General features: G+C 68.3%; 52 protein-coding genes, 1 pseudogene and 1 riboswitch (1 of these 54 cut by a window edge). Of the genes and pseudogenes, 24 read left to right on the top strand and 29 right to left on the bottom strand.

The window, feature by feature from the left end; genetic code table 11:
- The 3 genes in view from QM568_RS08685 to QM568_RS08675 are tightly spaced (at most 39 nt apart) and all read right to left on the bottom strand, a layout consistent with a single transcriptional unit that may run on beyond the window.
- A protein-coding gene (locus tag QM568_RS08685; RefSeq protein ID WP_415137853.1) for a S8/S53 family peptidase crosses the window boundary here: on the bottom strand, window positions 1-239 show its start. It extends 1321 nt beyond the left edge of the window; 239 of the gene's 1560 nt are visible here — the first part of the coding sequence; the start codon lies at window positions 237-239; its stop codon lies beyond the left edge, outside the window.
- A 39-nt stretch (window positions 240-278) separates the two neighbouring features.
- Window positions 279-734 (bottom strand): hypothetical protein, encoded by a 456-nt coding sequence (locus QM568_RS08680; protein WP_415137851.1) that lies wholly within the window; start codon window positions 732-734, stop codon window positions 279-281.
- Complete coding sequence (locus tag QM568_RS08675; protein WP_415137849.1) at window positions 731-1339, bottom strand: RNA polymerase sigma factor; 609 nt, start codon at window positions 1337-1339, stop codon at window positions 731-733. Before QM568_RS08675 ends, QM568_RS08680 begins: the two co-directional genes overlap by 4 nt.
- 109 nt (window positions 1340-1448) lie before the next feature.
- Between QM568_RS08675 and QM568_RS08670 the strand changes: the two genes are divergently transcribed.
- Window positions 1449-1667, top strand: coding sequence for an SCO4848 family membrane protein (locus tag QM568_RS08670; protein ID WP_415137847.1), 219 nt, complete (start codon window positions 1449-1451; stop codon window positions 1665-1667).
- A gap of 32 nt (window positions 1668-1699) precedes the next feature.
- Here QM568_RS08670 and QM568_RS08665 read toward each other — a convergent pair.
- The 5 genes and pseudogenes from QM568_RS08665 to QM568_RS08645 all read right to left on the bottom strand — a co-directional run.
- A pseudogene (locus QM568_RS08665) lies at window positions 1700-1909 on the bottom strand (MerR family transcriptional regulator); the annotation flags it as partial.
- 151 nt (window positions 1910-2060) lie between these two features.
- On the bottom strand, window positions 2061-2744 hold the full coding sequence (locus QM568_RS08660) for a hypothetical protein (protein WP_415137845.1): 684 nt from the start codon (window positions 2742-2744) through the stop codon (window positions 2061-2063).
- Window positions 2744-3640, bottom strand: coding sequence for an ABC transporter ATP-binding protein (locus QM568_RS08655; protein ID WP_415137843.1), 897 nt, complete (start codon window positions 3638-3640; stop codon window positions 2744-2746). Before QM568_RS08655 ends, QM568_RS08660 begins: the two co-directional genes overlap by 1 nt.
- Window positions 3637-4014: a GntR family transcriptional regulator gene (locus QM568_RS08650; RefSeq protein WP_415137841.1), complete on the bottom strand. Its 378-nt coding sequence runs from the start codon at window positions 4012-4014 to the stop codon at window positions 3637-3639. Before QM568_RS08650 ends, QM568_RS08655 begins: the two co-directional genes overlap by 4 nt.
- Window positions 4015-4221: 207 nt before the next feature.
- Window positions 4222-5112 carry a sugar kinase gene (locus QM568_RS08645; RefSeq protein ID WP_415137839.1) on the bottom strand — a complete coding sequence of 297 codons (891 nt, stop codon included), beginning with the start codon at window positions 5110-5112 and terminating at the stop codon, window positions 4222-4224.
- Between the two features lie 120 nt (window positions 5113-5232).
- On the opposite strand from QM568_RS08645, the gene QM568_RS08640 reads away from it, so the two are divergent.
- From QM568_RS08640 to QM568_RS08620, 5 genes are all read left to right on the top strand, one after another.
- Window positions 5233-6519: a hypothetical protein gene (locus tag QM568_RS08640; protein WP_415137837.1), complete on the top strand. Its 1287-nt coding sequence runs from the start codon at window positions 5233-5235 to the stop codon at window positions 6517-6519.
- Window positions 6520-6527: 8 nt separating this feature from the next.
- Window positions 6528-7259 (top strand): IclR family transcriptional regulator, encoded by a 732-nt coding sequence (locus tag QM568_RS08635; RefSeq protein WP_415137835.1) that lies wholly within the window; start codon window positions 6528-6530, stop codon window positions 7257-7259.
- Between the two features lie 24 nt (window positions 7260-7283).
- Entirely contained in the window at window positions 7284-8390 is a 1107-nt protein-coding gene (locus QM568_RS08630; RefSeq protein ID WP_415137833.1) for a class I SAM-dependent methyltransferase, read from the top strand.
- 131 nt (window positions 8391-8521) lie between these two features.
- Window positions 8522-8896, top strand: coding sequence for a hypothetical protein (locus QM568_RS08625; RefSeq protein ID WP_415137831.1), 375 nt, complete (start codon window positions 8522-8524; stop codon window positions 8894-8896).
- 171 nt (window positions 8897-9067) lie between these two features.
- Complete coding sequence (locus QM568_RS08620) at window positions 9068-9544, top strand: adenylyltransferase/cytidyltransferase family protein (RefSeq protein ID WP_415137829.1); 477 nt, start codon at window positions 9068-9070, stop codon at window positions 9542-9544.
- 42 nt (window positions 9545-9586) lie between these two features.
- On the opposite strand, the gene QM568_RS08615 is transcribed toward QM568_RS08620, so the two are convergent.
- Window positions 9587-10357, bottom strand: coding sequence for a hypothetical protein (locus tag QM568_RS08615; protein WP_415137827.1), 771 nt, complete (start codon window positions 10355-10357; stop codon window positions 9587-9589).
- A gap of 163 nt (window positions 10358-10520) precedes the next feature.
- Between QM568_RS08615 and QM568_RS08610 the strand changes: the two genes are divergently transcribed.
- Window positions 10521-11294 (top strand): GntR family transcriptional regulator, encoded by a 774-nt coding sequence (locus tag QM568_RS08610; RefSeq protein ID WP_415137825.1) that lies wholly within the window; start codon window positions 10521-10523, stop codon window positions 11292-11294.
- A 75-nt stretch (window positions 11295-11369) separates the two neighbouring features.
- Here the strand turns inward: QM568_RS08610 and QM568_RS08605 are convergent, their stop codons facing one another.
- Complete coding sequence (locus QM568_RS08605) at window positions 11370-13580, bottom strand: glycoside hydrolase family 3 C-terminal domain-containing protein (protein ID WP_415137823.1); 2211 nt, start codon at window positions 13578-13580, stop codon at window positions 11370-11372.
- 160 nt (window positions 13581-13740) lie between these two features.
- Between QM568_RS08605 and QM568_RS08600 the strand changes: the two genes are divergently transcribed.
- Entirely contained in the window at window positions 13741-15090 is a 1350-nt protein-coding gene (locus tag QM568_RS08600) for an MFS transporter (RefSeq protein ID WP_415137821.1), read from the top strand.
- 123 nt (window positions 15091-15213) lie between these two features.
- Window positions 15214-15810, top strand: a complete 597-nt coding sequence (locus QM568_RS08595; RefSeq protein WP_415137819.1) for a TetR/AcrR family transcriptional regulator — start codon at window positions 15214-15216, stop codon at window positions 15808-15810.
- Window positions 15811-15819: 9 nt separating this feature from the next.
- Here QM568_RS08595 and QM568_RS08590 read toward each other — a convergent pair whose 3' ends face one another.
- On the bottom strand, window positions 15820-18108 hold the full coding sequence (locus QM568_RS08590; protein WP_415137817.1) for a glycoside hydrolase family 3 N-terminal domain-containing protein: 2289 nt from the start codon (window positions 18106-18108) through the stop codon (window positions 15820-15822).
- A 131-nt stretch (window positions 18109-18239) separates the two neighbouring features.
- On the opposite strand from QM568_RS08590, the gene gnd reads away from it, so the two are divergent.
- The 3 genes from gnd to QM568_RS08575 all read left to right on the top strand — a co-directional run bounded on the left by gnd (window position 18240) and on the right by QM568_RS08575 (window position 23631).
- Window positions 18240-19295, top strand: a complete 1056-nt coding sequence (gene gnd / locus QM568_RS08585; protein ID WP_415137815.1) for a phosphogluconate dehydrogenase (NAD(+)-dependent, decarboxylating) — start codon at window positions 18240-18242, stop codon at window positions 19293-19295.
- Window positions 19279-20805 carry a glucose-6-phosphate dehydrogenase gene (gene zwf / locus QM568_RS08580; RefSeq protein WP_415137813.1) on the top strand — a complete coding sequence of 509 codons (1527 nt, stop codon included), beginning with the start codon at window positions 19279-19281 and terminating at the stop codon, window positions 20803-20805. The genes gnd and zwf overlap by 17 nt, the downstream gene beginning before the upstream one ends.
- Window positions 20806-20955: 150 nt before the next feature.
- Complete coding sequence (locus QM568_RS08575; protein WP_415137811.1) at window positions 20956-23631, top strand: glycoside hydrolase family 3 protein; 2676 nt, start codon at window positions 20956-20958, stop codon at window positions 23629-23631.
- A gap of 73 nt (window positions 23632-23704) precedes the next feature.
- Here the strand turns inward: QM568_RS08575 and QM568_RS08570 are convergent, their stop codons facing one another.
- From QM568_RS08570 to QM568_RS08545, 6 genes are all read right to left on the bottom strand, one after another.
- Window positions 23705-25309: an amidohydrolase gene (locus tag QM568_RS08570; RefSeq protein WP_415137809.1), complete on the bottom strand. Its 1605-nt coding sequence runs from the start codon at window positions 25307-25309 to the stop codon at window positions 23705-23707.
- 2 nt (window positions 25310-25311) lie between these two features.
- Window positions 25312-26685: an APC family permease gene (locus QM568_RS08565; RefSeq protein ID WP_415137807.1), complete on the bottom strand. Its 1374-nt coding sequence runs from the start codon at window positions 26683-26685 to the stop codon at window positions 25312-25314.
- Between the two features lie 134 nt (window positions 26686-26819).
- On the bottom strand, window positions 26820-27839 hold the full coding sequence (locus QM568_RS08560; RefSeq protein ID WP_415137805.1) for a LacI family DNA-binding transcriptional regulator: 1020 nt from the start codon (window positions 27837-27839) through the stop codon (window positions 26820-26822).
- Between the two features lie 96 nt (window positions 27840-27935).
- On the bottom strand, window positions 27936-28070 hold the full coding sequence (locus QM568_RS08555) for a hypothetical protein (RefSeq protein ID WP_415137803.1): 135 nt from the start codon (window positions 28068-28070) through the stop codon (window positions 27936-27938).
- A complete protein-coding gene (purL, locus tag QM568_RS08550) occupies window positions 28067-30394 on the bottom strand; it encodes a phosphoribosylformylglycinamidine synthase subunit PurL (protein ID WP_415137801.1) in 2328 nt (775 codons plus the stop codon). Before purL ends, QM568_RS08555 begins: the two co-directional genes overlap by 4 nt.
- A 91-nt stretch (window positions 30395-30485) precedes the next feature.
- Window positions 30486-33629, bottom strand: a complete 3144-nt coding sequence (locus QM568_RS08545) for a DEAD/DEAH box helicase (RefSeq protein ID WP_415137799.1) — start codon at window positions 33627-33629, stop codon at window positions 30486-30488.
- Between the two features lie 315 nt (window positions 33630-33944).
- Between QM568_RS08545 and QM568_RS08540 the strand changes: the two genes are divergently transcribed.
- Window positions 33945-35186 (top strand): ATP-binding protein, encoded by a 1242-nt coding sequence (locus tag QM568_RS08540; RefSeq protein WP_415137797.1) that lies wholly within the window; start codon window positions 33945-33947, stop codon window positions 35184-35186.
- A gap of 220 nt (window positions 35187-35406) precedes the next feature.
- Here the strand turns inward: QM568_RS08540 and QM568_RS08535 are convergent, their stop codons facing one another.
- A complete protein-coding gene (locus QM568_RS08535) occupies window positions 35407-35745 on the bottom strand; it encodes a nucleotide pyrophosphohydrolase (RefSeq protein WP_415137795.1) in 339 nt (112 codons plus the stop codon).
- 152 nt (window positions 35746-35897) lie between these two features.
- Here QM568_RS08535 and QM568_RS08530 point away from each other — a divergent pair, with 152 nt between their 5' ends.
- The gene (locus tag QM568_RS08530; protein ID WP_415137793.1) at window positions 35898-37166 is read left to right on the top strand and encodes a DNA cytosine methyltransferase; all 1269 of its coding nucleotides are present in this window, start codon (window positions 35898-35900) and stop codon (window positions 37164-37166) included.
- 62 nt (window positions 37167-37228) lie between these two features.
- Window positions 37229-38098 (top strand): NgoMIV family type II restriction endonuclease, encoded by an 870-nt coding sequence (locus QM568_RS08525; protein ID WP_415137791.1) that lies wholly within the window; start codon window positions 37229-37231, stop codon window positions 38096-38098.
- Between the two features lie 61 nt (window positions 38099-38159).
- Here the strand turns inward: QM568_RS08525 and QM568_RS08520 are convergent, their stop codons facing one another.
- Entirely contained in the window at window positions 38160-39239 is a 1080-nt protein-coding gene (locus QM568_RS08520; RefSeq protein ID WP_415137789.1) for a restriction endonuclease, read from the bottom strand.
- Window positions 39240-39285: 46 nt separating this feature from the next.
- On the bottom strand, window positions 39286-40536 hold the full coding sequence (locus tag QM568_RS08515) for a hypothetical protein (protein ID WP_415137787.1): 1251 nt from the start codon (window positions 40534-40536) through the stop codon (window positions 39286-39288).
- A gap of 175 nt (window positions 40537-40711) precedes the next feature.
- Here QM568_RS08515 and QM568_RS08510 point away from each other — a divergent pair, with 175 nt between their 5' ends.
- On the top strand, window positions 40712-42553 hold the full coding sequence (locus QM568_RS08510) for an NERD domain-containing protein (RefSeq protein ID WP_415137785.1): 1842 nt from the start codon (window positions 40712-40714) through the stop codon (window positions 42551-42553).
- 379 nt (window positions 42554-42932) lie between these two features.
- On the opposite strand, the gene QM568_RS08505 is transcribed toward QM568_RS08510, so the two are convergent.
- Window positions 42933-43232, bottom strand: coding sequence for an ADP-ribosylglycohydrolase family protein (locus tag QM568_RS08505; RefSeq protein ID WP_415137935.1), 300 nt, complete (start codon window positions 43230-43232; stop codon window positions 42933-42935).
- Window positions 43233-43358: 126 nt separating this feature from the next.
- A riboswitch (SAM riboswitch) is annotated at window positions 43359-43476 on the bottom strand.
- A gap of 57 nt (window positions 43477-43533) precedes the next feature.
- Window positions 43534-44451, bottom strand: coding sequence for a hypothetical protein (locus tag QM568_RS08500; protein ID WP_415137783.1), 918 nt, complete (start codon window positions 44449-44451; stop codon window positions 43534-43536).
- A gap of 517 nt (window positions 44452-44968) precedes the next feature.
- Here QM568_RS08500 and QM568_RS08495 point away from each other — a divergent pair.
- The 4 genes from QM568_RS08495 to panB are packed head-to-tail and all read left to right on the top strand — an operon-like array spanning window position 44969 to window position 47782.
- Window positions 44969-45685, top strand: coding sequence for a DUF2520 domain-containing protein (locus QM568_RS08495; RefSeq protein WP_415137781.1), 717 nt, complete (start codon window positions 44969-44971; stop codon window positions 45683-45685).
- A complete protein-coding gene (gene panC, locus QM568_RS08490; RefSeq protein WP_415137779.1) occupies window positions 45682-46533 on the top strand; it encodes a pantoate--beta-alanine ligase in 852 nt (283 codons plus the stop codon). The genes QM568_RS08495 and panC overlap by 4 nt, the downstream gene beginning before the upstream one ends.
- Window positions 46533-46916, top strand: a complete 384-nt coding sequence (gene panD, locus QM568_RS08485; RefSeq protein WP_415137777.1) for an aspartate 1-decarboxylase — start codon at window positions 46533-46535, stop codon at window positions 46914-46916. Before panC ends, panD begins: the two co-directional genes overlap by 1 nt.
- Complete coding sequence (gene panB / locus QM568_RS08480) at window positions 46913-47782, top strand: 3-methyl-2-oxobutanoate hydroxymethyltransferase (protein WP_415137775.1); 870 nt, start codon at window positions 46913-46915, stop codon at window positions 47780-47782. Before panD ends, panB begins: the two co-directional genes overlap by 4 nt.
- Before the next feature lie 70 nt (window positions 47783-47852).
- On the opposite strand, the gene QM568_RS08475 is transcribed toward panB, so the two are convergent.
- Both QM568_RS08475 and QM568_RS08470 read right to left on the bottom strand, forming a co-directional pair.
- Window positions 47853-48068, bottom strand: coding sequence for a hypothetical protein (locus QM568_RS08475; protein WP_415137773.1), 216 nt, complete (start codon window positions 48066-48068; stop codon window positions 47853-47855).
- Window positions 48069-48389, bottom strand: coding sequence for an ArsR/SmtB family transcription factor (locus QM568_RS08470; protein WP_415137771.1), 321 nt, complete (start codon window positions 48387-48389; stop codon window positions 48069-48071).
- Between the two features lie 268 nt (window positions 48390-48657).
- On the opposite strand from QM568_RS08470, the gene QM568_RS08465 reads away from it, so the two are divergent.
- A complete protein-coding gene (locus tag QM568_RS08465) occupies window positions 48658-48996 on the top strand; it encodes an ArsR/SmtB family transcription factor (protein WP_415137769.1) in 339 nt (112 codons plus the stop codon).
- Between the two features lie 31 nt (window positions 48997-49027).
- A complete protein-coding gene (locus QM568_RS08460; protein ID WP_415137767.1) occupies window positions 49028-50017 on the top strand; it encodes an SRPBCC family protein in 990 nt (329 codons plus the stop codon).
- 57 nt (window positions 50018-50074) lie between these two features.
- On the opposite strand, the gene QM568_RS08455 is transcribed toward QM568_RS08460, so the two are convergent.
- The 5 genes from QM568_RS08455 to QM568_RS08435 form a co-directional block, all read right to left on the bottom strand.
- A complete protein-coding gene (locus tag QM568_RS08455; RefSeq protein ID WP_415137765.1) occupies window positions 50075-50869 on the bottom strand; it encodes a ribonuclease H family protein in 795 nt (264 codons plus the stop codon).
- 420 nt (window positions 50870-51289) lie between these two features.
- On the bottom strand, window positions 51290-51505 hold the full coding sequence (locus QM568_RS08450; RefSeq protein ID WP_415137763.1) for a hypothetical protein: 216 nt from the start codon (window positions 51503-51505) through the stop codon (window positions 51290-51292).
- Between the two features lie 39 nt (window positions 51506-51544).
- A complete protein-coding gene (locus QM568_RS08445) occupies window positions 51545-51868 on the bottom strand; it encodes a protealysin inhibitor emfourin (protein WP_415137761.1) in 324 nt (107 codons plus the stop codon).
- Entirely contained in the window at window positions 51837-52922 is a 1086-nt protein-coding gene (locus QM568_RS08440) for a M4 family metallopeptidase (RefSeq protein ID WP_415137759.1), read from the bottom strand. The genes QM568_RS08445 and QM568_RS08440 overlap by 32 nt, the downstream gene beginning before the upstream one ends.
- Before the next feature lie 556 nt (window positions 52923-53478).
- Window positions 53479-54255 carry a hypothetical protein gene (locus QM568_RS08435; RefSeq protein WP_415137757.1) on the bottom strand — a complete coding sequence of 259 codons (777 nt, stop codon included), beginning with the start codon at window positions 54253-54255 and terminating at the stop codon, window positions 53479-53481.
- A 172-nt stretch (window positions 54256-54427) separates the two neighbouring features.
- Here QM568_RS08435 and QM568_RS08430 point away from each other — a divergent pair, with 172 nt between their 5' ends.
- Entirely contained in the window at window positions 54428-55915 is a 1488-nt protein-coding gene (locus QM568_RS08430; protein ID WP_415137755.1) for an SDR family NAD(P)-dependent oxidoreductase, read from the top strand.
- Between the two features lie 227 nt (window positions 55916-56142).
- Complete coding sequence (locus tag QM568_RS08425; protein ID WP_415137753.1) at window positions 56143-56757, top strand: M15 family metallopeptidase; 615 nt, start codon at window positions 56143-56145, stop codon at window positions 56755-56757.
- The last annotated feature ends 169 nt before the right edge of the window (window positions 56758-56926 follow it).

The raw sequence follows: 56926 nt of genomic DNA, 5'->3' as shown, positions 1-56926 counted from the left end.
TCTGGCGACTCCATCTCCAGAATCCACCCGAAGGCGCCGGCGGCGTCGCGCAGCGCCTGGATCTCGCGATCATTGGCCTCGTGGTCGAGATCCTGCGTGATGAGCAGGTGCTCTGGCAGGTAGGCGGTCGGGTAGGCGCGCACGCCGTCCACCGGCTCGACGCTCGGATCGAGCGCCGTCCCGCGGAGGATCGACCCCTCAGCGCGGTCCTGCCAGCTCCACCCCTTGGGCTGATCCATGTCGTTCCCCTTCCGTGCTCACGACCCGAACTGCTCGGTTCACAACTCGAACTGCGGCGTCACCACGGTGCGCTCGGAATCCGCATCCTGCGCCGTCAGCCGCACTCTGGCGAGACCCTGCGGCACATCGTCGAAGATGAAGCGGCCGGTCTCGCTGGGGACGGTGGAGCGGATGCTGTCGCCCTGCGCGAGCACGATCTCCGTCGTCGCGGTGTCGACCCAGCCGTCGATGCGGCGATTGCCATTCGCGCTCGTCGTGACGTGCAGGAGGATGCTGGTGGTGCCGTCGCTGAACTGCAGCGTGAGGGCATCCGTCTCCGCGCGCACCGCGCCCAGCGGCTGATCGATGAGGGTCAGCAGCGCGTACTCCTCGGAGAGGGAGTCGGTGGCCACGGCGGCGATCATGCGGTCGATGAGGCTGGCCGGCATCGGGTCGACGTCGGTCCACAGCGAGCGCAGCCGCGCGAACAGCTCGGCGTCTTCGTGGTCGGTCATGATTCCCCTCCTGCCGGATCGAGAAGTCCTCTGAGCTTGGCCAGGCACCGCTTGCGGGTCGGGCCGATGCTGCCGACGGGCATGGCGAGGTCGGCGGCGAGCTTCGCGTAGTCGGGGCGGTCGTCGAACGCGACGACGCGGAGCAGGCGCTGGCAGCGCTCGTCGAGCGCCTGCACGGCCAGCCAGAGCCGACGGCTCTCGTCCCCGATGGCCGCGTGCTCCTCGGCGGACCGCTGCTGCGGCAGCAGGCGGTCGAGGCCGTCGGCATCCGTCGTGTCCACCCGGCCATGCGCCTTGCTGGCCCTCCACGCCTCGCGACGCGCGGTGGTGATGAGCCAGGCCGACACGGCCTTCGGATCGCTGATGGAGTCCTGACCGCGCACGAGCGCCAGCCACGCCGACTGGACGACGTCCTCGGCGAGGGTGCGGTCGAGACCGTACGCGCGCACGACATGCCAGAGGACAGGGGTCATCAGCCGCACGAGGTCGTCCATCGCGCGGCTGTCTCCGTCTCGCCAGGCGCGGAAGCTCCGCGCGGCCTGCTGCCACCGCGCGGCACCGTCGTCGGCCTGCTCGAGATCGGCGTCCGGTGCGCCGTCGATCATGAGTTCCATTGTGATCACACCAGCAAGGAGCCGGGCAAGCGATTTCTGATACATGATCGCGGTCGATATATTCACGGCGCAGTGCCGGAACGGGGGCTAGCGTGGAGGGGTGATCGCCCTCGCCGTCGTCCTCTTCCTCAATGCCGCCTTCAACGTGGTGGTGTGGCCCCGCTTCTACACGCGCATCGCCAGCGACCCCCGCGCACGCGACGAGAACGGCCGCGCGACGGCGTTCCTCCGGGTGCACGTCGTGCTCATCGCGATCGCCCTCGTGCTCGCGGTGGTCTCGGTGCTCGTCGGCGTGGCCGCCCTGACCGGCGCGCTCTGAGTCGGCGGTCCCGCGCACGAGCGCACCTCGGCCCGGCGCACCCGCAGCATCGCCGCGAGGCGGTCGGCGTCGACGCCCTGCTCGAGGATCTGCGCGATGTCGTCGAGGCCGAAGCCGAGCTGCCGCAGCGCGACGATCCGGTGCAGCCGTTCCAACTGCGACGGGTCGTACGAGCGGTAGCCGCTGGACTCGTCCACGTGGGCGGGCACGAGCAGGCCCGCGGTGTCCCAATGCCGCAGCATCCGATGGACAACACGCCTCCGTTATCCCGCCTTCCACTCGTGCCCGTCGCCTCCGGAAAACGGAGAGCATCAGCATCCGCCTCGGCGTGTTCCTCCGCGACACGCCGCCCGGCATCCGTCTCGTCCGGGTTTTCCGAGGCGGACGCCGTGCCTACGGCGTCACCCTCCGGAAGGCGAAGAACGACACCAGCATGAGGACAGCGACGACCAGCAGTCCCCAGGCGGCGAGTCCCGCGGCTCCCAGCCCGCCCACGCCCGCCCAGAACGCACCCCACAGCTCGAACCGCGTCGCGAGGAACACGAGCAGGATGAACAACAGGGCGAGGCCGACCCACACGATCGTGAGCACGGTCTGGCCCCAGCTCTTGTAGATGGCAGCCCCCGTGAAGCCCAGTAGGAACAGCAGCAACGAGAGCGTGAAGAAGACGAGGAAGGCGCCGAAGGCCCCCGACTCCCACATCCACGGCAGGTAGAACACGTAGCCGTTCACGCCGTAGCCGCCGGTGGCCAGCTCGATGCCGCCGCCGAGGACGAACAGTCCGCCCATCAGGGCACTCGCGATCACCGCGGTGAGCATGGTGCCGAAGAAGAACTCGCGCCGGGTGATACTCATGGCCTGCGAGAACGGGAAGGTGTAGCTCATCGCACCGATGCCGATCGCGAAGAAGTACCACAGCGGGGCCTGGCCAGCCCCGCCGTACTTGGGGGTGTCGACGGGGATCATCGCGTAGATGAGGATCGACAGCAGGGTGGCGCCGGCGAGGATGATCAGCGGCGTCCAGAGGAACGTCGACCGGTTGATCATCTGCAGGCGGATGACGTTGAGGGTGCGCATCAGCGGACCTCCTCCTTCGCGAGTGCTTCGTTCTTCTGGGTGAGCCGGACGACCAGCTGCTGCAGCGAGACCGGGGCGAGATCCAGACCGGATGCCGCGAGCTCGGCGTGCTCGGCGGGGCTCAGTGCGCTGAGCACGGTGACCGAGGCCACACGGCCGAGCTCCTCGCGGTGCAGCACCTCACGGCCCGCCACCCAGGCGTCGACCTTGGCGGCGTCGCCGATGACCGTCGCGGCGCGATCGCGCACGGCATCCGTGTCCTCGTCGAGGATGATGCGGCCGTTGTCGATGACGATCACCTTCTCGATGAGGTTGGAGACCTCGTCGATGAGGTGGGAGGAGAGGATGACGGTGCGCGGATGCTCGGCGTAGTCCTCGAGCAGGCGGTCGTAGAAGATCTGCCGGGCGACGGCGTCGAGGCCGAGGTACGGCTCGTCGAAGAAGGTGATCTCGGCACGCGAGGCGAGGCCGATGATCACGCCGACCGCCGAGAGCTGGCCGCGCGAGAGCTTCTTGATCCTCTGCTTCATCGGCAGCTGGAACTCGCGGATGAGGTCGTCGGCGAGCGGCTGATTCCAGTTCGGGAAGAACAGCCTGGCCGCCTGGAACGCGTGCCGCGGGGTGGCGTCGTCGGGGTATTTCTGGCTCTCGCGCACGAAGCAGATGCGGCTGAGCACCCTGGCGTTCTCATACGGCGCTTCGCCGAACACCTGCACGGTGCCGGATGTCGCGAAGTTCTGGGCCGTGAGGATCGACATCAGCGTCGTCTTGCCGGCGCCGTTGCGGCCGAGGAGGCCATAGATGTGGCCGGGCTCGAGCGAGAGCGAGACGCCGTCGAGGGCCTTCTTGTCCTTGTAGCGCTTGGTGAGGTTCTGCACCTCGATGACGGCGGTCATGCGGGGTTCCCTTCGGTGCGGGCGGCGCGCTCGGCGAGCAGCGCCGCGAGGTCGGAGGCGCCGAGGCCCAGGGTGCGGGCCTCGGCGAGGAGCGGGTCGATGTAGCGGTCGGCGAAGGCCGCCCGGCGCTCGGTGAGCAGGATGTCCTTGGCGCCGGCGGCGACGAACATGCCGATGCCGCGGCGCTTGTACAGCACGCCTTTGTCGGTGAGCATTGCGACTCCCTTGGCTGCGGTGGCGGGGTTGATCCGGTAGAACGCGGCGAGGGCGTTGGTCGAAGGCGCCTGCGTCTCCTCGGCCAGGGATCCGTCGACGATCGAGTCCTCGATCTGTTCGGCGATCTGGAGGAAGAGGGGCTTGCCTTCTTCGATCACGCGATCCTCCCGGGATTGTTGGTTAGTTACTCAACTAAGTAACCATGCAACCGGGTGCGCTGTCAACCCCCTCTCCGCCGACGCCCCATCTGCGCCGCGACGCCCCACCTGGCGGGCGTCGCGCATGTGGGGCGTCGTGCGCCAGGTGGGGCGTCGGCGGATCGGGAGGGCGGAGAGGGAGAGGGGGAGGGGGAAAGCGGGCGGGGGTCAGTGCGTGACGACGTCGTGCGTCGACTGCAGCACGAGATGGGCGCGCTCGTGCCCCGAGCGCAGGCACGCCTCGGGGTCGTGTCCCGCGAGGACGCCGGCGAGGTAGCCTGCCGCGAAAGCGTCGCCGGCGCCGACCGCCTCGACAACTTCGGTCGGGATTGCAGGCACGAAGACGACGCCGTCGGCCGAGAACTCGGTGGCTCCCACGTCGCCGTCCTTCACGATGAGGCGACCGGGAGCGGAGATGAGAGCGCGCACGGCATCCGCCGATGTCGTCCCCCACAGCGTCTCCGCCTCGTCGAGGCCGACGAAGACGATGTCGGCGCGATTCGCCAGCCCCAGCAGCACGGGCGCGGCCTCGGATGCCGACCACAGCGCCGCCCGGTGGTTGATGTCGAAGCTGAGGAAGGCGTCGGATGCCGCGACCCGCTCGATCACGGAATCGATCAGCGCGGCGCACTCCGCCGACAGCGTGGGGGTGATTCCCGAGACGTGCACGATGCGCGCCTGCTCCAGCGGCACCTCTGCGATGCTCTCTGCGGTCATGCGCGAAGCTGCGGAGCCCGCACGGTAGTAGTGCACCCCGCGACCCGGATCCTTGAAATAGACACCGGTCGGAGCATCCGGATCGAACCGCACCCAGCGGGTGTCGACGCCCAGCCCGGAGAGCGTGCGCTGCACCCGATGGCCGAGCACCTCGTCTCCGAGTGCGCTCACCCAGGCCGCCGACTGGCCGAGTGCGGACACGTGGACGGCGACGTTCGACTCCGCGCCGCCGATGCTCAGGCGCACGTCGTCGGCGTCCGCGAGCGGGGTGGCGTCGTGCGGGGCGATCAGCACCATCGTCTCGCCGATGGCGATCAGGGCGGGGGCGGCGTCAGCAGACATGATTCACATGATGACGAGCGTGCGCAGCATCCGCAACAGGCGTTGCAATATATGCACAGCAGGCATCGGAGGGGTAGGTTCGACCCAGATCGTTCCACCCCGACCGCACGGAGGACGCCCATGGCACAGCGACTGCTGCTCGAAGGCCTCGGCACCCAGCGTCTGACCGCCCGCGACAAAGGGATCCCCGAGCGCGCGATCGGGCTCACGGTCGACGAGTTCCTCGCGACCGAGCCGCGGTTGTCGGAGTTCTGGACGCCGCTGATCGCCCTCGACGACACCGCCATGACGGCGAATCTCGCCCTCATGGCCGAGTGGACGGCCTCTCGCGGCCTCAGCCTCATGCCCCACGGCAAGACGACGATGGCTCCCGCCCTGTGGCAGCGCCAGCTCGACGCCGGATGCCCCGGCATCACCCTCGCGAACCTGGACCAGGTCCGCGTCGCCCGCACCTTCGGCCTCGATGAGATCATGCTCGCGAACGCCGTCGTCGACCCGCGCTCGCTGCGCTGGCTCTCGGCCGAGCTCGCCGATCCGGAGTTCCGGTTCGTCAGTTGGGCCGACTCGGTCGCCACGGTCGAGCGGATGCAGGACCTGCTCCGCGAGATCGGCGTGCCGCGACGCGTCGACGTGTGCGTCGAGCTCGGCGCTCCCGGCGGACGCACCGGCGCCCGCACCCTCGAAGAGGGCATCGAGATCGCGCGGCTGCTCGCGGCATCCGACGTCCTTCGCCTTGCGGGCGTCGCCGGCTACGAGGGCAGCCTCGGTCATGATCGCTCGCCGGCCGCGCTCGACGCGGTCCGCGCGTACCTCGAGAACCAGGTGGCGCTGCACGACGCGATCGCAGACCTCTACGACGACGAGGGCGACGTCTCCGTCACGGCGGGCGGGAGCGCGTACTTCGATCTCGTCGCCGAGGTCTACGCCCCCGCGATCGCCCGTGACGACCGCACCCGCTGGATTCTGCGCTCCGGCGCGTACATCGTGCACGACGACGGCTTCTACCGCGGCATCTCCCCCCTTGACGGCGGACGCAGCGACGAGGGCGTCCTGCGCTCGGCGATGCACGGATACGCGCGGGTCGTCTCGCGCCCAGAGCCCGCGCTGGCCCTCCTCGACGGGGGCAAGCGCGACCTGCCCTTCGACGAGGGACTGCCCGAGCCGCAGGCGCTCGCCGCCGATCTCGGAGAGCCGTGGCAGCCGCTGCCCGGGGCGACGGTGTCGGCGATGAACGACCAGCACTCCTTCCTCCGCGACTTCCTCCGCGACGCCGAGGTGCGCATCGGCGACGTCGTGCGCCTGGGGCTCTCGCACCCCTGCACCGCCTTCGACAAGTGGCACTACCTCCCGGTGACGGTCTCGCTCGACGACGACCGCGTCGTCGAGCTCGTGCGGACGTTCTTCTAGGCCTCGCCATGTCGCAGAGCGTACGAAGGGCCGCGATGATCGTCGACGCGATCGCCGCGCGGCCGCAGACCGTGGCCGAGCTGGCCGTCGAGTTCGGGCTGCATCGCTCGACGATGTTCCGCGAGCTGCAGACCCTCGAGGACGTCGGCTATGTGCGCCGCCGCGCCGACGGCGCCTACGTGCTCGCGTTCCATCTCGTCTCCCTCGCCCAGACGGCGCTGGAGAACCTCGACCTGCGCAAGGCGGCATCCGTCCACCTGCGAGAGCTGCACGAGCACACCGGAAACACCCTGCACGTCGCCGCCCTCGTCGATGACACCATCGTCTACGTCGACAAGGTCGAGGACCAGGGCGGTGTCCGCATGTACTCGCGCATCGGTTCCCGAGTGCTGCCGCACTGCACGGGGGTGGGCAAGGCGATTCTCGCCGACCTCGACGAACACCGCCGGGATGCGGTGCTCATGGGCACGGACTGGACGCCGCACACCCGCCGCACGATCACCTCGCGCGCCGCGCTCGACCGTGAGCTCGACGTGATCTCGGAGCGGGGCTGGGCGGCGGACGACGCCGAGTTCGAGGACTTCGTGAACTGCGTCGCCGTGCCGATCCGCAGTGCCATGGGCGTGATCGGAGCCCTGTCGCTGACCGCTATCCGCATGGTGCAGGACGTGGAGCAGCTTGCCCACCGCATCCCGCTGCTGCAGCGCACGGCCGTTCTGATCGCGCGCGAGGCGGGCTGAGCGGCGCCCGCGTATCGTAGGGAGGTGCCCGACTTTCCCTACGCCCGCCTGCGGCGCTGGCCCGATGTCGAGGCCGAGAACCTGCAGGCGTACGACGCCACAGACATGCTGCTCGTCGAGTGGGCGATCGAGACGGGCCTGCCTGGGGTGGAGATCGCCGTCATCGGCGACGAGTACGGAGCCATCACCCTGGCGTTGACGGATGCCGGGCGCACCGGAGTTCGCGTGCATCAGGACCTCGCCACAGGGCGCTGCGCGCTCGCGCGCAACGCCGAGGAGCTCGGGCTGAGCGGTTTCGCCTCGCACGAGCTGTCGCCCGCGCTGCTCGACGGCGCCCGGCTCGTGCTCCTGCAGCTGCCCAAGTCGCTCGCCGAGCTGGAGGAGATAGCGGATGCCGTGGCGCGCTCGGCCGCGCCCGATGTCGTGCTCGTCGCCGGAGGCCGGGTGAAGCACATGACCCTCGCGCAGAACGAGGTGCTCGGCCGGTTCTTCGGGGCGGTGCAGGCGCAGCGGGCGCAGCGGAAGTCGCGGCTGATCGTGGCGTCCGAGCCGTTGACCGTCGCCGGGCCGCCGCCGTTCCCGGTGTCGGCGCAGCACGACGGACTCACCCTGGTCGCGCACGGCGGCGCCTTCGCCGGGGCGAGGCTCGACATCGGCACGCGGGTGCTCCTCGACGCGCTCGATCGCGTGCCCGCGGCGGCGGACGTCGTCGATCTCGGCTGCGGCACCGGCGCGCTCGCCGTGTCGTATGCCCTCGCCCATCCCTCTTCCCGCGTGATCGCGACCGATCGCTCGGCCGCTGCGGCGGCATCCGCTCTCGCCACCGCCGCGGCGAACGGCGTGGGCGATCGCGTGGTGGTGATGCACGATGACGCGGCGTCGGAGATCGATGATGCGAGTGTCGACGTCGTGCTGCTGAATCCGCCGTTCCACCTCGGCTCCAGCATCCACACGGGAGCCGCGACCCGGCTGTTCGAGGCGGCGGCGCGCATTCTGCGCCCCGGCGGGGTGCTCTGGTGCGTGTACAACTCGTCGCTCGCCTACCGCGGCGAGCTGCGCCGGCTTGTCGGCCCCACCGAGCAGGTCGTGCGCACGCCGAAGTTCACGGTGACGCGCAGCGTCCGCCACTGACTCTCTCTACACATCTCCCTGTGTCGACGACTTATGCACAGATCGCGGGATATGCCGGTCAGCAGGTATTTCCACGCCACAAGACGCTGGCAATCTGGACGCAGCCGTTGGATGATGAAAGGGTGCTTCCCGTGAATGAACCGCAGATCTGGGCTGCGCTGGGCATACTCGCCGCGGCGCTGACCGGCATGATCGCCGTGACCACGCAGCTGATGATGCGCACGATCGCGGCGCAGTTCGGCACGATCACGGCGCAGTTCGGCACCGTTGCGGCGCAGTTCGAGGCGGTCAACACACGACTCGATGTGATGGCCGCGACGTTCGACCAGAAGATCGACGGTCTGCGCACCGAGATGATGGTCCGTTTCGACAACGTCGATCGGCGCTTCGAAGAGGTCGATCGGCGGTTCGAGCAGGTCGACAAGCGCCTCGATCGCGTGGAGCGCCGACTCGACGGTCTCGATGCTGATGTGCAAGCGATCACGAAGCGGATGCTGCCCGACTGAAGCCCGTTCCCTCTGCGGATCCGCCGACGCCCCACCTGACACGCGACGCCCCACCTGGGCGACGTCTGTCAGAGGGGGCGTCGCGGCGCAGGTGGGGCGTCGCGGGGGTTCAGGGGCTGCGGTTGGATAGAGTTCTCAGGACGTCGAAACCGCAGCACAATCGGAAGAGCAATGGCAGACAAGCCGAAGAAGAAGCACCAGGACTACAACCCCGGCCCCCGTGTCGGGATCACCTTCTCCACCTTCGACCTGCTGCATGCGGGGCACATCATGATGCTGGCCGAGGCCAAGCGGCAGTGCGACTACCTCATCTGCGGGCTGCAGATGGATCCGACCCTCGACCGCCCGGAGAAGAACGCTCCGACCCAGACGGTCGTCGAGCGCTACATCCAGCTCCGCGGCTGCGAGTACGTCGACGAGATCGTCCCGTACTCCACCGAGCAGGACCTGGAGGACATCCTCCGCTCGTTCAAGCTCGACGTGCGCATCGTCGGCGACGAGTACGCCGACCGCGACTTCACCGGACGGGCCTACTGCGAGGAGTCCGGCATCGAGCTGTACTTCAACACCCGCGACCACCGCTTCTCGAGCTCGGGTCTTCGCCAGATCGTCGCCGCGAAAGAGGCCGAGCGCACCGCACGCGGCTGACGCGCCGCCCGCACTTCCCGCCGACGCCCCACGTGGCCGACGTCAGGCAGGTGGGGCGTCGGCGTCGCCGTGCAGGTGGGGCGTCGGCGGAGAGACCGGAGCGGATGCCGGGGGAGCGGGGAGTTCGCGGGCGACCTGCTTCTCGAGCACCTCGACCGCCTCGTCCGACAGCAGGACGAGCCCATCGAGCTCCTCGCGCACCCGCTTGTAGGCGACATTGCGCTCGGCCTGCGTGGCCGACTCGTCGACGGCGACCTTGAGCAGTTGCTGCGCACGCTCCAAGCGCTTGCGCTCGGGCTCGGTGAAGGTCGAGTCGCGCAGGCGCCTGGCGTCCTTCTCTGCGACCTCGAAGGCCACCGCGTAGGCGCCGACCGCGTCGAGGTACTCGGAGACCTGGCGCTGCGGCACCGCAGCGTCCGCGGAGGCCGGGCGCAGAGCATCCGCCGTCTTCTTCGCACGCAGGAACGCGGCCACCAGCGGCTGGCGTCCATCGCTCATCGCGGGGAACGCGATGAGCTTGGACACGTCGAGCTCGTAGTCGAGCCAGCGCGCGGTGATCTCGTCATGCTCGGCGAACAGACGGGTCAGCAGCTCGTTCGTCGCGACGGATGCCGCGGGGTCGATGCTCGCGGGATCCTGACGCTGAGGGAGCCCGCGTGCCTCGAGCTGGGCGGCCTGGATCTCGGCTTTCAGGCGCAGGGTCTCCAGCCGGCGCTCGTGACGTCGGCGCGCGGCCCATTCCCACCGCTTCGCGGCCGCGCCCGCGACTCCCATCAACGGGAAGACGAGCCACCAGTAGTTCCACCACTCCATGATGTGCTCAGCCTACTTCTCGGGTGCACGCGCGGAGCCACTTCCTCGGCAGACCCTCGAGTCGAGGGTGAAAGCCGGGGTGAAGTTTCATGGATTTGCGATCCGGCTCCCCGGCGATGTGCTCGACTGAATCACACAGGCCGTCCGATTCGAAGGGAGCGCCGTGGAGAAGACACCGCACCCTGCGGAGCCTCGGGCCGGCGTCGCCTCGTCGCCGTTCGCCGAGGCGGTCCGCACGACGAGCATGCATGTCGTGCGACCAGATGCCGAGCTCCGCAGCGTCGCCGCGCTCCGGTCAGGAGTCGCGCGAGAGGCGAGACGCCTGAGCGACATCGCCTATCGGCGTCTCGCCGAGGCGATCATCAGCGGTGAGTTGCCCGAGGGCGTCGCTCTCGACGTGTCGCGTCTGTGCGCGGTGCTCGACGTATCGCGCACTCCCGTCAGAGAGGCGCTGTTCCGACTGGAGAGACAGGGCATCGTCGAGACCTCGGCCAGCAGGTTCACCCGTGTCGTGCCCTTGTCCGCGGCGCAGATAGACGAGTCGCTGCGGTTGCTACGACATCTCTGCGCGCGTGCTGCAGGCCTCGCCGCGCTCTCGATGGGCGCGCCCGTGACGAAAGGGATCAGTGCGGATCTCGATGCCTGGGAGGAGGCGCTCCTCGGCGGAGACACCCAGAGCGCGCATTCGGGCCTCTTCCGCTGCATCGACACTCTCACCCAGTGCGCCGACGGGTCGGTGTACGGAACCGTCATGTCCGAGATGCGCGTCGTCCTCGAGCGCGATGTGCGCGCGGCGGAGGTGCGGGTGGATTCCCCCGAGAAGGTGGCGATCCTGTTCGATGCCCTCCGCGCGGCCTTCGAGGCCCGTGATGAGGATGCTGCGGCGCGCAGCTTCGAGGAGATCCTCGCCCTCGTCCTGCATCCGTCGCGGCACTGACATCCGCCGACCTGACCGTGCAGACGGCTCTGGAAGTGCCGTGCTCCCGGGCGGCGACGGGCCGATGCGGGGTTCTCAGCCTCGCTGAGCCTTCTCGACGAGGGCGATCGTCTGCTCCCGGGGCAGCGGCATGCCGTCGATGCGGCCGACAGGGAAGTTGCCCATCAGCTCCAGCAGGGCAGGTTCGACGTTGCTCGCATCGAGCGCGGCCCGCACCTCCTCGCCGATCACAGGGTCTGCCAGCAGCTCCTCGAAGGAGGAGTTCATGCTGATCGGCAGGCGCAGCGGGTCGCCCGCCACGGCCACGGTCGTCGAGCTGCGCAGATCGCGGCTGGACGCCCCGACCTCGACGACGTATTCGCCGCCCTCCACGATCCACCCGTCGACCCGGATGTCCCAGTAGGCCAGCTCCGAGCGGCGAAGCGTCACTTCGACATCCACGGTCTCGCCGGCCGCGATCGCCACTGAGGCGAAGCCCTTCAGCTCGCGGGGCGGGCGGTTCACCGAGGAGCCGGGGAGCGAGGTGTACACCTGCACGACTTCACGGCCGTCGACACTTCCGGTGTTCGTGACCGGCACGGTGACCAGGATGTCTCCATCAGAGCCGACCGAGGCGCTGGCCTGGCCGTAGGAGAAGGTGGTGTACGACAGGCCGTGCCCGAACGGGAACTGCACGTCGAGCTTCTTCGCGTCATACCAGCGGTAGCCGACCAGCAGCCCCTCGCCATAGAGCACATGGCCGTGCTCGCCGGGGAAGTTCCCGAACGCCGGGGTGTCCTCGATGCGGAACGGGATGGTCTCGGCGAGGCGCGCGGACGGGTTGACCGCGCCGTACAGCACGTCGGCCGTGCCTGAGCCGCCGGCCTGGCCGAGCAGCGACGCATCCAGGATCGCCGACACGCGGTCGGCGAACGGCAGAGCCACGACGCCGCCGTGCGAGAGCACGACCACCACGTTCGGGTTCGCGCCGATCACCGCGTCCAGCAGGTCGAGCTGGTTCTGCGGCAGGTCGATATGCGTTCGATCGAAGCCCTCGGACTCCTCTGCGGCCGGAACGCCGAGGAAGACGACGACGACCTCTGCTGCGGATGCCGTAGCGGCGGCCTCCGCGCGCAGCGCGGCAGCATCCCCGGAGCCGTCGATCGTGAATCCGGCGGCGAAGGCGACCTCGGTGTCGGCCGCCTCGCGGATCGCGTCGATCGCCTTGTCCAGGCGGGTCGGGTTGATCTGCGATGAGCCGGCGCCCTGATAGCGGGGGGACTCGGCGAAGGCGCCGATCACCGCGACCGAGGTCGAGGCCGCGAGCGGCAGGACGCCGCCGTCGTTCTTCAGCAGGATGATCGACCGCCCTGCCGCCTCGCGGGCCAGCGCGTGGTGCGCTTCGACGTCGAGCGAGCCGGATGCTGCAGGCCGCGCCTGCGACTTGCGCACCAGGTCGATCACACGGTCGGCAACGGCGTTCAGGGCGTCTTCGGCCAGCCGCCCGTCGCGGACGGCGGCGACCAGCTCGGCATCCGTGCGGCCGTTGCTCGATGGCATCTCCAGATCGAGCCCGGCGGCGACGCCGGCGACGCGGTCGTAGACGGCGCCCCAGTCCGAGACCACCAGCCCCTCGAAGCCCCAGTCGTCGCGCAGAACCGAGGTCAGCAGCCAGGGGTCCTCCGAGGTGTACACGCCGTTGAGGCGGTTGTAGGAGCACATCACGGTCCACGGCTGGGTGTCCTTGACGACGCGCTCGAAGCCGCGCAGGTAGATCTCCCGCAGGGTGCGCTGGTCGATGTCGGCAGACACACGAACGCGGTCGGTCTCCTGGTTGTTCGCGGCGAAGTGCTTCAGCGAGGAGCCGACGCCCTGCGATTGGATGCCACGAACGAGCCCTGCACCCATCGCGCCGGAGACGATCGGATCTTCGGACATGTACTCGAAGTTGCGTCCGCACAGCGGGGAGCGCTTGATGTTGATGCCGGGGCCGAGGATGACGGCGACGTCTTCGATGGCGGACTCCACGCCGAGGGCGACACCGACGCGCTCTGCGAGCTCGGGGTCGAAGCTCGCGGCGATACCGACGGCCGGGGGGAAGCAGGTGGCAGGGATGCTGTCGGCAAGACCCAGGTGGTCGGATGCCCCGCCCTGTTTGCGCAGGCCGTGCGGACCGTCGGTGACCATGACCGAGGGGATGCCGACACGGTCGACCGCCTTGGTGGTCCAGAAGTCGGCGCCGCTGGTGAGCGACGCGCGCTCTTCGAGCGTGAGGTCTGCTGCGCGAAGGTTGCTGAGATCGGCCATTGATCGTCCTCGATCCTGAAGCTGGGAAAGTTCTGGAAATGCCTCTTGTGCTGGAAACCTTAGCGGTCTAGGTTTTCATCGACAAGGGGGGGTCACCACACGGCGGCATACGCGTCGTCGCGGGGCCCCGGAAGCGAAACCAGCCAAAGGAGGCAGGTATATGTCGTCAGTCAGCGGATCAGCCGCGGGCACGCCATCAGGGATGACATCGGCGAGTCGCACGATCGGCTCGCACGAGCATCACTGGTTCAAGGAGCCGACCGAGCCGGCGAGCAAGACGTATGTGACGTGGTTGCTGATCGCCCAGCTCATCTTCTTCATCGCCCTGCTCGGGCCCGCCATCGTCGGGATCGGCATGAAGATCAATGCCCTTCAGGACTCCGGAGCGATCGCGGCCGGTGGGCAGTCGTTCATCACGGCATCGGCGATTCTGGGCGGTGTCGGCGCATTCTTCGCCACGGTGGCGAACGTCGTCTTCGGGCGCGTCTCCGACCGCACGACCAGCCGATGGGGACGCCGCCGGATCTGGGTCGTGCTCGGCACGGTCGTGATGACCGTCGGCTTCGTCGTGATGGCTCTGGGCGACAGCCTGGCGCTCGCAACAGTCGGCTGGGCCATCGCGCAGTTGGGCGCCAACATGACGCTCGCACCCTTCATCGCGACCATGGCCGACCAGGTGCCGAAGTTCCAGCGAGGCGGGATCACCGCTGCACTGGGAATCGCCCAGAACATCGGCATCGTCGGCGGCGTGTACGTCGCGAACTGGTTCTCCTTCAGCCTCTTCATCGTCTTCGTGATCCCGTCGATCCTCGCGATCCTGGCGATGGTCGTGTTCGTCATCGTCCTGCCGGACAAGGTCCTGCCGGCGAAGCCGCCGCGTATGACGTTCGGCGAGATCATCGAGACGTTCTGGGTCAGCCCCCTCAAGCACCCCGACTTCGCTCTGGCGTGGTGGTCCCGCTTCCTCATCACGTTCGCGAGCTTCGGGTTCACCGCGTTCCGGTTCGCCTACCTGCAGTTCCACATCGGCGTGCCCGAGGCTGAGGTCACCGCGCTGATCGCCAACACCACGCTCATCTACACCGGTGCGCTGATCATCACCGCCTGGGTCGCAGGCAAGCTCTCCGACAAGATCGGCAAGCGCAAGATCTTCGTGTGGTCGTCCACGGCCCTGTTCGCGGTGGGGACCTTCGCGCTGATCTTCGTCCAGGACGTTTCGGCCTTCTACATCCTCGAGGGGCTCCTGGGGGCGGCATACGGCATCTACGTGGGCGTGGACCTCGCCCTCGTGATCGACGTGCTGCCGAACCCGGACGACTCCGGGAAGGACCTCGGCGTGCTGAACATCGCGAACGCGCTGCCGCAGACCTTCGCGCCGATGATCGGCGGCATCGTGCTGGCCTTCACCGGCGGAGCGAACGGAGACGACTACGCCGTCTGGTTCACCGTCTGCGCCGTCTTGTGCCTGATCGGCGCCCTCGTGATCCTGCCGATCAAGAAGGTCAAGTAACCGGCCGATTCAGGGTGGGGCGGTCGGATGCTCGCAGGAGCGTCCGACCGCCCCATCAGCCATACGGGCGCACGAAGGGGAGCGTTCACATGACCATTCGCTTTAGCTCATAGACTTAAGTCGATGAATCGTCGGGGGCAGTACGCCAAGGGGGCAGCGAAACGGGAGGAGATCCTCGCCGTGGCGCTCGATGTCGTGGCGGAGTTCGGATGCCGCAACGCCTCGAATCGCGAGATCGCTCGTCGTGTCGGGCTCACGCAGCCGGGGCTGATGCACTACTTCGGTTCGCGCGAAGAGCTCTACATGGCGGTGCTGCGCGCGCGGGACGAGCGCGACACCGAGGCGCACTGGGTCGGCAGCCCGAACTTCGAGGGGTTTCTCGAGGTCATGGAGCACAACACCCGGGTACCAGGTCTCGTGCAGCTGTACGTGGAGTTCTCTGCGGAGGCGAGCATCGGCAAGCATCCGGCGCACGAGTACTTCCTCGAGCGCTACGAATGGGTGCGCGAACTGTCGAAGCAGTCGATCGCCGCCGCCCAGGAGAGCGGCGAGTTCGGCCCGAACGTCGATGCCGACCTGGTCGCAGACATCATCATCGCCACTGCAGACGGGCTGCAGCAGCAGTGGCTGCTCGACCGCTCGATCGACATGATCGCGCGGCTCAGGGCGATGTGGGGCGGCATCGCCGCCCTGTCGCACCTCGGCGCTGCCGAGGCCTGATCCTGCGCTTCATCCCTCGACGCGGAACACCGCGCGCTGGAGCCACGGGTCTCTGCTGGAGCGGCCGACGCGCAGCTCGAACTCCCCCGGCTCGACGAGCCGGTCGCCCTCGGCGTCGACGATCGTCAGCCCCGCCACCGGCAGCTCGATGCGCACCCGCACGGACTCTCCTGGCTGCACCGACACCTGACGGTAGGCCTTGAGCTCCTGCTCCGCCCAGCTCACCGAGGTCACCAGGTCGCTGACGTAGACCTGCACGGTTTCGAGGGACGGGCGCTCGCCGACGTTGCGCAGGGTGATCTCCGCCGCGAGCACGCCGTCGGCCGGAACCGCGTCCTCGTCGAGCACGAGGTCCTCGTACTCGATCCACGTGTACGACAGGCCCTCACCGAAGGCCCAGGCCGGTTCCTGCGTGAGATCGGCGTAGCGGTCTCCGTGCTGTCCGCGGATCTGGTTGTAGTAGGTCGGCTGCTGCCCGACGTGGCGGGCGAAGGAGATCGGCAGGCGTCCGGACGGCTCGATCAGGCCGAGCAGCAGCTCCGCGACGGCCCTGCCGCCCTGCATGCCGGGGTTGGCGGCCCAGATCACTGCGTCGGCGTGGCGAGCGGATGCCGGCAGCACCAGCGGCTTCGAGGCGAGCAGCACCACGATCAGCGGTTTTCCGGTGGCGGCGAGCGCGTCCAGCAGTGCGTTCTGTCCGCCGAGCAGTTCCAAGGTCGCGGTCGAGCGGCCCTCGCCCACGAGCTCGATGCGGTCGCCGACGACCGCGACCACGTAGTCCGCGCGCTGCGCGTCGGCGACGGCATCCGCGATCAGCCGCTCGTCGGGGGCGCACGCGCAGGCGATCGGCGGGCGCGGCTGCCCGTCGGCGAACGTCTCGCCGCGGGGGTCCGGTGAGAGGGTGAGGATCTCGGCGCCGGGGGCGTACGTGACGCTCCAGTTCGCCGGAACGTGCGCGCGGATGCCGTCGAGCACGGTCGTGATCATCTCCCGCGGCTGTCCGTCGAGCCAGCCGGCCTGACCGGAGCCGCCCGCCCAGTCGCCGAGTTGCGTCTGCGCGTCATCGGCGAGCGGGCCGATGACGGCGATCCGCCGCGGAGCGGGGTCGCCACCGGTCGATCTGCCATCGGCATCCGCGTCGTAGCCGCCGGCCAGGGGCAGCGCCTGCTCTTCGTTGCGCAGCAGCACGAGCGAGCGCCGGGCGGCTTCGAGGTTGAGGGCCGCGTGCTCCACGGTGCCGACGGCGTCGGCGATGCGTGCCGGGTCGGGGCGCCGGGGGTTCTCGAACAGGCCGAGCTCGAACTTCAGGGTCAGGATGCGGGCGACCGCGACGTCGAGCTCGCTCTCGGAGAGCAGTCCGTCGGCGATCGCCTGCAGCGCGCCGTCGAAGAAGCCGGGCGTCGTCATGACGAGGTCGTTGCCCGCCTTCACGGCGGCGGCCGACGCATGCGCGTAGTCGGGCTGCACGCGCTGCTCCCAAACCATGCGGCCGACGTTGTCCCAATCGGTGATCAGCGTGCCGGTGTAGCCCCATTCGCCTCGGAGCACGTCGCTGAGCAGCCAGTCGTTCACGGTCACGGGGACCCCGTCGATCGACTGGTAGCCGAGCATGAAGGTGCGGCATCCCTCCCTGGCCACGCGTTCGAACGGCGGCAGGAACCAGGAGCGCAGTTTGCGGCGCGAGATGTCGGCCTCAGCGGCATCCCTCCCGCCCTGGGTCTCGGAGTAGCCGGCGAAGTGCTTGGCCGTCGCGAGGATGGCGGTGGTGTCGGCGAGGCCTTCGCCCTGGTAGCCGCGCACCATCGCGCTCGCCAGCTCTCCGATCAGGAACGGGTCCTCGCCGAAGGTCTCGTCGACGCGGCCCCAGCGCAGGTCGCGGGCGATGCACAGCACCGGCGAGAACGTCCAGTGCACGCCGGTCGCCGACACCTCGACCGCGGTCGCCCTGGCGACCCGCTCCAGAAGATCGGGATCCCAGGATGCCGCCATGCCCAACTGGGTCGGGTAGATCGTCGCACCCTCCCAGAACGAGTGGCCGTGGATGCAGTCCTCACCGACGAGCAGCGGGATGCCGAGCCGGGTCTGCGCCGTGAGCTCCTGGGCGCGGACGATGCGCTCGGGGGAGGTGTGCAGGATCGAGCCGACATGGACGTTCAGCACCAGCTCGTCGAGGTCGCCGCGTGCGTCGAGCTGCATCATCTGCCCGATCTTCTCTTCCACGGTCATGCGCGAGACGAGATCGGCGACACGGTCGGAGACCGCCAGCGAGGGGTCCTGGTACGGCATCAGGGCGCTCATGCCGATCATCCTCGCACGTAAACCTTAATCAATACGGGTTTTGAATGCCGAAGGCATTGAGGGATTGCGCAGAGCGTGCCAATATGAGCGCATCCGGCCGCACGGGGCCGTCTGTGGCGTGAGGAGCGAACATGCAGCTGGCGATGGTGGGGCTCGGGCGGATGGGGGCCAATATCGTGCGGCGCCTCATGCGCGCAGGACACGAGTGCGTGGTCTACGACGTGAACGCGTCGGCGGTGGCGACGCTCGTCGCGGAGGGGGCGATCGGGGCCGACAGCTACGCGGACATCGCCGCCAAGCTGACGGCGCCGCGGGTGGTCTGGCTCATGGTGCCCGCCTCCCTCACCGGACAGGTCGTCGATGAGGTGGCGGCGGTGCTCGACGCCGGCGACGTCATCATCGACGGAGGCAACTCGAACTACCGCGACGACGTCCGCCGCGCGGCGGCATTGCGGGAGCGCGGCGTCGAGTTCGTCGACATCGGCACCAGCGGCGGGGTCTTCGGCCTCGAACGCGGCTACTGCCTGATGGTCGGCGGATCGGATGCCGCGGTGACGCGCATCGAGCCGATCCTGCGCACGATCGCCCCCGGCGTCGGCGACGTCGAGCGCACCCCGGGTCGTTCCGGCGACCTCGCCCCGGAGGAGCAGGGCTTCCTGCACTGCGGGCCGTCCGGGGCCGGCCACTTCGTGAAGATGGTGCACAACGGCATCGAGTACGGCATCATGGCCGCGATCGCCGAGGGTCTCAACCTGCTCGAGAACGCCGATGCCGGCATCCGCGAGGCCGAGCACTCCGCCGAGGTCGCGCCGCTGGAGGAGCCGGAGTACTACCAGTTCCCGATCGACACCGCCAAGGTCGCCGAGCTCTGGCGGCGCGGATCGGTCGTGTCGTCGTGGCTGCTCGATCTCACCGCGGCCGCCCTGCACGCGAACCCCCGGCTCGACGGTCTCGCCGGCCGCGTCTCGGACTCCGGGGAGGGGCGCTGGACCGTCAAGGCCGCGGTCGACGTCGGCGTGCCGGTACCGGTGCTCGCGGCATCCCTCTTCGAGCGCTTCGCCTCGCGCGACGAGGATCGCTTCGCGAACCAGGTCCTCTCGGCCATGCGGTTGCAGTTCGGTGGGCACCAGGAACGTCCGGCTGGAGACGTGCTGGAGGCAGGAGGACGCAATGTCGACGCAGGCTGAGCGCAGGGCGCCGAGGAAGCCGGATGCTGCGGCGAAGCCGCAGACCGTCGCCTATCCCGGGGGCAACTCCCACGCGCGCAAGGAGGGGCCTGAGGCCGCGCCGCACGTGATAGTGCTGTTCGGCGCGACCGGAGACCTCGCCAGGCGCAAGCTCCTGTCGGGGATCGGTTTCCTCGCCGTATCGGGGTTCACCGGCGGCATCCGTGTCGTCGGCACCTCGCTGGACGAGCTCGATGACGACGAGTTCCGCACTTTCGCCCGCGAGTCCATCGACGCCGTCGGCGCGCGCAAGCTCACCGACGAGCAGTGGGAGCAGTTCGCGCCGCTGCTGTCGTACGTCCCCACCGGGGCGGGACCCGCAGCGCTGGCCGCCAAGGTCGCAGCGGCCGAGGAGCAGCTGGGCAAGGGCGTGCGGCGGCTGCACTACCTCAGCGTGCCGCCGAGGGCCGCAGGGGCGGTCATCGACACCATCGAGCAGGCGAAGCTGGTGGCGCACTCGCGGGTCATCATGGAGAAGCCCTTCGGCGAGGATCTGGAAACAGCCGTCGCCCTGAACGCCGAGATCCACCGCACCTTCCAGGAGCGACAGATCTTCCGGATCGACCACTTCCTGGGGAAGGAAGCGGCGCAGAACATCCTCGCGTTTCGGTTCGCGAACGGTCTGTTCGAGCCGATCTGGAACCGCAACTTCATCGACCACATCCAGATCGACGTGCCGGAAGCGCTCGGTCTCGATGCCAGGGCGGCGTTCTACGAGCCGACGGGTGCCTACAAGGACATGGTCGTGACGCACCTGCTGCAGGTGCTCGCGTTCGTGGCGATGGAGCCGCCGACGGCGCTCGAGCCGCGGGCGATCTCCGAGGAGAAGAACAAGGTCTTCCGCTCCCTGGAGCCGATCCTGCCGGAGGATGCCGTGCGCGGCCAGTACTCGGGCTACCGCAACGAGCCGGGCGTGAACCCCGACTCCGACACGGAGACGTTCATCGCGCTGCGCGCGCGTATCGACAACTGGCGCTGGGCCGGGGTGCCGTTCTATCTGCGCACCGGCAAGCGCATGGCCGAGGGCATGCGGATCATCTCGATCGCCTTCAAGGAGGCGCCGAAGTCGATGTTCCCGGCGAACTCGGGAATCGGGGCGGCAGGCCCTGATCACCTGACCTTCGACCTGGCGGACGAGTCGAAGGTGTCGCTGTCGTTCTACGGCAAGCGGCCAGGGCCCGGAATGCGGCTGGAGAAGCTGTCGATGCAGTTCTCCACCGAGGGGACGGAGCGCGCCTCCGATGTGCTGGAGGCGTACGAGCGGCTGATCCTCGACGCGATGCGCGGTGACCACACGCTGTTCACGACCGCCGAGGGCATCGAGTCGCTGTGGGAACGCTCGGCCCCGCTGCTGGAGAACCCGCCTGCCGTGAAGATGTACGCTCCTGGCACCTGGGGGCCGAACGCGATCCATCAGCTCATCGCCCCGAACGCCTGGCGGCTGCCCTTCGAGCGCACCTGGAGGCCGTAGCCGCTGCGGCATCCGCCCTGCCGTCACGAGACCGGCGCGTGAGGAACCCCGCCCCGAATCTGAATACTTGACTCGCTACGGGTTTCGCGCGAGACTCTCATCGAAACGGGCCACATCGTCGTGGCGCCGCAGACCCGATGGAGCGTGTGCATGTCTGAGCAGTCCGTGGCGAGCTGGGATTCGGCAGCGACCGAGGAGCGCGTCGAGAGCTACCTCGCCGAGATGACACTGGAGGACAAGGTGGCCTTCGTCACCGGCGACCTCGACTGGAACTACGGGTTCTTCTCCCGTGGCAACGAGCGGCTCGGCCTGCCGAACGTGCAGATGGCCGACGGCCCCGCGGGCGTCCGCATCAACAAGGGCGACGTGCACGAGGGCAAGGCCACGCAGCTTCCCGCCCCCATCGCGCTCGCCGCGACGTGGGACCGGGAGCTCGCCACCGAGTACGGCACGGTCATCGGCGTCGAGTGCCGTGCGACCGACCACAACGTCTCTCTCGGCCCGGCCGTCGACATCGCCCGCGTACCGCTCGGCGGACGTACTTTCGAGTCCTTCGGGGAGGACCCGCTGCTGCAGTCCTGGATCGGGGTCGCGGTGGTGCACGGCATCCAGGCTCAGGGCGTGCAGGCGTGCGCCAAGCACTACGCGATCAACAACCAGGAGGATCACCGCTGGAGCATCGACGCCGTGATCGACGAGCGCACCCTGCGCGAGCTGTATCTGCCGTCGTTCGAGGCTCTGATCCGCGACGGCGAGGTCGCCTCGATGATGGGCTCGTTCAACCGCGTGAACGGCGAGTTCGCGTGCGAGAACCCGACGCTGCTGCGCGACATCCTGCGCGATGACCTCGGCTTCCGCGGCTGGATCATGAGCGATTACGGCGCCAATCACTCCACGGCGCCCGCAGCGAACGCTGGTCTTGACCAGGAGCAGCCCAATGAGGGCTTCTGGGGATCGCAGCTGCTCGCTGCGGTGCAGGCCGGTGAGGTCGCCGAAGCGGTCATCGACGAGAAGGTGCGCAACATCCTTCGGCCGCTGATCGGTCTCGGGCAGTTGGAGAACCCGGTGGGCATCACGGATTTCGACGAGGACGCTCACCACGAGGTCGCGCAGCGCATCGCCGAGAGCAGCATGGTGCTGCTGCGCAATGACGGCCTGTTGCCCCTGGCCGGTGTGCGCACGGTGGCTCTGATCGGCCCGGATGTCGACGCCGTGAGCGCCCAGGGCGGTGGCAGCTCGCAGGTGCGCGGCACCAGGGAGGTTTCGCCGGCAGACGGCCTGCGGCGCGCGCTCGGCGATGACGTCGAGATCACGGTCGTGCACGGCAGCGACCCGGTGACGCCCGGCGCGCTGCTGCCGGGGCCGGACGCCATCGGATCGGGCTTCTTCCGCACCCAGGACGGCGAGGTGGGGCTGCGTGCCGAGTACTGGACGAACACCGACTTCGGGGGCGACCCCTTCCTGGTCCGCACCGAAGGCCAGATCGAGCTCATGCTCGGCTTCCACAACTTCCCCGGCTTCAACGCCGCATCGCAGCGCTTCACGCGGCTGCCCGGCGAGCTCAACGGGCAGATGTCGTTGCGCTACTCCGGCACGTTCACCGTGCCGGTCACGGGCGACTACACGCTCGCCGTGACCTCGCTCGGCACCTACACCTTCACCCTCGACGGTCAGGTGATCGCCCGCACCGGAGCGGATGCCGCCGAGGCGCCGCTCGTGGTGGATCCCGTGGTGGATCCTGTGGTGATCGACCACGCCGGCGGCGAGGCCGCGGACGGCGGCGAGGCCGCGGACTCCGCCCCCGTGGCGGAGACCCCGTACGGCACGGGCGGCGACGGCAGCGACGGGATCCTGTCGGTCGACGAGGTCACGGTGCAGCTGCAGGCGGGGCGCGAGTACCGGTTGCAGCTGGACTATCAGGCGAACGACCCCTCGCAGGGGTTCCAGCTCGGCGCCAAGCTGCGACTCGGGTGGGTGCCGCCGGCCGGGGTGGTCGCGCCGTCGGTCGCGCAGGCGGCCGAGGCCGCCGCAGCATCCGATGTCGCGATCGTGGTCGTGCGCTCCTACGAGGCCGAGGCCGATGACAGGCCTGGTCTCAACCTGCCCGCAGGGCAGGACGACCTGATCCGCGCGGTGATCGCGGCGAACCCGCGCACCGTCGTCGTGCTGATGACGGGCGCGCCGGTCGACGTGACGCGCTGGGGCGGTGAGCCCGCAGCCCTGCTGCAGGCCTGGTTCGCCGGTCAGGCGCAGGGCGATGCGCTGGCCCGCGTGCTCACGGGCGCCGTCGAGCCCGCAGGGCGCCTGCCGCTCACGCTGCCCCTGTCGCTCGACCAGACGCCGGCCGCGCAGGCTCGCACCTACCCTGGTGTCGACGGTCGGGTCTTCTACGACGAGGGCGTCTTCGTCGGCTACCGCGGCTTCGACGCCCACGAGCTGGTCCCCGCGTATCCGTTCGGCCACGGCCTCGGCTACACGAGCTGGGAGTTCGAGGATCTCGTCGTCGAAGGCGGAGAGGGGGCGGATGCCGGCACCGCCGCGGTCACCGTGCGCAACGTCGGCGGACGGGCCGGATCGACCGTCGTGCAGGTGTATGCGGGCGATGTGCAGGCGCCGGTGCCGATGCCGCCGCAGCAGCTCGCCGGATTCGCGAGGGTGCATCTCGAGCCCGGCGCGTCCGAGCGCGTCCGCGTGCCGATCCCGCGGCGCTCGGTCTCGTACTTCGACGTGGACAGCCACGACTGGGTCGCCGCGACCGGCGTGGCGGAGGTGCGCGTCGGCGTCTCGTCGCGCGACATCCGCGCGGTGGGAACGCTCGAACTGTAGCCCCCGGCCGGGCCGGGTTCTCGCCCGGCCCGGCATCCGCTCCGAAGCTGTGCTCTCCCAGTGGCGGCGGGTGTCAGGACGCCGTATGCGTGGGCACTCCGTCGACCAGGGTCAGCAGCACGCGAGCGTGCAGAAGCTCCTCCGGCGTGGACGCGAGCGGATCGCGGTCGACCACGACGAGATCGGCGGGCGCGCCGACGACGAGCGCTCCGCCGTCGGAGCCGACCGACCGGTGCGCGTGGGTGGTGTAGCCCTCGATCGCCTCGGTCGCGGTGAGCTGCTGCTCCGCACCGATGGTGGGCGAATCCGACACGGACACCCGGCGGCGCAGCCGAGCATCCGCCATGATCTCCCACGGGTCGAACGACGCCACCGGCCAGTCTGAGCCGAGCGCCAGCGTCGCCCCGCTGCGCCGAACGTCGGCCGTGCGCCAGGCGTACGCGGCGCGCTGCGGCCCCAGCCGGCGCGACCAGTCGTCGCCGCCGTCGCCGCGGATGTGGTGGGTGCAGTGCGTCGGCTGCATGCTGGCCATGATGCCGCTTCGCCCGATCAGGGCGATCACGTCGTCATCGACCGTCTCGATGTGCTCGATGCGGTGCGGCACGCCTGTGGCGGGCAGGGCGGCGAGGGTCTCGGCGGCGAAGCGGATGCCGCGGTCGCCGATCGCATGCGTGGCCGTGGGCACGCCCGCCTGGTGGAACTGCCTGATGCGCGCGGCGTAGGCCTCGGCGGGCACCCAGGTCGACGACAGCCCCTCTCCTTCGGAGTCAGGGCTCGACAGCCACGCCGTGCCTCCCTCGACGGTGCCGTCGATGAAGAACTTCACGCCTTCGATGCGATAGCGCCGGCCGCCCCGACCCTGCAGCGCGATGAGCTCGGCGACTTCGGCATCCGTCGTCTGCGGGGTGACCCAGGGCGAGATCCGCAGTCGCACCGGAAGGTCCCCGGAGGCCTCGATCGCCGCGAGCAGGTCGAGGGCGTCGTCGTCCTGCAGGTCCATGACGTGCGCTGACGTGATGCCGACGGCCGCCATGTCGCTCAGCAACCGGCTCAGCTGCGCCACGCGATCGTCGAAGCCGTGGGCTGGCAGCGTCTTCTCGACGATCTCCATGGTCGGGAACTCGATCAGATGGCCGGTGAGGTTGCCCTCGGCGTCGCCTGCGGCGCCCGAGCCGTCGGGGTGGGTGATGGGCGCGTCGATGCCGGCGCGGGAGAGAGCGGATGCCGAGGCGATCGCCGAGTGGGCGTCGAACATCTTGATGTAGGCGGGACGGTCGGCGCCCAGCACCTCGTGCAGCACGGCGTTGCCGATCGTCCTGCCCTCGAACGCGGTGGGATCCAGGCCCCAGGCGAGGAACCACTCCTCGCCCTCCTGTTCTGCGCGTCCGCGTTCGATCGCTGCGCGCAGCTCGGCGTAGGTGTGCACGCCGGTGAGGGAGAGACCGCGCACGATTCCCAGGCTGTAGATCGGGTGGCTGTGCGCGTCGACCAAGCCGGGAATGATCGTCGCCTCGTCGTGTGCGATCACCCGGGTCGCGGGGGCGGCGAGAGGGAGCACGTCGCCCCGGGGGCCGATCGCGGTGATCCGCCCGGCGGTGATGGCGACGGCATCCGCTTGGTCCGGTGTCTCGGGAGCGAGCGTCCGCACCCGCCGGCCGACGACGATCGTGTCGACCACGGTCACTCCTTCAGGTCGAGGGTTGGCGTCGGGCGGCTGAAGAGGCGCGTGACGATGAGCAGCAGCACGAATCCGATGGCGAGCCAGGACAGGCCGACGATGAAGGTCATTCCGGACAGGTTCGTCCACAGCCAGATCGTGAGGGCGAAGCCGATGCCGGGGAGCACGAGGTTGTTCACGACACTCCATCCGCTGCGCTCTGCGCGGTCGACGAAGTAGTGCTTGATCGTCGACAGGTTCACGCACGAGAAGGCGATCAGGGCACCGAAGCTGATCATGTTCGACAGCGTCAGCAGGTCGCCGAATAGTGCGTACAGCGAGACGACCGACACGACGAGGATCGGCACGACCGGTGTGCCGAAGCGCTTGTTCAGGTGGCCGAAGATCGCGCGGGGCAGCACGCCGTCGCGGCCCATCGCGAACAGGATGCGCGCCACAGAGGCTTGAGATGTGAGGGCGGACCCGAGGCCGCCGGCGATGAAGCCCGCGATGAACAGCGTCGAGATCCACTGCTGGCCGAAGGAGGCGACGACTTCGAGGCTCGCAGTGTCGGCGGATTCGAAGGCGTTCGACGGGTAGGCGACCTGGGCGAGATAGGTGAGCAGGATGAACACCAGGCCGGCGCTGACGGTGACGATCATGATCGCGAGGGGGACGGTGCGACGGGAGTCTTCGGCCTCTTCGGCCAGTGTGGACACCGAGTCGAACCCGAGGAACGACAGGCACAGGATCGCTGCTCCCTGGAACAGCGGAATGAAGCCGTCGACTGTGCCGTTGCCGGTGAACGGCAGCAGCGGGTCGACGCCCTGCCCGCTGGCGGCACCGATCGACAGCGCGATGAATGCGACGATGAAGATGGTCTGCACCGCGATGATGACGAAGTTCGCGCGGGCGACCGAGACGATGCCGACGATGTTCAGCACGCTGACCAGGGCGATCGCCCCGACGATCCAGATCCACGTGGGGACACCGGGGAACGAGGCACCCATGTACAGCCCGATGATGAGGTAGTTGATCATCGGCAGGAACAGATAGTCGAGCAGCAGCGCCCAACCGGCGAGGAAGCCCAGTGCGCCGCCGAAGGTCTGCTGCGTGTACACGTAGGCGGAGCCGGAGTAGGGATAGGCGATCGACATCCGCGCGTAGGAGCGGGCCGTGAACACCATCGCGACGAGCGTGATGATGTAGGTTGCGGCCACGCGTCCGCCGGTGAGCTGGGTGACGATGCCGTAGGTGGTGAACGCGGTGAGCGGCACCATGTAGACGAGGCCGAACAGCACGAGCGACGGCACGCCGAGCACGCGCTTGAAGCGCCCCTCGGTGACCTGGGCCGTGAGCTCGGTCGGTGGGACCAGGGAATCTTCGGGCTGGGACATGTGCGCTCCTGAGCTATGGGGAGGGGGGTGGCGTCGTCGTCACGGATGCACCGGCTCGGGGTCGGCGTGCTGACAGGGTAGCGATATCGATAAAGCACACGCAAGAGGCAATTGACGCGGAGGCGCCGCAGGGGTCAGCGCGCGCCGAGACTGGAGGCGCGACGCTGCACGGTGACCGGCACGATCTCGATGAGAGGGGCGGCTGCGCCTGCGGCATCCGTGTCCATCACCGCGAGGGCTGCACGAACGCAGCGACGCCCGAACTCGCGCGCGTGCAGGTCGATCGCGGTGATCGACGGCTGCGTGAGCGAGAGCACTTCGGAGTCGACCAGCGCCGCGACCAGCAGGTCGTCGCCGACCCTTCGCCCCAGCTGCTGCGCGCTGGTCACGACGCTGAGCACCGTGCCGTCGGAGACGGCGACGATCGCGTCGGCCGGCTCGTCGCCGTGGTCGGCGACGAGCTCCGACACGGCGGCGTGGATGAGCGCGGGGGGAGCCGGATGCGCGATCTCGGAGATCCGAGGGCGGATGCCGTGCTCGGCGCACCATGACTCGAATGCCGCGCGTACGGTGAACGCCCAGTGGCCGCGGATCTCGGGGAACAGCATCGCCGGCCGGCGGGTACCGCGCTCGAGGAGATGATCCATGAGCTCGCGCACCGCATCCGCGTGTGCGCTGGTGACCGAAGCCCGCGGCTCTGGGAGCCCGGCGGGCACCGGTTCGCCGGTGATGACCGGAAGACGACCGGCGAGCAGGGTGCGCGCGACGGGGTCCTCGGGGTCGGGGTCGAGCAGGATGACGGCGTCGGCCGGAACCTGGTCGGCGGCCTCAGGGCGCTGCGCGGTCGGCAGCATGATGACGGTCATCGACGCCGCGTTCGCCTCCTCGACGATCCCGAAGGTCGCCTCCATGTAGTACGACATCGTGGTGGTGTAGGGCGGCATCCGCAGCGCGAGCATGCCGGTGCGAGAACCCTTGAGGTGCCGGGCGACGGAGTTCGGCCGGTAGCCCAGCTCATCGGCGACCTCGCGCACACGGCGGCGCATCTCGTCGGAGACGCGACCGCGCCCGGTGATCGCGAACGACGCTGTCGAGCGGGACACGCCGAGCCGATCGGCGATGTCCTGCAGTGTCACCGCACGCTCGGGTCGCATGGTTCGAATGTACCCCGCGGTCCGGCGCGCTCGTCGTGCCGGCATCCGCTCCTCAACCCCGCTGCGTGCGACGGGCGGGACTCAGCCGGGCGGGACTCAGCCGAAGAGCAGGGCGAGGACCGTCGCGCCGCCGCCGCCGAGGATGAGGGCGACGATGACGGTCCAGGCGACGATGCGCACGCGGCGGTTGCGGCGGACGTCGAGGTCGCCGTAATCGTCGTCGTCGGTCATGCGCTCGCTGCCTCTGCGACGGTGGGGCCGAAGGCTGCGGGCAGGGTTGCCTGGGAGCGCTCGCGCAGATCGGCGACCGGTACGGTGAAGACGTCTTGCACCTCAAGCTGCGGCTCGCTGTCGGTCACGCCGATGCGCAGCACCGGGTAGCCTCGGCCCTCGCAGAGCCCGCGGAACTTCACGTCGTCCTCGCGCGGAACGGTCACGATCACGCGGCCGGTCGACTCGGAGAACAGAGCGGATGCCGCATCCACACCGTCACGCTCGATGATCTCGTTCAGCCACACGCGGGCGCCGACGCCGAAGCGGGAGACGCCCTCGGCGAGCGCCTGCGCGAGGCCGCCCTCCGAGAGGTCGTGCGCCGAGGAGATCAGCCACTCGTCACGGGCGGCGGACAGCAGCCCGGCGAGACGCTTCTCACCGGCGAGGTCGACCCTCGGCGGCCGGCCGCCGAGGTGCTGGTGCACGACCTCGGCCCAGGCGGATCCGGAGAGCTCGGTGGAGGTGGTGCCGAGGAGGTAGATGTTCTGACCAACGTCCTGCCACCCAGACGGGATGCGCCGGGAGACGTCGTCGATGATGCCGAGCACGCCGACCAGGGGTGTCGGGTGGATCGGCACGTCGCCGGTCTGGTTGTAGAACGAGACGTTGCCGCCGGTGACCGGGGTGCCCAGCTCGAAGCATCCGTCTGCCAGGCCGTCGACCGTCTGGCCGAACTGCCACATGACCTCGGGGTTCTCGGGCGAGCCGAAGTTCAGGCAGTCGGTGATCGCTGTGGGCACGGCGCCGGTGACGGCGACGTTGCGGTAGGCCTCGGCCAGCGCGAGCTGCGCGCCCGCGTACGGGTCGAGCTGGCAGTAACGGCCGTTGGCGTCCGTCGAGATCGCGAAGCCCAGGCCCGACTCCTCGTCGACGCGGATCATGCCGGCGTCGTCGGGGAAGCTGAGGGCGGTGTTGCCGAGTACGTAGTAGTCGTACTGGTTGGTGATCCAGCGTGTGTCGGCGAGGTTCGGGGAGGCGATGAGGCTGAGGAACTGCTCCTTGAGCGCATCGGGGTCGCTCGAGCGGGGGAGGTTCTCCGCGGCATCCGCCTGCAGCGCGTCGATCCACGTCGGGTAGGCGACAGGACGGTCGTAGACCGGGCCGTCGACGGCGACGGTCGACGGGTCGACGTCGACGATGCGCTCGCCCTGCCAGTCGATGACGAGGCGGCCGTCGCCGGTGACCTCGCCGAGGACCGAGGTCTCGACGTCCCACTTGCCGACGACGGCGAGGAACGCGTCGAGCTTCTCGGGCGCGACGATCGCCATCATGCGCTCCTGCGACTCCGACATGAGGATCTCCTCAGCGGTCAGGGTGGGGTCGCGCAGCAGCACGTTGTCGAGCGAGACGTGCATGCCGCTGTTGCCGTTGGCGGCGAGCTCGCTGGTGGCGCAGGAGATGCCGGCGGCGCCGAGGTCCTGGATCGCCTCGACGAGCTCGTCGCGGTAGAGCTCGAGGCAGCACTCGATGAGCACCTTCTCGGCGAAGGGGTCGCCGACCTGCACGGCGGGACGCTTGGTGGGTCCGCCGTCGGCGAAGGTGTCGGAGGCGAGGATGCTGGCGCCGCCGATGCCGTCGCCGCCCGTGCGCGCGCCGAAGAGGACGACCTTGTTGCCGACGCCGGTGGCGTTGGCGAGCTTGAGGTCCTCGTGGCGGAGCACGCCGACCGCGAGCGCGTTGACGAGGGGGTTCGCCTGGTAGACGGCGTCGAACACCGTCTCGCCGCCGATGTTCGGCAGGCCCAGGCAGTTGCCGTAGAAGCTGATGCCGCTGGTCACGCCGTGCACGACGCGGGCGGTGTCGGGGTGGTCGATCGCGCCGAAGCGGAGGGCGTCCATCACGGCCACAGGGCGGGCGCCCATCGAGATGATGTCGCGGACGATGCCGCCGACGCCGGTCGCAGCACCCTGGAACGGCTCGATGAACGAGGGGTGGTTGTGCGACTCGGCCTTGAAGGTGACCGCCCAGCCCTCGCCGACGTCGATGACGCCCGCGTTCTGGCCCATGCCCACCATGAGGCGCTCTTTCATCTCGTCGGAGACCTTCTGGCCGAACCGGCGCAGGTAGTTCTTGGACGACTTGTAGGAGCAGTGCTCCGACCACATCACCGAGTACATCGCCAGCTCGCCCGAGGTGGGGCGTCGGCCGAGGATCTCGCGGATCTTCGCGTACTCGTCGTCCTTGAGGCCGAGGGCCGCGTACGGCTGCTCCTTCTCGGGCGTCGCGATCGCGTTCTCGACGGAGTCGGGGACGTGCGAGGTGGGGGTGTTCGGGGCGGTCACGCGCACTCCAAGATCGGGGCCAGGCGGGGCTGATCCAGTCTACCGGGGGGATGCCGGGGTGCTGGTCCTGGTGTCGGTATCTGCCGGGTGCTTATCCCAGCAGTCCTCGCACGTCTTCGGCAGTGAGGGTGCCCGGTGTGAACTCGCCTTCTCCGTCGAGTACGCGCGCGAAGAGTTCTGCTTTCGATTCGCGCAGCGCGATCACCTTCTGCTCGATGGTGTCTTTCGCCACGAGCCGGTAGACGATCACCGGACGCGTCTGCCCGATACGGTGAGCACGATCGATCGCCTGGGCCTCGACTGCGGGGTTCCACCAGGGGTCGAGCAGCACGACATAGTCGGCTTCGACGAGGTTGAGGCCGACCCCTCCGGCGTGAAGGGAGACGAAAAACACCGGCTCCGTCCCCTCGCGGAACCGCGAGATCACGGCCGGACGATTCGTGGTTTTCCCGTCGAGATACTGCGAGGGGATGCCGGCTGCGCTGATGTGGTCGCGGGCGGCGCCGAGGAACTGGGTGAACTGGCTGAGAACGAGGACCCGGTGGCCCTCTTCCGCGGCCTCGACGATGAGTTCTTCCAGAGCCTCGAGTTTCGCGGATGGGGCTTCGCCCTCATCGACGAGGCTCGGATCGAGGGCGAGCTGGCGCAGTAGCATGAGCGAACGGAAGATTTGGAACCGGTTCGCTTCGACGTCATCGACGAGACCGAGCACCTTCTGTCTCTCGCGCTGGAATCGCACATCGTAGAGGCGGCGATGCTTCGGGTGCAGCTCGATGGAGAGCACCTGCTCTTGCTTGGGCGGCAGCTCTGTGGCGACGAGCTCTTTCGTGCGCCGCAGCAGGAATGGCCGAAGGCGCCTCTGCAAAAGCGCCAGGCGATCCGCGTCTTTCAGTTTCTCGATCGGCTTGCGGTAGAACTCGGTGAACTTCTTCTGGCTGCCCAGCAATCCAGGCGCAGCAAGAGCCGCGAGCGCCCAGAGTTCGCCGAGGTTGTTCTCCAGCGGCGTGCCGGTGATCACCAGACAGAACGGCGCGCCCAGGTCTCGGGCGGCGCGGTAGCCGTGTGAGGCCGCATTCTTGATCCTCTGTGCTTCGTCGAGGATCAGCCCAGACCATTCGAGGGCGCGATACTGTTCGGCTTCGCTGCGGAACAGCGTGTAACTGGTGATGACGACGTGCGCTCCGGCGACAGCATCCGCCAATCGTTCTCCGCGTCGGCTCTCCATCGCGGTGATTATGGCGATCTTCAGCTCGGGTGCGAAGCGTGCGCACTCGCTCGCCCAGTTCGCGACGACGCTGGTGGGGGCGACGACGAGGAAGGGTTTCATGTCGGGGTTCTCGACGCGCGCCGTTTCGAGCATCGCGATGGTCTGCAGGGTCTTGCCCAGCCCCATATCGTCGGCGAGGATGCCGCCGAGCCCGTGTGTGCGTAAGAAATGCAGCCACGAGAAGCCGAGCTGTTGATAGTCGCGCAGGGTCGCTTGCAGCGTCGACGGCGGGTCGACGGGCGAGACGCCTTCGCCGTCGGCGAGGCTCTGCACCGCAAGCCACCACTCGGCTTCGCGTGCGGCGACGACGCCGAGCTCGGCGAGGTCGTTCCACAGGTCGAGCTGGCTGCGGTTCACGCGAATGGAGTCACTCTGGGCGACAGGTCGGTCGCCGAGTGCTCGCGCCTCTTCGATGATCTCGCGCAGCTTCTGGAACTCGGGGCCGTCGAGGGGAAAGTATGTGCCGCTGGGCAGGACGAAGATCGGGTCATCGAGGGAGAGCGCCGTGAACAGGTCGGCGAAGTCGACGGGTTCTTCGTCGACCGTGACGGTGAAGTGCAGGTCGAACCAGTCTCCGGAGTGTCCGAGCTCAGCGCTGACGAGAGCGTTCTCGCGCGCTGCTCGGTACTCGGGCGGCGCTGACTGCTCGATGATCTCGATGTCGTCGAGTTCTCGGATTTTCGGAAGAATCTCGGTCACGAACAGCACGCTCGCGGCAGCGCCGAGGATGCGATCGGCCGGGATGTCGTGTGCCGTCGGCGCATTCGGAAGTTCCGCGAGAAGGGCGTTCACCTCTTCGGTCACTGCGTGCTCGTGCCCAGCATCCGCTATTCCCGATGGGCGTCGCCACTGCCACGACAGGTGCAATTGCGGGTCGGCATAGTGGAGCGTCAAGGTGAGGACATTGCGCGGCGGCTCGGGGAGGTCGTATGAGCCGTCGGGTGAGATGAGGGTCGTGCCCGCTTGGATTCGGGGGAGGAACTCGGCCTCGAAGCTGGCGATGTCGGATGCTGGGATTGTGAGAGCTGCCTCGCGCTGGAGCAGGTGCGAGGTGACGCGATCGATCTCATGACCTACGCGCGCCAGGGATATCAGCTCGCCGGGCGCGCCTGCGTCGATGACTCGCGCTCGTACCGCATGAGGTTCGCCGAGCCAGATCGTCTGGCTGCCGTCGGGAGCAGGTGGGTCGGAGGTGGTGGCAGCCAGACGCAACGAAGAGCCGTGGCGCGCGAGCGTGACCGAGACGTTGATGGGGGTGTCTTCGAAGACGAGCGGATGCTGGTGTTTTCCCGTCGAGACGATCGGAATGCCGCTGTCGCGGATCCGGATCAGCGTGGCCCAGAGATCTTCGCCGGGCAGATTGCCGAGGGGGATCCACTCCGGGTCGTAGTACCAGTGCTCCTGGGTCGACTCCCACAGGCGTTGCAGCCGGTTCACAGCTGATGCTTGCCTCGGGGTTGCCTGGTGAAACGGCGGGTTCCGCCAGGATGTGTTCCCTTTGATCCAGAGGCCGCGGGACCCAAGAATGCCGGGGCGAATGCCGATGTAGCGTGAGCGTGGGGCGCCGTAGGAGTACCGGCTCCGCGTGGGATCGACGAGCGTGATGAACAGGCACGACTCGGGGGCAGGAGTGCTCGTGGGCAGGAGCGGCGCGAGCTCCTTGTGCCAGCTTGGTACGGGTTTCGCGTCTGCGGAGAACGCGAGCAGCACTCCGGCGGCGAGGTGTGCGCATCGACTGGCGCCGCAACTGCACATGATGTCGGTGGTGCCGTCGGCATTGATCGCGAGGTTGACGTCGTGGATCGAACGGTCCGTGAGGACTGTGTAGTTGAACTCGCGCACCCCGGTGTCGGCGAGCTCGGAGAAAAGCTGGACATCACCAGCAGAGATGAGCTTCATGGCAGCGCCGACGGCGGATGCCGGGAACTCACGGTTGGCGAGTTCGAGGGCCTTGTGGCCGAAGTGCATGGCGCTCTCCTGGGTCGGTGCGAATGAGGACTCTATGAGGCTAAGAGACGCCTCCGACATCGCGCCGTGGCCGGGGTGTTGAGGGGCCAGGCCGCGGGGTTCCCGGTTTGTATCCTGCAGGGGTTTGCAGAGAATGCAGTGAGTTTCGGGCGGATTCATCGTGCAGGAGGCCGATTTCACTGCAGGATGCTGGTGGCATGGGGCCCCTCACCGCGCCCTCCGGAGCGGGGTTCTATGCAAACCCACGACTTGAGCATTGCAAAACTACGAGTTGGATGCTGCGAACCTACGAGTTGAGATCTATGATGAGGGATCATGGCCGCGCTGCTTCCCCGTCATTCCGCATCCTTCGCCCAAGAGGCGCTGCGCACCTTTCCTGCCATCGTGATCCAGGGCGCCCGACAGGTCGGCAAGAGTACGTTCGCGGAGCAGATCGTTGCAGCAGGTGCCAGGCTGATAACTCTTGACGATGCCACGACCCGAGCCGTGGCATCGGAATCTCCGGAAGCGCTGATCGAGCAGGCGTCGGATGCGACCCTCGTCATCGATGAGCTGCAGCGGGCGCCTGAACTGCTACTCGCCATCAAAGCATCCATCGATCGCGATCGTCGTCCTGGGCGCTTCGTGCTCACCGGTTCCAGCAATCTTCTGCGGCTGTCGCGGACGCCTGACAGTCTGGCAGGGCGTGCCATCACCGTCGGGCTGCGCGGGTTCAGCCAGGGGGAATGGGCGAGTACTCCCGAAGATTTCGTGGCGAAGCTGGTCGACGGTGTCGATGCGGGACGCGTCGAGAGCGGCGTCGATCGAGCCGGATACATCGAACGCATCGCGCGAGGCGGCTACCCCGAGGCGGGGCGGCTTACAGGACGGATGCGGGCCAGCTGGTTCGACAGTTACGTCGAGCGGCTCCTGGAACGAGACGTCGCCGACATCGCGCCGCGAGTCGACCCGGGGCGCATCGCGGTGGTGCTTCGGCTGCTCGCCGCCAGCCAGGCCGGCGAGCTCGTGAAGGCGCGCGTCGCACGCGATGCTGATGTTCCTGAGACATCGGTGTCGGCGTACATCGATCTGCTGGAGACGATGTACCTCGTCGAGAGGCTGCGGCCGTGGACACCGAACCTCACGAGCCGTGAGGCGGGAAAGCCGAAGATGATCGTGAATGACCCGGGGCTGGCGCTCAGAGTCGGGCGCATCTCGGAGCAGCAGCTCAGCGCACTCGGAAGCCCGCATCTCGGTGCCGCCGTCGAGGGGTTCGTGGTGTCGGAGCTGTTCAAGCAGCGCGGGTGGAGTCGCGAGGAATACGACCTCTTCCACTTCCGCGACCGGACCGGGATCGAAGTTGACATCATCGTGGAGCTTCGCGACGGATCGGTGATCGCCCTTGAAGTGAAGTCGGGCTCGACCCTGAAGCAGGAGCACTTCAGAGGGCTGAAGTTCTTGCGCGACAAGCTGGGCGATCGCTTTCTCGGCGGTTACGTTCTCAACACAGCCTCGACAGGAACGCGCTTCGGCGACCGCCTCGCCGCGTTGCCGATCTCGGCGTTGTGGGAGCTGTGAGGGGGGCTCGGTCACGCAGCGTAGACCGCGCGTGTGCCGATTGCGCCTGGTTGCTCAGCTCAGCAGCATCCGAAGCCAGTCTCGTAGCCCGGGATCGCAGACGTACACGTACGTGCCGCGCCTGCCGCGGGTGAGCAGCACGCCATGACGACGGGTCAGTTGGTGAGGCTCTCGTCGTCGGTGTCGAGAGCGTCGCGGTGGAACGGAAAACGGCGGATGCTCACGGGGCTGCCCGCTTGTTGATCTCGCCCTGGTTCGACTCGATCGGGTAGCGCCGCTCGGTCTTCGCGAGTTTGCGCATCACGATCTCGTCGAGGTCGACCCCCAGCCTGTTCGCGAGGTGGACGCAGTAGGTGACGACGTCGGCGAGCTCGTCTTCGATGTGCTCGCGCTGCTTCGGGCTCTGGCTCCGGTTCTCGCCCCACTGGTAGCACTCGAGGAGTTCGGATGCTTCGATCGCGATGCTCTTGGCGAGGTTCTCCGGCGTGTGGAACTGATCCCAGTCGCGGGCGGCGACGAAGGCACGGAGGGCTTCCTCGGTATCGCGGGAGAGGGGCATGGGAGGGAGAGTACTACGTTGGATTCGCGTGCGGGAGTGTGATGATCCCGATGACGCGGCGGTAGGCATCAGCGTGACCGTCCGTGGCCCGAATTAGCGCCGCGGTGTCGCCGCACCGAGGCTATGTCCCTGGCCCCACGTACGATGAACCCGTGACAGAAATTCGAGCTCAGCGCCTCACGGTCGTCGAAGCGTGCGCCGGCGCGGGGGGCCAGTCGCTTGGCCTTCACAAAGCCGGGTTCGCGCACGCGCTCGCCATCGAGATCGATGACACGGCGGCGGACACGCTCCGTTCAAACTTGGGAATTGACGTCGCCGTCGGCGACGTCGCCAGCGAGGACGTATGGGTCCCGGGCGATTACGAAGGCGTGGACCTCTTCGCCGGGGGCGTACCGTGTCCGCCGTTCTCAGCAGCCGGTAAACAGCTTGGCACATCCGACGAACGTGACCTGTTCGCGTGGGCAATCGAGCAGGTGGCAATCATCCGACCGAAGGCTGTCATGCTCGAGAACGTTCGCGGGTTGTCCGCCCCGCGGTTCGCTGCGTATCGTCAGCGCGTAATCGACAGGCTTGATGCGCTGGGTTACGTCGGCGAGTGGCGGCTGCTACATGCAGCTGATTTCGGCGTGCCCCAGCTTCGGCCGCGCTTTGTCCTCGTCGCGATGCCCGTAGAAGATATGCGTTACTTTCACTGGCCGGAGCCGGGGCAGCGGCCGCGTGTGACTGTCGGTGACGCTCTTTACGACTACATGGCGGCGGATGGCTGGCGATACGCCGATGCATGGCGTGACCTCGCCGACGATATCGGCCCTACACTCGTCGGCGGGAGCAAGAAGCACGGCGGCGCGGACCTCGGTCCGACCCGGGCTAAGGCAGGGTGGGCGCGCTTGAACATCGATGGCCGTGGAATCGCCGACGCCGCCCCGAATCGGAAGTCGGTGTCGTTCCGGACAGCGCCGCCGAGGTTGACGATCGAGATGGCTGCCCGGATCCAGGGATGGGAGCCTGGCGATCGGTACGCATTCTCGGGGAGAAAGACGTCGCAGTATCGGCAGATCGGAAACGCCTTTCCCCCGCCCGTCGCGCAAGCGATCGGCGAGAGTATCCGCAACGCGCTGACGCGCGAGGGAACGCCGCGGTCCGAGGCACCCGGAACCCTGGACGTCCATGATCCGGTTTATCGGGCTCTCGCGCGCACTGACCGGGCGCTGAGTCTTGATGAACTCGTGGAGGCGTTCAACGAAGGAAGCGTCGCTGCGGTTGAACAGCGGCTGGCGGCATTGCAGCGGGATTTTGAACTGCACACCATCGACGTTGACGGGGTCCGGCGATATCTTCTCGGTGAGTTCAAGGGCTTCACCGGGCAAGCGGATCACTGGCGCCATGAGGTTGTCGCGGCTCATCGAAACCGAGTGAGCTAGTTCTCGATGTCGTGAACCTGCTTACGTGGGCCGAGAGGGCTGCACTAAGTATCGGAGGATCAGTGAGTCATCTGGCTCTGTTGTCACAGGCTCGCGCCGAGTTCCATCGCGAGCTCATTGCAGACCGCACGTTGGTTGTCGATGCCAAAGGCATCGCTTCGAACGCTGATTCCGGACAGCGCTTTTCTCGCGAGGCTGCATTGGCCGTGGCGACTGCACTCGGCGCAACCATCGGCGGCGTGAAGTTGGACGGGCAGCGCGCGGGGAGTCAGTTCGAGGGCTCAGTACGGTCATTCGTCGCCCGCACCCTCCCGTTGTTCGACATGCTGCGGCCAGGGCGATGGGTGGTCGAGAACGTGGGCGGCTCGAGACGGGAGTATCACCTTGCGAGGTATGAACCATACCGGCATCTCGATGAACTCGCTCAGATGGTGGACGCGAGCCCGACCCTCGCCGCCGTGCTCGGCAATGCCTACGATGTGTCGCCGGACGTTACCGTCATTCGATTACCGGTTCCGGATGCTGAAATCAACGCCACGAGGCCTCTCGTCGACAAACAGTTTGGAACGCTCGCCCCGATCCGACAGGCGAATCAACCTCATGGAATAGTTCACGCTGTGATTTCCTGCAAGTGGACGCTTCGCTCGGACCGAGCGCAGAATGCTCGTACTGAGGCGCTAGGCGTGCTCCGTAATCGTAAGGGGAGGGCGCCGCACATTGCCGTTGTGACTGGGGAGCCTTCGCCTTCACGAATTGCATCGCTTGCGCTCGGAACCGGTGACGTCGACACGGTCTATCACTTTGCATTACCGGAGTTGGTCAAAGCGACGGCTCAGCTCGACAACGATGAGGCGCAGATGACTCTTGACACTCTGATCAATGGCAAGCGTCTGCGAGACATCGCCGATCTGCCGCTGGACCTCGCAGTGTAGTTGAGCACGCCCGCCGGGAGAGCGGAGTCGGTTCCGAGCGTGCCCAGAATTCGGGCCCCGTCTACTGCTCCACCCCGTCAGAGACCACCAGCACACTCGTCAGTGGAATCTCACTCCGCCACCGTTGCGGAAGCTTGTCGTAGTTCTCCAGCACCATCGTGACGATGTCCTCGCCGGTGAGCAGTCGCAGGCCGGAGCGCTGCCGCTCGATGGCGAGGGCCTCGCGAGTGTATGAACCGAGGGTCACGAAGAGTGAGAGTTCTCCCTGGCCCTGAGTGCCGATGAGCTGTTGAACCTCGGGTGCACCGATCGATCCCGTCTTGTGCTTGCACTGCACTTTGATGAGGGGCGGTTCGACGCCGAGCGCGTCGCGATGTGCGATGACATCCACACCGCCATCTTGTGAGTACTGCGTGACTCGCGCCTGATAGCCGAGTGCCCGCAGCAAGTCGGCGGTGAACTCCTCGAACTCTTCGTGCGCCAGGCGTTTGTGTAGCGCTTCGAGAACGAAGTCTCGCGTGTGCCGTTCGATACGAGACGCCCGGGGTTCGTCATCCGTGTCGTCGTCCTCGAAGAGCGATTCGGACACCTTTTCGACAGCCTCCGAGACCTGCTCAAGGGATCCGCCGCCTTCGAGCGCAGCGAGGAACTCGTCAGGATGATTGCGGATGCCGAAGACTGCCAGCACCGAGCCGATCTCGTAGAGCGCCGACTGTGTGAAGACGGTCCGCGGGAGCCCCACCTGCTTCCACTCCACCCGCCGTCGATGCCGGTGCGTCGGCGCCTCCGCGTCGAAGTAGTAGTCGCTGGTGACGATACCGAGGTTGATCGTCGAGGTCGGCTTGAACGGCGCAACGATCACATCACCCACTCGGATCTCGTCTCGGAACCGCGCGAGCACGCCTGCCTGGCCCGCGATCGAGCGCCACTTGGCGTCGGGCTGGAACGCGCTCAGCGCAGTTTTCAGGCCCTCTCTGTCACCCGAGATCTCCGACAACGGCCCGAGATCGTCCCACCCGATGCTGATGAAGCCGTCATCCGTCAATTCGCTCGTGAGCTTGTTGTTGTGTACGCCCCACACGCTCATGCCGATTTCCCCTCGCTCCTGGGCGTGAAGACGGTCCACGCCCTCGTCCATCATGGCGCAGACCGCAGACCAGCACTCGGGCCGCCAGGCATCCGCCCCCTCACACCCCCGCGGCGTCCATGCGCTTGATCAGCGTCGTTCGCCGCCTGAACCTCTCCCGCCACTCGGCGAGGTACGCGTCGGCCATCTCGGGCACCCCGGCGAGAGCGGCTGCCTTGCGCAGCTCCTTCATGCGCTTCACCGCACCCGCGTACACCGCGGTGTTCGCCTCGACCAGGCGGTCATCGATCAGCTGCGCCATCACAGGCAGCACGGCGACAGCATCCACCTTCGCGTAGCGCTTCACCAGCTCGTCCCACTGCTGCGGAAGCAACCCGCCGCCAGCGCCCCCGAGCGAGTCGAGAGCCTCGTTCCAGGCGCGCGTCACATCATCCGCATCGAGCAGGAACGCGACGAGCGTTCGCGGATTCTTCCGCATCAACGTCACGGCTTCTTCGCGCACGCCGTCGCCCGCGGCATCCATCCACGCCGACGCGTTGCCACCAGTCGGCCACCGGCGGAATACCTCGCCCGCTGCATCCGCCACCCCCGCAGGGTCGATGCGACCCAGCGACTCGACCCACAGCTCACCGCATTCCTGCTGTTGATGCGACCCGCCGTCGAGCGTCATGCCTTCCTTGGCGACGGATGCTGCCCGCTCCAAGAATCCGGCCTCGATCAGCGCCTTCGCGGCATCCGCTCGGAGATACGCCTTCGGCAGATCGCCACCATGCGTTCGGACGATCGCCTCCTCGTCTTCAGCCAGCACGGCCAGGCGCTGCAGGTTGTAGAGCACCGCCCGTCGAGCGTGCCGCTCGTCGTCCCATTCGAACTCGAGGTCGGGGCGACCATCGAACGGCAGGGTCAGCGCAGCCCGGCGCTTCTCGAGATGACGCTCGAACGTCTCGAGCCCCTTCTCGCCGAGCGCCTCTTCGTAGTCGGCGACGTCGATGTTGAAATACTCGCCGAGTTCGCCGAACTGCTGCGTCTGGATCCACTTCGTCAGCACGGCGGGCGCCGGCGGCGCTTTGGTGCACAGTTCGGCGTGCAGGACGAGCAGATCGCGGATGACGAGCTGGATCGCTCCCCCCGAATCGTCGGCCCGCATCAGCACGCGGAACGTGCTCGCGATCGCTTTCTGCACCGCGGGGATCACGTCGGCCGCACCGTAGTCCTCAGCCATATCGGCCAGCAGCCCCACGGCGTTCTCGGCCTCGAACGCGTACTCGTTGACGGCCCGCCCGTTCCACAGGTCGCGCCGCGTCGTGCGGAAGCTCGGGAGGACGTTCTGGATGTCGCGGGCGAGAGGCATGGGTTAAGAATGCCAGGGAGAGGGGCGTGGGTTGTGGAGCCCTTCGTCTCGCTGCGCTCGCTCAGGGACCGGGGGTGGCGCTGCGCGGTTCCTGAGCGAGGCGCGCAGCGACGAGACGAAGGGCGCTCAGGGACCGGAGGCCTTCGGTGTCCGCCCCTCCCGCTAGCATCCGAACATGGCCCGCATGATCCCTGCCCGCCCGCGCAGCGGGGCGAACAGCTCAGAGACGCGCATCTTCGACGCGTTCGCGGGTGCGACGGCATCCGCGTCGGAAGACTGGATCGTCCTGCACAGCCTCGAGGTCCGCCGTCACGCGGCGCAGTTCCAGGGCGAGGCCGATTTCGTCGTGCTGGTGCCGGGGCGCGGCATCGTCGTGATCGAGGCGAAGAGCCCCGAGTACGTCGAGTACAAAGACGGCGAGTGGCGGCTCGACCGCGTGCCGAACCCGGGCAAGAGCCCGTTCAGCCAGCTCGACGGCTCGATTCGCAGCATCCGCGGTTTCCTCAAGCAGCGCGAGGTGCTCACGGGTGCCGAGCCGATCGCGCGCCTCGTGTGGTTCACCTCCCTCGACCGGCACCTGTTCAAGAACGCCGCTCCCGGCGACATGCAGTTCTTCGAGTGGGAGCTCGCGTGGCGCGACGATCTGCAGCATCCGGTCAAGACGATCCAGAAACTGCTCGACGAGCACGACGCCTGGTACGCGGCGGTCGACGGCGTCGAGCACGACCCGGCGGTGATGACTGCGGAGCACACCGAGCAGATCGCGGCGACGCTGCTCGGCGATTTCGCCGGTGGACGCACGCTCGCCGATCGCAAGCTCGAACGCCTCGACGACGAGGGGAAGCTCCTCAAGGAGCAGCGGATGGTGCTCGATCTCGTCGATCAGAACGACCGCCTCTACTTCGACGGCCCGGCCGGCACCGGCAAGAGCTACCTGCTCACCCAGCTCGCCAAGCGCTGGCGCCTCGGCCACCGCACGCTCGTCGTCTGCTGGAACCTGCTCATGGCCGACGAACTGCGCCGTACCCTGCGCAACCACCGCGACATCGTCGTCGACGACCTCAACTCGCTCATGCTGCGTCTCGTCGGACTCGACGCAAATCCGACGGATGCTGGACCGGATTGGTACCGGAAGGAACTGCCTGAGCGCGCCTTTGCTGCGCTCAGCGCGAATCCGAAACTTGGGGAGTACGACGCGATCTGCGTCGACGAGTTCCAGGACATCGCTCCCTTTCCGGCCGTGCTCGACGTCCTGTTCGCGCTCGCCGCGTCGACCGGCGCGAAGCTCGCGTTCGCCGGTGACCCGCGGCAGCAGATCCTGCACCCCGTCGACGCCCAGGTCGACCCGTTCGCCGTCGCGAAGGAGCGGGTGCCCGACCTGGTGCACGTCGCCCTCGGTCGTGGTCTGCGGCAGGCGGCAGCACTGACGGCGGACATCGAGAAACTGCTGTCGCGGTCGTTCGGATACCGCGGGCACCACCTGAAGGCCGTCGGCGCACTGAACATCGCCTCGCCCGCCGATCCGTCGCATGCGCTGGCGGGCGCGCTGAAAGAGCTGCTCACGCATCACCAGGCGCACGACATCGTGATTCTCAGCCCGTTCGGCGCGCGCAACTCGCTCGTCGGCCGACTGCTCGCTGCCGAGCACTTCACCAAAGAGGAGCGCTGGCTGCGTGACCGGCTGCGCGTCGAGTCCGAGTTCGGGCCCGTCGACGCGCCGATGACGGATGCTGTCGCGGAGGTGTCTGCGGATGCTGCCGAGGTGAGGCCGTCCTCCGTTTCGCCGGCTGCGCCGACCTCGGCTAGGCCGACCCCGCCCCTGCCGAAGGCTCCGTCCGGACGGGTGCGCTGGGGATCGATCTTCAAGTACAAGGGACTCGACGCCGAAGCCGTCATCCTCACCGACATCGGCGACGACGCCATCGCCTTCGCGCAGAAGGAGGGGCTGTCGTGGTTCGACATCCTCTACGTCGGGCTCACCCGTGCCCGCTACCGCTGCGTTGTCGTGCCGAACTGACCGGGCCTGTCACATCCGGCATCCGTCCCCGCCGACGCCCCCGCTGGGCGGCGAGGGCCCCATTTGTGCGTCCCGTCTGCATGCCAGAATCCCGTCTGCATGCCGAGACGACCGGAACGGGCATGCAGACGGAACACGGGCATGCAGACGGAGCGCCGTGATGGCGACCGGAACCCAACCTGGTCGACTGCGAGTTCACGTCTCCACCCGCCGACGCCCCCGCTGGGCGGCGAGGGCCCCATCTGTGCGTCCCGTCTGCATGTCAGAATCCCGTCTGCATGCCGAGATGGCCGGAACGGACATTCCGAAGGAACACGGGCATGCAGACGGAGCGCCGTGATGGCGACCGGAACCCAACCTGGTCGACTGCGAGTTCACCTCACCGACCGACGGCCTCCTCGACCAGCCCGGCGAGGTCGGCGGCGGTGTATCCCGGCCACCCGTGAAGGCCCGCGGTCCACGATGTCGGCAGCGCCGACGCTCCGAACACGGCTCCGGCCAGGGACCCGGCGATCGCGCCGACCGTGTCGGTGTCGCCGCCGCCGCGGATCGCCCGCTCCACGGCATCCGTCAGCGACGTCGCTCCTTCGACCGCGGCGAGCGCCCCCTGGAACGCGCGCACGACCCAGCCGTTGGCGTCCTGGAAATCCCGCGGATGCGCGCCGGAAGTCTCGTCGATCAGCCTCTCCCGGCGACCGGCCCCGGCGCGAACACCGGCCGGTTCTCATCGTCCGGCCAGCCGCCCGTGGGGCGCGGGGTGTGATCTGCGTTCATCGAAGCATCCTTCCGTGGGAAGGGCACGAGTGCCCATCGACTTGCCCGCACGCGATCGCGCCGAGCCGGTTCTTCCCCTGGGGCACCCCGCTCGATGGAGGAGGGTTGCCGTGCAGCCGGCCAGGTACCGATGACTGCAGCTCTTGAACCTGATCAGGAGAGTAGCAGAGCCCGCCGACAATGAGGTCGACGGGCTCTGCACGGCGTCACGGCTGGACGAACACCTCATCGGCGAGCATCCCGGGCCGCACCCGGATCGTGACGGTCTCGCCGTCGGGCACGAGGAACGCGACCGAACCGGTGACCGAACCGCCCGTGTACAGCTCGTCGAGGCTGAAACCGTCGGCGAGTACCGCCAGCGAGTCGAACGAGCCGATCACATTGCCCGATCCGGTCAGCAGGTCGACGCCCACCTCGGCGGCGTACGACGACTCAGCGCCGGTGTACGTGACGGTGTAGTTCACGATCTCGTAGTGCGAGCCCGCGGTCGGCTCGTCGTTGAACATGTTGCCCGATGCCACCGTGGCGTTGCCGTCAGGCGTGTAGCTGTTGACGACCACGGTCCAGTCGTCGCTGCTGATCGCAGACGTCAGCGGGTAGGGGTTCTCGCGGGTTCCCCGCTCGGCTGCCGGCTCCTCGGCCTCGTCGGCGGGGGCTGCCGCATCGTCGTCGACGGGTTCGGATACAACGACCTCACCGCTGCCGAAGGCCTCGTTCGCCGCGTTCGCGACCACCGCGAAGAACACGGCGAATCCGACGATCGTCCCGATGACCGAGAGCACCAGCCCGACGATGCCGAACCACTTCTTGTCGCCCTTCAGGAAGAGCGACACGATGCTCAGCACGAACGCGATCGGCAGCAGGATCCAGCCGACGATGAGCGCCCCCGGTATGCACGCGAACAGGAACCCGATCGCGGCTGTGCTCAGCGCCACGAGCGCGAGCACGTTCAGCTTCTTCGGCGGCGTCGCCGCCGTGCCCGGGGGCACCGGCAGCGCGGGCGCCGGCGTGCCGTACGGGGCGGCGCCGTTCACGGGCGCGTCGATCGGAAAGCCGGGGGCCGGCGTCACGGAGGGCGGAGCGACGTCGGGCGCAGGGCCTGCGGGCGGGGTGGGAATGGACATGTGATTCTCCTTCGGAGAGAGTGCGTGAAGCACCGGCCTGCCCCACGACGGATGCCGAGGGGAGCCGGACCGCAGGCGCGACGAGTAGCGCCCTGAATCGGGCGGCATCCGACGTGTTTCCCCTCGTGGTGCAAGGTCCTCAGGACCGGCTGAGAAGAACTGTAGGGAGGGGGTCGGACATCGCGGTATATCCGGACTCGCCGAGTGCTCGGCGCCGCGGCCCGAACGTGTAAAGCTCCTTGCACTGAAGCGTGGACGTGTAAAGAATCTCTCGACTTTTTCATCAATCACGCGTTCATGGAGATCCTCGTCGCCGACGGTGCGCAGTCGGCTGGTCCGGACGACATCCTGTTCTGATCCGGGATCAAAAAAACAAGCTACTTGACCCCTTCTATGGCAAAAGAAGCAGTACAGGTTAATTCTTGCATGGCGTTCTGCTCCGCGATTTGGTGCGGATGCCGCCGCGGGCGGATACTCATGACATCCGCGCCGCACGATCCCGACGCGGGGAATCGACATGAACCCGACTCCTTCGCACGCGCCCGGCATGGCCGTTGCCGTCATCGGCGCCGGTCGCCTCGGTACAGTGCTCGCCGCCGCCCTACGGGCCGAAGGGTTCGACGTCACGGGTCCGCTCGGCCGCGACGAACAGGCGCCCGAGGTCGACCTTGCGATTCTCGCGGTTCCTGACGCCGCGATTGCGGATGCCGCCGCCGCGGCGAGGCGCACTGCGACCAAGATCGCCCACGTCTCCGGCGCGACCGGCCTCGAGCACGTCGATCTCAGCATCCATCCGCTCCAGACCTTCACGGGCGCCGAGCCGCCCGAGGTGTTCCACGGACTCGGCGCCGCCGTCGACGGCCGCACCGGTGACGACAGGGCCGTCGCCGAGCAGCTCGCCCGCGCCCTCGGCATGATCCCGTTCACGGTGACCGACCGCGCGACCTATCACGCGGCAGCATCCTTCGCCTCGAACTTCGTGCTGGCAGTGCTCGACGCCGCCGAACGTCTTGCGACCGCCGCCGGCGTCGAGAACCCGCGCGAGATCCTCGCCCCGCTCGCCCGGCAGTCGGTCGAAAACTGGGAGCGGTGCGGTGCGCAGAAAGCCCTCACCGGTCCCATCGCCCGCGGCGACGAGGCCACGGTCGCCGCCCAGAGAGCAGCATCCGGAGAGCACCGAGACCTCTTCGACGCCCTCGCCACCGCCACCCGAGCCCTGAAGGACCGCGCATGAGAATCCTCCGCACGATCGCCGAGGTCCGCGCGGCGGTCCGAGATGCCAAAGCGCAGAACAAGACGGTCGGCCTCGTCCCCACGATGGGCGCCTTCCACGAAGGGCACCTCTCCCTCATGCGCCGCGCGAGGGAGGACAACGGCCTCGTCGTCGTCTCCCTCTTCGTCAACCCGACCCAGTTCACCCCGAACGAAGACCTCAGCACCTACCCGCGCGACGAGGAGCGCGACGCCGCGCTCGCCGAGGCGGAGGGCGTCGACATCCTCTTCGCTCCCGAGCCCGCCGAGATCTACCCAGACGGGTTCGCCACGAACATCCACGTCGCAGGCCTCACCGACGTGCTCGACGGCGCCCGTCGAGGCGCGCACCACTTCGACGGCGTCGCCACGGTCGTCACGAAGCTCTTCGGCATCGTTCGTCCCGACGTCGCCTATCTCGGCCAGAAGGATGCTCAGCAGGTGCTGGTCGTGCGCCGCGTCGTGCGCGATCTGGACCTCGACGTCCGCATCGTGGCCTGCCCGACCGTCCGCGAGAGCGACGGGCTCGCCATGAGCTCGCGCAACGTCTACCTCGATGCGGATGCGCGGCGGCGGGCCACCGCGCTCAGCCGGGCGCTCGACGCCGCGCAGACACTGCACAAAAGCGGGGAGCATGATGCCGACAGCATCCGCTCCGCCGCCCTGGCGGTGCTCGCCGACGCCGGAATCGACCCGGAATACCTCGAACTCCGCGACGCCGAGACCCTCGAACCCGTCGAGACGACCGACGGCGACACCCTGATCGCCGTCGCCGCCCGCGTGGGCGCCGCCCGCCTCATCGACAACCACGTACTGAAAGCGAGCAGCTGATGCGACGCACCATGCTGAAGTCGAAGATCCACCGCGCCACCATCACAGGCAGCGACCTGAACTACGTCGGATCCATCACGATCGACCCCGACCTGCTCGACGCCGCCGACATCCTGCCCCACGAGCAGGTGCACGTCGTCGACGTCGACAACGGGGCGCGATTCGTGACGTACACCCTCGAGGGGGAGCGCGGAACAGGCGTGATCCAGGTCAACGGCGCCGCCGCCCGCCTCGTGCACACCGGCGACACGATCATCGTCATCTCCTACGCCGACTACTCCCGCGAGGACCTCGAGCACTACGCGCCCGCGGTCGTGCACGTGGACCGTATGAACGCGATTGTGCGCATCGACGATGCCGTCGGAGAGCTGGTGAGCGCATGAGCGCGCACGCCGCCCCCACGAAACGGCTCACCCTGGGCGATCTCGCCGCGAAGAAGCAGGCGGGCGAGCCGATCGTCATGGTGACCGCCTACGACTACCCGGGCGCGCAGATCTCCGAGGCCGCGGGCGTCGACATGGTGCTCGTCGGCGACTCCGGCGCGATGACCGTGCTCGGCTACGACTCGACGGTCCCCATCACGATCGACGAGATGCTCATGCTCACGAGGGCAGTGCGCCGGGGCCTTGACCGTCCGCTGCTCGTCGGCGACCTGCCGTTCGGCTCCTATGAGGCCTCCGATGAGATCGCCCTCGCCACCGCGCAGCGCTTCGTGAAGGAGGCCGGCGTCGATCTCGTCAAGATCGAGCGCGGCGGCACCACGGTCGACCGGGCGAGGGCGCTCGTGAATGCGGGCATCCCAGTGGTCGGCCACGTCGGACTCACCCCGCAGACCGCCACCGCTCTCGGTGGCTACCGCGCCCAGGGGCGCACCGCCGAGGCGGCCCTCTCCGTGATCGACGACGCCCTCGCGCTGCAGGCCGCCGGCGTCTCGCTGCTCGTCGTCGAGGCCGTGCCCTCCGAAGTCACCGCCGCGCTCATGCCGCTGCTCGAGATCCCCGTGATCGGGATCGGGGCAGGAGCGGATGCCGACGGGCAGGTGCTCGTGTTCCATGACCTTCTCGGCATATACGCCGGGGGAGCTGCGAAGTTCGTCAAGCGCTATGCCGACCTGCGCACGGCCGCCGTCGACGCGATCGCCGCCTATGCCGACGAGGTGCGCGAGGGCGTGTACCCCGGACCCGAGCACGGATATCGGATGCCGGAAGGCGAGGCCCAGCGGCTGCAGGAGCTCCTCGACGCGCGGTAGGGCGCGGCGGCGGATGCCGGCGCTGCGGATGCCTGCAGACCCGGGCCGAGGGCCCGATCCCTGGCCGGCTCTACTCGGGGATGTCGTTGAGCGTCTTCTCGACCGACCGGAGGCGATCGTCGATCCCGTCGAGTCTGGCGAGCATCCGTTCGTTGGTCTCGGCGTTCTGCGCCAGCGCCTGCGCGAGTTCGGATTTGCGGCCGTTGACAGAGTTGACCACGGTGATGATGACGCCGGCAGCGATGCCGGCGAGGACGATCCAGACGAACCACGGGATGTATTCCATCTACTCTTCTCCCTCGATGTCTCGTGCCGCGACGGCGGCGACGATGGTTTCGGCGTCGATGACGATCTCGAAAGGGGCGAGGGAGAAGTACTTGAGCGCTTTGCCCTCGGCGCCGAGCTCGAGGCTGCCGGTGACGAATCCGGCCTCTTCGAGCTTGGCGAGGTGCATGTAGAGCAGTGGGCGCGACATTCCGATCCTGCGTGCGAGCGCGCTCACGTGCAGCCGTTCCTCTGCGAGGAGCGCGATGATCCGCATCCGCTGATCGCTCGCGATGGCGGTAAGCCGGGTCGCGAGTCCGATCGGTGGTTGCGTGGCCGTCACTTCCACACCTCTCTAAATGTGTAATAAAAAACTTACACATGGGAGGTGCTGCTGTCAATGCCACGCTGGCGTGGTACTGCTACACCTTCCTCAGCGCGCTGCTGGAATTGACGGATGCTGATTCGGTGCCGTCTGCATGCCAGAATCCCGTCTGCATGCCGAGATCGGCGGAACGGGCATTCCGATGGGAAATGGGCATGCAGACGGAACGCGTTCCCGGCAAAGAACCTCTTGACTCGGCATCCGCTCTGCCATAACGTACAACCAAATGGTTGCACAACGAGAGCTCAGTGAGGAAGAGGTCGACCGTGTCTTTCATGCACTGGCGACGTCGACCCGACGCGACATCCTGCGTCGGACGATCGAGCGCGAGCAGTCGGTCTCGGCCCTCGCCTCCGAATACGAGATGTCGTTCGCGGCGGTGCAGAAGCACGTGGCCGTCCTCGAAGCCGCAGAACTCATCATCAAGCGCGCCGAGGGGCGCGAGCGGCTGGTCCGCGCGAACCCCGAGATGATCGCCCGCGCCCGCATCCTGCTCGCCCGATACGAAGAACTCTGGCGTGCCCGCATCGCCCGACTCGACGACCTGCTCGCCGAAGATCGCTGACGATCACTGACCCCCGAACAAGGAGCATCCGATGCCCGTCACCGACATCACCACAGATCCCGAAAACCTGACCATGACGATCACGGCAGACTTCCCCGTACCCGTCGAACGGGTCTGGGCGGCCTACTCCGATCCGCGCCAACTCGAACGATTCTGGGGGCCCCCAGGCTGGCCTGCCACGTTCAGCACGTTCGACCACTCCGTCGGCGGGCGAGCCCGCTACACAATGAACGGCCCACGCGGTGAAACCGAGTCCGCTGCCTGGGAGTTCATCGCCATCGACGAACCGCACAGCTTCTCCGTGCTCGACATGTTCGTCGACGACGACGGCAACACCGTTGACGGGATGCCCTCGATGCGCATGGAGTTCAGCTTCGAAGCATCCGCCGCTGGCACCCGTGCGGTCACCCGCGTCTTCTTCGAGTCGGCCGAATCGCTCGAACAGGCCGTGTCGATGGGCATGGTCGAGGGCACCGCAATGGCGATGGCCCAGATCGACGCTGTGCTGGCTGACCTCCGCGAGCTCGCGCAGGGCAAAGGCACCGTCGTCGAGCTGCTCGATGACACCCACGTGCGCATCACCCGCCTCGTCGAGGGGCCGCGCGAGCTCGTCTGGCGCGCCTACAACGAGGAGGAGCTGGTGCGGCAGTGGATGCTCGGGCCCGACGGGTGGGAGATCACCGAGTGCGTCATCGGCACTGAGCCAGGGCAGCGCCACCGCACCTCCTGGGCACCTGTCGGCGACACCGAGGGAGAGCCCTTCGGCTTCGAGGGCGAGGTGCTCCTCGTCGACGCGCCGCGCCGCGCTGTCACCACCGAGCGGATGCAGGGCACCGAAGGCCCCGAGACGCTCAACGACCTCAACCTCTACGAGGAGGACGGCGCCACCCTCATCACGGTGCTCATCGAGTACCCCGACAGGGAGACGCGCGACATGATCCTCGCCACCGGCATGGCCGACGGCATGGAGGCGTCGTACGCCCGGCTCGAGCACGAGGTGCTCCGGTCCGCCGGGCGCTGAGTGCAGGAGGGCCGGACCCCGAAGATCCGCCCCTCCCTGCGCTCGGGTAGACCAGCGTCAGATCAGCCGGCGCAGCGCCTCTTCGAGCGTGACGCCCTGCGCCTCGGCGAGGTCGGTGAGGCGGGCACGCTCATCGCCGCTGAGGGCGATGCGCAGCTCGATCGGGTCATCCGCGGGCTCGTCGTCGAGACCCTCGAACAGATCGGATGCTTCGGCCCAGAGCGGCTCTGCCTGAATCGGGGCGGGGGACGAAGCGGATGCCGCGCTCGCGGCGACCGCGGAGCCCGCCGTCTCGGCGTCGACCCTGGCGTCGTCGTCCGCAGAGCCGTCCCACCCGGATCCCGCCCCGGTCGGCACGGATGCGGCGACTGCCGCTCCGGCATCCGCTCCCCTGGTGAAGCCGGGTCCTCGTTGCGGTGCCTGCTTCTTCTGGTAGGCCTTCGCTGCCGCGTTCGCGCGCTCATCGGCGGCCTCGTTGAGCGGATGCCCCGCGTGCCCCTTCACCCAGGAGAACTCGACGTCGCGCCCGCGCATCGCCTCGTCGAGCGCCTCCATGAGGTCGCGGTTGAGCACGGGGCCGCCGTCGGACTTGCGCCAGCCCTTGCGCTTCCACCCCGGCATCCACTTGGTGATCGAGTCGATCACGTACTTGCTGTCGCACTCGATCCTGAGCTTCTCGTCGGTGCCGGCGGTCGCGCGCAGCAGTTCGAGCACGGCCTGCAGCTCGCCCTGGTTGTTCGTTCCGTGGGGAGACCCGCCGGCCGCCCAGTTGTCGTCGTCGATGTACCAGGCCCAGCCGTTCGGGCCGGGGTTGCCGAGGGCGGAGCCGTCAGCGGCGGCGGTGATCGTCATCCCTCCACCGTATCCGGGGCCGGCGACAGCATCTGCCGGCGTCCTGTTCTCCCGGCCTGCATTCTGCAGGGGATCCGTGGACATGCACGGTATCTGAGTCGGAATCACCCTGCAGAAGTGCGAATCCACTGCAGGATGCCGCCGAGAAGCAGGATCTCGCCGGAGACGTCGTCTGGGTCGACCGCGGCGTCTCGAAGGACCGCATCACGTTCTCGGGCTACTGGCGGCTGGGCGAGGCGCGGGGGTAGGGCGCCGCCTCAGGAGGAACCGAAGAGTCCGTTCTGAGGGATGCGCAGTTCCGAGCCGGCGTGCTGCTGGCCGGTGCAGATGCGGTAGGCGTGCGTCGTCCGGAACGCGACCGCCGCGAGGAATCCCGGGGCTCGTCCGGATTGGTGCACGCGTCCGACGCTGCGGTCGAAGTCAGTCCTCCGGCTCGCCGGTGGCGGCATCCGCGGCCTCGGGGGTCGGAGGCGCCACGGGGAACACGATCGACGTGACCGGGTTCCCGAAGGCGAGGTCGAACGCGTCGCTGCTGGGCACCTCGCCGAGCAGGTCGGCCTCGCTGCGCTCCAGCGGCTCGGACGGAAGAGCCCACTGGTTCTCTTCTTCTTCAGGTCGGTGCTGGAAAAGTCCCATGCCCCTATTGTGCGCCGCTGCGGATGCCGGTGGCCGGACTCATCGGGATCCCTCAGCGGAGGCGGCGCGCACGGCATCCACCAGCTCGCGCCACGGTCCGTCGAGCGCGGCGTCGGGCAGTTCCTGCTCCCGGCGCTCCGAGGGGGTGCGGGCGCGGATGCTCCACACGAACCGGTCGGCGCCCCTGCCGTCGGGCGCCGGTGCGTCCCAGGGACAGGAGTCGATCAGCGCGATCCAGTCGCTCGCCTCATCGGAGGGCGCCTCGACCCGCCAGCGTCGCCGGAGGCCGGCGATGCCGCCCGTGCGCACCACCGCGATCACGACCTGCGTGTCATCGCGTTCGGGTGGACGGGGCTCGCTCATCCTCCAAGACTCCCACGGTCGTCCACGCGCGTCGAGCGGCTGCCGCGACATCGGAGCTTCCGGCCTCCCCGTCCAGGGCGGATGCCGCAGCCACTGTCGCCTCGGCGAACTGCTCGAACGTGGCGGTGCTGGACAGGCCGCCCGTGAGGGTGCGATACCAGACAGTGCCTGCCCGATCCCAGGCGTTGCCGCCGAGGTCGGTGGCGAACAGCGCGAAGGCGCGGTTCGGGATGCCGGAGTTGATGTGCACGCCGCCGTTGTCCTCCGTCGTGCGCACGAAGCCGCTCATGTGGTCGGGCTGCGGGTCCTTGCCGAGCTCATCGTCGTCATAGGCGGTGCCGGGGTGCAGCATGGACCGCAGCGCCGAGCCCTCGACCGCTTCGGTGAAGATCTCGGCGCCGATCAGCCAGCTCGCCTCGGTGACCGACTGCCCCTTCAGGTACTGCTCGGTGAGGGCGCCGAAGACGTCGGCGATCGACTCGTTGAGCGCTCCGGGCTGGCCCTGGTACTCGAGGTTCGCGGTGTGCTGGACGACGCCGTGCGCGAGCTCGTGCCCGATCACGGTCGTCGATGCGGTGAAGCCGGTGAACACCTCGCCGTCGCCGTCGCCGAAGACCATGCGCTCGCCGTCCCAGAAGGCGTTGTCGTAGTCGACGCCGTAGTGCACGCTCGCGTCGAGCGGGGCGCCCGCGTCGTCGAGCGAGTTGCGATGGAAGGCCGACAGCAGCAGCTCGAAGGTCGCGCCGAGGCCGTCGAAGGCCTGGTTCACCGCCTCGTCGTCGACCGGGTCGTCGTCTTCGGCGCGGACCACGGCGCCAGGCAGGTTCTGTGTGTTCGCGGCGTCGCTGATCGTGCGGTTCGGAGCGTCGGAGAGCTGCGCCACGAGGTCGCCGTTCTCATCGATCGACAGGTCGAGGCGCGCGCGGAACGGCGGTCGACCGGCGGTCAGCGTCTGCCGGGCGGCGGCCGCGGCATCGGGGAACCGCCCGGATTCGGCCAGACGCGCCAGCAGGTAGGAGGGGATGATTCCGGGGCATCCTGCGTGACTGGTCATGCGTCGACACTACGCCTGGGGTCCGACATCGGGGTCCGGGTCTTCTCGGCTGGGGGTTCCTGGTTTTGGGTTCCTGGTTCCGGGTTTCTGGTTCTGGGTTTCTGGTGATCTCCAGAGTTCCGAGTCTCCGGGGGTCTGGGACACCGATCCCCGCGGGAGTCCCCGGGCTTCGGCTTCTGGTCACGGCCTTGGCCGCGGCTTCTCGCCGCGCGGTTTCGACCACGACCTCTGGGTCGGACCCGGCATCCGCCATCGGCTTCCGGTCGCAGTTCGTGCCGTTCAGGTGAGGGGTCGTCATGTTCCAGTCGCACTTTGTGCCGCTCAGCGCGCCGGGAAGCGGCACGGATCGCGACCGGAACGAATGGACGTCTACGGGAAGCGGCACGAATCGCGACTGGAACGGATGGACGTCTACGGGAAGCGGCACGGATCGCGACCGGAACGCACGACCGGATGCCGAGACCGGCACGGATCTCCACCGGAGCGCACGACCGGATCCCGTGACCGACACGAATCGCGACCGGAGCGACCGGAGCGGGCCCCGGCCCCGACGCCCTTACACCGGGGCGACGATCTCCACCGGGACGCCGTGGTCGTAGTAGAACGAGACGCCCTCGACGATCTGGCCGAGACCGGTGACAGTACTCTCGTATCCGTAGGGGGTCCAGTCGGCGCCGATCCACACGTTCATCGGGCTGACGGTCATCCCGAAGCTCTCGAACGGCGCCGCGCAGCTGAACACTCGCGAATCGACGACCGTGCTATCGGGGAGCGTGATCTTCTTCGAGGCCACCTCGATGTTCCACACCGGACAGGCCGCGATCGACTGCTTGAGCACGTCCCCCGCGAACGCCGTGAGCAGCGCGAGTCCTGCGGCACCGGCGACGTACTCCTCGGGATCGTCGGAGCCGATATCGCCCTTCACCCAGCCGTCGCCCTCGTTCGTGTACGCGATGTCATCGAGGTAGATTACCTCGTTATCGGGACTGCGACCGTGCAGGGCAACGTCCGGACGCAGCCGGATCTCGACCTCCTGCGGCTCGCCGCTCATGTCGGATGTCGCCTTGAACGTGCCGATCACGGGCAGCGCGTCGCTGATGCAGGTGCCGAGCGTCGTCCCGTCGACGGTGGGCTCGGTCGTGTCGATCTGCAGGCACGACGGGACGGGCTCCGGCTCCGTCGTCGGGGTGGCCTCGGAAGGCGGAGCGGATGCTGGAGCGGATGCTGCTGCGGATGCCGTATCGGTCGACTCCGCATCCGGCGGAGCGGAGCACGAGGTCAGCGCGACGACGAGGGCTGCGGCGGCAGCGGCGGCGAGCAGGCGCGGTTTCACGCCAATAAGCTACCGAAGGGCGCGACAGCGCCTGCGGACTGCGCGCCCGCTCGGAGGAATAGGCGTCCTTCGGAGGCTTCGACCGAGAACCCCCGAAGATGCTGCGTTCCTCCGGGTGGGACGCCCCCGGCATCCGCCTCTCCCTCCGGGCGCGTCGCGTAAAATCGACACAATGACCACAGGCATCGACCCGGAGGACCTCGCGACCACGCTGCGGGTCCTCGACTCCCTGCACGAGCTCGACGAAGACCACCCCGACTTCGTCGCCGTGCGCCGCGGAACGGCCAAGATGTTCAAGGCGGTCAAGCGGGCCCGCCGCAAGGAGATCCGCGACGCGATCGCCGAGGCGGACAAGGCCGTCGTCGCACGAACGGCGACGGGGGCATCCGATCGCATCGACGATGAGACCCGAGGCATCGACCTCTCGACGAGCGTCGTCGACGCGCCGATCGCGGGCGAGCTGATCAAGCCGCGCAACTGCTACATCTGCAAGCAGCCGTACACGATCGTCGACGCGTTCTACCACCAGCTCTGCCCCGACTGCGCCCGCTTCAGCCACGGCAAGCGCAACGCCCGCACCGATCTCACCGGCAAGCGCGCGCTGCTCACCGGTGGCCGCGCGAAGATCGGCATGCACATCGCCCTGCGCCTGCTCCGCGACGGCGCGCACACCACGATCACGACGCGCTTTCCGCGGGATGCCGTTCGTCGCTTCTCGGCGCTGGAGGACTCCGCCGACTGGCTGCACCGCCTGCGCGTCGTCGGTATCGATCTGCGCGACCCGGCGCAGGTCATCGGCCTGGCCGACTCGGTCGCCGCGCAGGGTCCGCTCGACATCCTCATCAACAACGCCGCGCAGACCGTGCGGCGCTCGCCGGGGGCGTACTCGCTGCTGGCGGATGCCGAGCTGCAGCCGCTTCCCGACGGGCCCCTGCCTGAGATGGAGACCTTCGGGCACACGAACGACCCGCATCCGCAGGCGCTGCAGGCCTCCGTCGACGCGCATCCCCTGCTGTCGGTCGCGGCGTTAGGCGGTACCGTCGCCGAGCAAGGCGGCCAGGCGCTGACCGCCGAAGACCTCGCACGCCTCGCGATGGCCCCCGGATCGTCGTCGCTGGAGAAGCACGCCGACGGTACGGCCATCGACGCTGGCGGCCTCGTGCCCGACGTGAACCGTGTGAACAGCTGGGTGCAGTCGGTCGATCAGGTCGATCCGCTGGAGATGCTCGAGGTGCAGCTGTGCAACACGACCGCGCCCTTCCTGCTGATCAGCCGCCTGCGTCCGGCGATGGCGGCGTCGCCGTCGCGGCGGAAGTACGTGGTGAACGTGTCGGCGATGGAGGGGCAGTTCTCGCGCCGGTACAAGGGGCCTGGACATCCGCACACGAACATGGCGAAGGCCGCGCTGAACATGCTCACGCGCACGAGCGCCGGCGAGATGCTCGAGACCGACGGCATCCTGATGACCGCCGTCGACACCGGCTGGATCACCGATGAGCGTCCGCACTTCACGAAGGTGCGTCTCGCGGAGGAGGGCTTCCACGCTCCGCTCGACCTCGTCGACGGCGCCGCCCGCGTGTACGACCCGATCGTGCGCGGCGAGGCCGGCGAGGACATCCACGGCGTGTTCCTGAAGGACTACGAACCCAGCCCCTGGTGAGGGGTTCCCCCTTTTTTTGCCTGCCGACGCCCCACCTGCGCGGCGGCGCCCCATCTGAGCGACGTGTCGCAGGTGGGGCGCGGCGGGCCAGGTGGGGCGTCGGCGGGGCGGGGCGGGCGGGCGTATCGGGAGCATATGCACAGGCGCATACGTCCCTGCAACGGCATCCGCTCTTCACTGGGAGCATAAACAACAGCCGCTCCCAGAGACAGCGACGCGTCACCGGCATGGTCGGCGCCGCGTTCCTCGCCGTCGTGATCGTCACCGCCATCGCGCTGATCGCGCAGCAGGCATCCGCTCCGGCATCCGCCGTGGTCGGAGCGGAAACGGATGCCGGGACCGGGTCGACCGCCGACGGCGGCTCGCCCGTGGACGACGGGGTGATCGATGAGGACGACGGCAGGATCGACGAGTCCGACCGGGTCTCCGTGTTCTCCGGCACTCCTGCGGTGGCCAACCTCGACGCCGAGCTGCTGGCGGCGTTGCGTGCGGCGGCGACAGCGGCCGAACGGGACGGCGTGCGCCTGCAGGTCAACAGCGGATGGCGCTCGGCCGCCTATCAGGAGCAGTTGCTGGCGGATGCCGTGGAGAAGTACGGATCGGCGGAGGAAGCGGCCCGCTGGGTCGCGACGCCGGAGCACTCGGAGCATGTCTCGGGCGACGCCGTCGACCTCGGCCCCGTGGCCGGGCAGGACTGGCTCTCGCGCCACGGCGCGGAGTTCGGCCTGTGCCAGATCTACGCCAACGAGCCCTGGCACTTCGAGCTGCGTGCGATGGCGCCGGCGAACGGCTGCCCGGAGATGTACGAGGACCCCACCGCCGACCCGCGGACGCAGCCCTGACCCCCCGCCCGCCCCCTCCTGCCCCCCGCCCCCACTCCCGCCCCGGTTTCGCGGCCGACGCCCCACCTGCGCCGCCGCGCCCCACCTGACAGACGTCGCTGCGGTGGGGCGTCGCCGGGCAGATGGGGCGTCGGCCGCGAAACCGGGGCGGGAGTGGGGGCGGGGCGAG

This window comes from Microbacterium sp. (assembly GCF_047607465.1).
Lineage (GTDB): Bacteria > Actinomycetota > Actinomycetes > Actinomycetales > Microbacteriaceae > Microbacterium.
This window is presented reverse-complemented; position numbering and strand designations above follow the sequence as displayed.

Bases quoted from the DNA above. Each gene is read 5' to 3' on its own strand.
- QM568_RS08520 (WP_415137789.1), bottom strand. From the start codon at position 39,239: ATGATGGACGAGGGCGTGGACCGTCTTCACGCCCAGGAGCGAGGGGAA.
- QM568_RS08425 (WP_415137753.1), top strand. From the start codon at position 56,143: ATGGTCGGCGCCGCGTTCCTCGCCGTCGTGATCGTCACCGCCATCGCG.
- QM568_RS08645 (WP_415137839.1), bottom strand. From the start codon at position 5,112: ATGTCTGCTGACGCCGCCCCCGCCCTGATCGCCATCGGCGAGACGATG.
- QM568_RS08565 (WP_415137807.1), bottom strand. From the start codon at position 26,685: ATGTCCCAGCCCGAAGATTCCCTGGTCCCACCGACCGAGCTCACGGCC.
- QM568_RS08465 (WP_415137769.1), top strand. From the start codon at position 48,658: ATGGTTGCACAACGAGAGCTCAGTGAGGAAGAGGTCGACCGTGTCTTT.
- QM568_RS08540 (WP_415137797.1), top strand. From the start codon at position 33,945: ATGGCCGCGCTGCTTCCCCGTCATTCCGCATCCTTCGCCCAAGAGGCG.
- QM568_RS08560 (WP_415137805.1), bottom strand. From the start codon at position 27,839: ATGCGACCCGAGCGTGCGGTGACACTGCAGGACATCGCCGATCGGCTC.
- QM568_RS08495 (WP_415137781.1), top strand. From the start codon at position 44,969: ATGAACCCGACTCCTTCGCACGCGCCCGGCATGGCCGTTGCCGTCATC.
- QM568_RS08600 (WP_415137821.1), top strand. From the start codon at position 13,741: ATGTCGTCAGTCAGCGGATCAGCCGCGGGCACGCCATCAGGGATGACA.
- QM568_RS08595 (WP_415137819.1), top strand. From the start codon at position 15,214: ATGAATCGTCGGGGGCAGTACGCCAAGGGGGCAGCGAAACGGGAGGAG.
- QM568_RS08680 (WP_415137851.1), bottom strand. From the start codon at position 734: ATGACCGACCACGAAGACGCCGAGCTGTTCGCGCGGCTGCGCTCGCTG.
- QM568_RS08440 (WP_415137759.1), bottom strand. From the start codon at position 52,922: ATGACCAGTCACGCAGGATGCCCCGGAATCATCCCCTCCTACCTGCTG.
- QM568_RS08535 (WP_415137795.1), bottom strand. From the start codon at position 35,745: ATGCCCCTCTCCCGCGATACCGAGGAAGCCCTCCGTGCCTTCGTCGCC.
- QM568_RS08500 (WP_415137783.1), bottom strand. From the start codon at position 44,451: ATGTCCATTCCCACCCCGCCCGCAGGCCCTGCGCCCGACGTCGCTCCG.
- QM568_RS08460 (WP_415137767.1), top strand. From the start codon at position 49,028: ATGCCCGTCACCGACATCACCACAGATCCCGAAAACCTGACCATGACG.
- QM568_RS08615 (WP_415137827.1), bottom strand. From the start codon at position 10,357: ATGGAGTGGTGGAACTACTGGTGGCTCGTCTTCCCGTTGATGGGAGTC.
- QM568_RS08640 (WP_415137837.1), top strand. From the start codon at position 5,233: ATGGCACAGCGACTGCTGCTCGAAGGCCTCGGCACCCAGCGTCTGACC.
- QM568_RS08660 (WP_415137845.1), bottom strand. From the start codon at position 2,744: ATGCGCACCCTCAACGTCATCCGCCTGCAGATGATCAACCGGTCGACG.
- gnd (WP_415137815.1), top strand. From the start codon at position 18,240: ATGCAGCTGGCGATGGTGGGGCTCGGGCGGATGGGGGCCAATATCGTG.
- panC (WP_415137779.1), top strand. From the start codon at position 45,682: ATGAGAATCCTCCGCACGATCGCCGAGGTCCGCGCGGCGGTCCGAGAT.
- QM568_RS08455 (WP_415137765.1), bottom strand. From the start codon at position 50,869: ATGACGATCACCGCCGCCGCTGACGGCTCCGCCCTCGGCAACCCCGGC.
- QM568_RS08430 (WP_415137755.1), top strand. From the start codon at position 54,428: ATGACCACAGGCATCGACCCGGAGGACCTCGCGACCACGCTGCGGGTC.
- QM568_RS08575 (WP_415137811.1), top strand. From the start codon at position 20,956: ATGTCTGAGCAGTCCGTGGCGAGCTGGGATTCGGCAGCGACCGAGGAG.
- QM568_RS08655 (WP_415137843.1), bottom strand. From the start codon at position 3,640: ATGACCGCCGTCATCGAGGTGCAGAACCTCACCAAGCGCTACAAGGAC.
- QM568_RS08450 (WP_415137763.1), bottom strand. From the start codon at position 51,505: ATGGGACTTTTCCAGCACCGACCTGAAGAAGAAGAGAACCAGTGGGCT.
- QM568_RS08475 (WP_415137773.1), bottom strand. From the start codon at position 48,068: ATGGAATACATCCCGTGGTTCGTCTGGATCGTCCTCGCCGGCATCGCT.
- QM568_RS08605 (WP_415137823.1), bottom strand. From the start codon at position 13,580: ATGGCCGATCTCAGCAACCTTCGCGCAGCAGACCTCACGCTCGAAGAG.
- QM568_RS08620 (WP_415137829.1), top strand. From the start codon at position 9,068: ATGGCAGACAAGCCGAAGAAGAAGCACCAGGACTACAACCCCGGCCCC.
- QM568_RS08515 (WP_415137787.1), bottom strand. From the start codon at position 40,536: ATGCCTCTCGCCCGCGACATCCAGAACGTCCTCCCGAGCTTCCGCACG.
- QM568_RS08555 (WP_415137803.1), bottom strand. From the start codon at position 28,070: ATGACCGACGACGACGATTACGGCGACCTCGACGTCCGCCGCAACCGC.
- panD (WP_415137777.1), top strand. From the start codon at position 46,533: ATGCGACGCACCATGCTGAAGTCGAAGATCCACCGCGCCACCATCACA.
- QM568_RS08545 (WP_415137799.1), bottom strand. From the start codon at position 33,629: ATGCACTTCGGCCACAAGGCCCTCGAACTCGCCAACCGTGAGTTCCCG.
- QM568_RS08445 (WP_415137761.1), bottom strand. From the start codon at position 51,868: ATGAGCGAGCCCCGTCCACCCGAACGCGATGACACGCAGGTCGTGATC.
- QM568_RS08510 (WP_415137785.1), top strand. From the start codon at position 40,712: ATGGCCCGCATGATCCCTGCCCGCCCGCGCAGCGGGGCGAACAGCTCA.
- QM568_RS08675 (WP_415137849.1), bottom strand. From the start codon at position 1,339: ATGATCGACGGCGCACCGGACGCCGATCTCGAGCAGGCCGACGACGGT.
- panB (WP_415137775.1), top strand. From the start codon at position 46,913: ATGAGCGCGCACGCCGCCCCCACGAAACGGCTCACCCTGGGCGATCTC.
- zwf (WP_415137813.1), top strand. From the start codon at position 19,279: ATGTCGACGCAGGCTGAGCGCAGGGCGCCGAGGAAGCCGGATGCTGCG.
- QM568_RS08635 (WP_415137835.1), top strand. From the start codon at position 6,528: ATGTCGCAGAGCGTACGAAGGGCCGCGATGATCGTCGACGCGATCGCC.
- QM568_RS08590 (WP_415137817.1), bottom strand. From the start codon at position 18,108: ATGAGCGCCCTGATGCCGTACCAGGACCCCTCGCTGGCGGTCTCCGAC.